This is a genomic window from Mycolicibacterium pyrenivorans, assembly GCF_025821625.1.
In the GTDB taxonomy this organism is placed as follows: domain Bacteria; phylum Actinomycetota; class Actinomycetes; order Mycobacteriales; family Mycobacteriaceae; genus Mycobacterium; species Mycobacterium pyrenivorans.
Window position 1 is genome coordinate 1 of the sequence record NZ_JACKSH010000054.1, and the last position, 57,671, is coordinate 57,671.

Consider the following 57,671-nt stretch of genomic DNA (forward strand, 5'->3'; position numbering starts at 1 on the left):
AACCATGCAGACACGGCGTCGCAAGGCGACCACCAGCCCATTTTCACCCCGGAACGGGCGACCGCAAGGTCACATTGGCTGGAATGCAATTCCGGCGGTGAGTGGTTACAGCGGGATGTTCTTGTGGCGACCGCGGCGTGCGGGCGCCTCGGCCAATGCCTGGGTCAGCACGCTGCGGGTATGGGCCGGGTCGATCTTCGCGTCCACCACGCCGATCTCGATCGCCGAATCGACACCGCCCGCGATCTTCTCGTGTTCGACCGCGAGTTCCTCGTGCAGCGCCTCCCGGTCCTCGGGCGCGGCGGCGGCCAGCGTCTTCTTGTGCAGGATGCCGACCGCGGCCTTGGCGCCCATGACGGCTACCTCGGCGTCGGGCCATGCGAACACCTTGGTGGCGTTCAGCGAGCGGGAGTTCATCGCGATGTAGGCGCCGCCGTAGATCTTGCGGGTGACCAGCGTGACCCGGGGGACCGAGGACTCGCCGAAGGCGTGCAGCAGCTTGGCGCCGCGGCGCACCACGCCGCCCCACTCCTGGTCCACACCGGGCAGGTAGCCGGGCACGTCGACGATGACGACCAGCGGGATGCCGAACGCGTCGCACAGCCGCACGAAACGTGCCGACTTCTCGGCACTCTCGGAGTTCAGGCAACCGCCGAGGCGAAGCGGGTTGTTGGCGATCACACCGACGCTGCGCCCGGCGAGTCGGCCCAGGCCGACCACGATGGACGGCGCCCAGCGTGACTGGAACTCCTCAAAGGAGGGCCCGCCGTCATCAGCCCTGTCGAGCAGCGCCCCGATCAGCGGATGCACGTCGTAGGCGCGCCGCGCCGACTCGGGCAGCAGCGCCTTGAGGTCGGTGTCGCCGGCCTCGGCCTTGTTGCGGTCGAAATGGCCCTGCTGGCAGAACAATCCAACCAGACGGCGGCCGCGCTCGTAGGCGTCCAGCTCGTCGTCGGCGACGATGTGGCACACCCCGGACTTCTTGTGGTGCGCCTCCGGACCGCCGAGCGACACCATGTCGACGTCCTCACCGGTCACGCTGCGCACCACGTCCGGTCCCGTGACGAAGATCTTGCTGTCGGGTGCCATCACGATGACGTCGGTCAGCGCGGGACCGTAGGCGGCGCCGCCGGCCGCGAAGCCGACCACCACCGAGATCTGCGGGATGTAGCCCGAAGCCCGGATCATCGCCTCGAAGACCAGCCCGACCGCATGCAGCGCCTTGACGCCCTCGGCCAGCCGAGCGCCACCGGAGTGCCAGATACCGACGATCGGGCTCTGCTCCTCGATCGCGAGATCGTAGGCGTCGACGATATGCTGGCAGCCCTCGACGCCCATCGCGCCGCCCATCACGGTGCCGTCGGTGCAGAATGCGATGGTCCGCATGCCGTTCACGGTTCCGGCCGCGGCCAGCATTCCTGAGCGGTCCCGCTCGTGGAGCAGTTCGACGCTGCCGTCGTCGAAGAAGGTCGACAGCCGCAGCAGCGGATCACGCGGATCCAGAGATTCGTTCGCAGCGTCAGGGGCCAGCGGATTCTCGAGGGTCGTCATGTGTTCTCCTGCCGTTTCAGTACTTGCCGAAGGCGAGTGCGACATTGTGCCCGCCGAATCCGAACGAATTGTTGATCGCGTACTGGAAGTTTCCGGTACGCGGTTCCCCCGCCACCACGTCGAGATCGATCTCGGGATCGAGATTCTTGAGGTTCCGCGTGGGCGGGACGATGCCGTCGCGCAACGCCATCAGGGTCAGGATGGATTCCACCGCGCCGACCGCGCCGACCGAGTGGCCCAGCGCGGATTTCGGGGCGTACACCGCCGGTTGGTGACTGCCCATCGCGTTGTTGATCGCCTTGCCCTCGGCGACATCGCCGACGCTGGTGCCGGTCGCGTGCGCGTTGATGTGGTCGATGTCGGTGGGTTGCAGACCCGCCAGCTGGAGTGCACGCGTCATCGCGTAGCCGGCGCGTTCACCGGTGGGGTCGGGGGCCACCATGTGGAACCCGTCGGAGGTGATGCTCGCGCCCATCAGCCGGCCGAGAATCTGGGCGCCGCGCGCCTTGGCGTGCTCCTCGGTCTCGATCACCATGAGCGCGCCTGCCTCGCCGAAGACGAACCCGTCGCGGTCCCTGTCGAACGGGCGGCACGCACCGGCGGGGTCGTCGTTGTTGGTCGACATGACGATGCGCATCTGGGCGAACGCGGCGATCGGCACGGCCTCGATGCGCTGCTCGACGCCGCCGCAGATCGCGATGTCGGCCTCGCCGAGCACGATGTTGCGCCAGGCCTGGGCGATCCCTTCCGAGCCGGACGCGCACGCCGACACCGGGGTGACCACCCCGGCCTTGGCGTGGCGCTCGAGCCCGACGACGGCCGACGGCCCGTTGGGCATGTACATCTGCACCGACAGCGGCGACACGGCCCGCAGCCCGCGTTCACGCATGCCGTCATAGGCGAACACCAGAGCCTCGGCCCCGCCGAGACCGGTTCCGATCGACACCAGCAGCCGGTTGGTGTCGACCTCGGGCGCGCCCGCGTTGTCCCAGACGCGCCGACCGAGCACGGTGGCCATCTTCTGCACGTAGGACATCCGCCGGTTCTCGACCTTGGTCAGTTCCCCGTCGAAGTTCTCCAGCAGATGGCCACCGATGTGGACCGGCAGCTCGAACTGCTTGATGAACGGATCCTCGAGCGTGCGGATGCCACTTTGGCCGTCCAGGAGCGCCTTCCACGTCGATTCGGCGTCGGTGGCCACACTCGTGGTCATTGCGATGCCGGTGACTACGACGTCCGGAAGTCCGCTACCTGTTGTCGGCGAGGCCATAAGTGAGCTGCGCGTCCTTTCTCCGATCAGTAACTACGCTCGTGCCCTCTAGTAACGACCGAAGGCCAGAGCCACATTGTGGCCGCCGAAGCCGAACGAGTTGTTGATCGCATACTGGTAGTCGCCATATCGAGGCTCACCCGCGACGACATCGAGATCGATCTCGGGGTCGGGCGTCTCGAAGTTCAGGGTCGGCGGAATGACACCGTCACGCAGCGACAGCACCGTCAGGATCGACTCCAGCGCGCCGACGGCGCCGATGGAGTGGCCCAGCGCCGACTTCGGCGCATACACCGCGGCGTGCTCCACACCGGCTGCCCGGATGGCGTTGGCCTCGGCGAGGTCGCCGATCGAGGTCGACGTGGCGTGCGCGTTGACGTGCTGGATGTCCTGGGGGGACAGCCCGGCGGTCTCCATCGCCCGCTTCATCGCGTGGGCGGCCCGCAGACCGTCCGGCGCCGGCGCCACCATGTGGTACGCGTCCGACGAGATGCCTGCGCCCAGCAGTCGGGCCAGCGGCTTGGCGCCGCGGGCCAAGGCGTGCTCCTCGGTCTCGATGACCATCAGCGCGCCGGCCTCACCGAAGACGAACCCGTCGCGGTTCTTGTCGAACGGCCGCGACGCGCCTTCCGGATCGTCGTTGCGGGTCGACATCGCGCGCATCATCGAGAACGCCGCGATCGGCAGTGCCTCGATGCCGCCTTCGACGCCACCGCACACCGCGATGTCCGCGTCACCCATGACGATCTGGCGCCAGGCGTGGGCGATGCCCTCGGATCCGGACGAGCAGGCCGAGACCGGGGTGATGACCCCGGCGCGGGCGCCCAGTTCCAGACCGACGACAGCGGCCGCGCCGTTCGGCATGATCATCTGAACGGCCAGCGGCGACACCTTGCGGGGGCCACCCTCGTTCATCGCGTCATAGGTCTCGACGATCTTCTCGCCGCCACCGAGGCCGGTGCCGATCACGACCGAGAAACGGTCGGGATCGACCTCCGGACGCCCGATGCTGTCCCACAGTTGATTGCCGAGGTACTTCGACATCCGCTGGACATACGACATGCGCCGCAGTTCCAGTCGGGTCATGAGGGGATCGAGGGGCTCCTTGAGGTGCCCCCCGATCTTGACCGCAAGATCCCACTTCTCGACGAAGTCGTCCTCGAGAACGCGGATGCCGCTTTCGCCCGCGAGCAGACCCTTCCACGTGCTCTCGATGTCCGGTGCGATCGAGGTGGTCGCCGTGACGGCGGTCACGACGACGTTGGGAAAACCGCCGTTAGCAGTGGAAGGTTTGGTCACTTGTCGCCCGTAATCTGTGCCCGAATGGCCGCGGCGGCCTCGGGGTTCTCTTCCTCGAGCTTCTGGATGTAGGCGACGACGTCACCGACGGTGCGCAGACCGGCGAGATCCTCGTCGGGGATCTTCACCCCGTACTTGTCCTCGGTCTGCACCGCGATCTCGACCATCGACAGCGAGTCGATGTCCAGGTCGTCGACGAACGACTTCTCGGGAGTCACCTCGGACGGCTCGATACCGGTGACCTCTTCGATGATCTCCGCAAGACCGGTGATGATTTCTTCCTGGCTGGCGCCCACTATGGCTCCTTCTATCTATGTGTTGTTACTGATGTGTGAAACGTAGGAATGGTCGAGCGTGACGAGCTATGAATTTGTCATCTGGTCAGGCGTGGAGCGATTCCACGAACCCGTCCAGGTCAGCGGGGGACTTGACGGCGTGCGTCGGTAACCCCCGAAGTTCGCGTTTGGCGATTCCGGTCAGCGTCCCCGCCGGGGGGAACTCGACGATCGCCGCAGTCCCGCCCTGTTCGAAGCGCTCCCGCATGGTCGCAGTGCACAGATCCCAACGGACCGGCCGCGTCATCTGCGCCACCAGCTTGGCCATCGCGTCGGCGGCCGAGGACACCGGACGGCCGTCGGCGTTCGACAGCAGCGTGACGGTGGGCTCAGCGGGAGTGATGCGGCCGGCGACGGAGGCATACCCCTCGAGTGCCGAGGCCATGTATTGGGTGTGGAACGCACCCGCGGTGGCGAGCCGACGGACCCGCGCCCGCGCCGGCGGATCCTCGGCGAGTTTCTCCAGCGCGGACACCGCACCTGCGGCGACGATCTGTCCGGCCGCGTTGCGGTTGGCGGGAACCAGGTCGAGGGCTTCGAGTCGGGCGAGCACCTCGGCTTCGTCGCCGCCGAGCAGCGCCGACATACCGGTGGGCTCGAGCGCGCAGGCCTTGGCCATCTCGGCGCCGCGGGTCGCCGCCAGGGAGACGGCCTCGTCGGCCGAGATGACCCCGGCGATGGCGTAGGCGGCGATCTCGCCGACCGAGTGTCCGGCCGCGACGATCTCGTGGTCGTCGCTGAGCACGGCACGCCGGGAGAGTTCCTCGTGAGCGAGCAGGGTCGCGGCCACGACCAGGGGTTGGGTCACCGCGGTGTCGGTGATCTCCTCGGCGGTGGCGGTGGTGCCGAGACGTGCGAGGTCCAGGCCGGCGATCTCCGACCACGCCGCGATCCGCTGGGCGGCTCCGGGCAGCTCGAGCCACTCGGCAAGCATGCCGGGGGTCTGCGAGCCCTGTCCGGGCGCGAGGAATGCAAGCACAGTCTTCTGAGGCACGTCTCTAAGGAAACATTGAGAAGACCGTTTTGCACGGTGTAAGAGATTATGAACCTTGTCTTAGGTTTTTGTAGGTACTCCACAAAACAGCATGTGAAGCTATGCCATCGAGACCGCGCCGAAATGTCTTACGCACCTGCTTTGCCCCCAAGTGTGACTGGCGTAACAGGCATGGCCTACCCGGATCCGCTGCCCGTCACGGTGGACTGCTGGGCTTGCCGCGTCAGCCTGCCCACGGTGGAGGCCACCCGCAGGACATAGGAGTCGCGCGGAACCGTGGGATCGCGGCCCGTGAAATCGGCGATCCGTTTGAGCCGGTAGCGGACGGTATTTGGATGAACGAACAATTTGCGTGCGCACGCTTCGATGGCGCCGCCCGAGTCCAGATAGGCGTCCAACGTCTCCATCAGCGCGGGTCCGGCGTCCGACAGCGGCCGCATCACCTCGGCCTCCAACGCCACGGCGGCCGACGCGTCGCCCAGGAGCGCCCGCTCCGGGAGCAACTCGCGGGCCGCCACCGGCCGCGGGGCGCCCGCCCAGCCCGCCACGGCGTTCATCCCCGCGATCGCCTCGGTGGCGCTGCGGTGCGCCCCGCCGAGCGTCGGCGCGGTCGGGCCGATCACCACGGGCCCGTCATCGAACACCCGCATCAGCTCGGCAAGGAAACGGTCGGTCGGCGACAGTCCCCCCGAGATGATGGTGACCAGCCACGTGCCGTGCACGTCGGACAGCGCCGCGCGCCCGTTGCGGTTCGCCACCTCGCGGACGTCGTCGCTGGCGAAGTCCATCCGGCCGGGACGGGGTGACCCGACGATGACGGTCGTCGGCGCGGTGGCGTCCCAGTTCAGTGCGGCGGCCTGGGACTGCAGCTCCGGGCCGAGGTCGCCGCGGACCACGGCGTCGACGAGGTTGGCCTCCATCCGCGTGTCCCACGCGCCCCGGATCTCGGCCTGGTCGGCGTATGCGGTGGCGGCCGCGAACGCCAGGTCGCGGCTGTAGCGCAGGATGCCTGCGGTCAGCGCGGTCAGCTGTTCCTCCGAGCGGGCGAGCAGCGGCACCGCTTCCTCGAAGAACTCCATCGTGACGCGCACCATCTCGACGGACTGGCGCAGCGCGATCCGCCTGCGCAGGTCCTGCGGCACCACCTCGAAGGCCTGCGCGGTGTAGCTGACGTCGCTCTGCGGATTGCGCATCCACTCGACGAAGTTGACCACCGCAGTCTGCACCACCAGTTGGACGCTGGCCCGCTGGGACGCCTCCAGGGCGGCGAAGAACGGCAGCCGTTCCTCCATGTAGTGCACCGCTTCGGTGGCCAGCCTGCCGGAGTACTGCTTGAGCCGGCGCAGCGCCGACTCGGGCACGTTCCCCAGCACTTCGACAGTGGACTTCGGCGGGATGAACCGATTGTTGTCGGTCATCCCTAAAATCTACGCCAGTCCTCTGGCGATATCCGACAAATGGTGTGTCCTGTCAGGCACCTGGACCCGGGTCGGACGTCTGCACCGGGGCGGCCATCACATCGTCGATCTGGTACTTGTCGGCGGCCTCGGCCGCCACGGCCATATCGATGTTGCCGTCACGGGCCAACCCCTCGAGGATAGCGACGACGATCGACTCGGTGTCGGTGTTGAAGTAGCGGCGCGCCGCGGGCCGGGTGTCGGAGAACCCGAAACCGTCGGTGCCCAGCGTGACGTAGGTGCCCGGAACCCAGGGACGGATCTGTTCGGGTACGGCGCGCATCCAGTCCGACACCGCCACCACCGGACCGGTGGCCTCGGCCAGCGCTTTGGTGACGTACGGCGTGCCCGCAGAGCGCCCGGGGTGGCGCAGCTGCTCCTTCTCGATCGCCACGCCGTCGCGGTTGAGCTCACCCCAGCTGGTGACCGACCAGACGTCGGCGGCGACGTCCCAGTCGGAGGCCAGCAGGTCGGTCGCCTTCAGCGCGGCGGGCATCGACACCCCCGACGCCAGGATCTGCGCCGTGTTGGACCGCTTCTCCGGCGCCGACCGGTAGCGGTAGATGCCGCGAAGCAAGCCCTCCACGTCGAGGCCGTCCGGTTCGGCCGGCTGGACGTAGGGCTCGTTGTAGATCGTCATGTAGAAGAAGACGTTCTCGGGGTTCTCCCCGTACATGCGGTGCAGGCCGGATTCGATGATGTAGGCGATCTCGTAGGCGAACGCCGGGTCGTAGGCCACCACGGCCGGGTTGGTCGACGCCAGCAGCAGCGAGTGACCGTCGGCGTGTTGCAGGCCCTCCCCGGTGAGCGTGGTGCGCCCCGCGGTGGCGCCGAGCGCGAAACCGCGTGTCATCTGGTCGGCGGCCGCCCAGAAGCTGTCACCGGTGCGCTGGAAGCCGAACATCGAGTAGAAGATGTAGATCGGGATCATCGGCTCGTTGTGTGTGGCGTACGACGTGCCCGCCGCGATGAACGTGCCGACCGATCCGGCCTCGTTGATGCCCTCGTGCAGGATCTGCCCGATCTCGCTCTCCTTGTACGCGAGCATCAGCTCGGCGTCGACGGAGGTGTAGAGCTGGCCGTTGCGGTTGTAGATCTTGAGGTTCGGGAACCACGAGTCCATGCCGAACGTGCGCGCCTCGTCCGGGATGATCGGCACGATGCGCTTGCCGATCTCCTTGTCGCGCAACAGTTCCTTGAACGTCCGCACGGTCGCCATCGTGGTGGCGACCTCCTGCTTGCCCGAGCCCTTCTTCAGCGCCTTGTAGGCGTCTCGGCCCGGCAGCGGCAGCACTTTGGCCTTGGTGCGCCGCTCGGGCAGGAACCCGCCGAGGGCCCGACGGCGGTCGAGCAGGTAACGGATCTCAGGTGCCTCGGGCCCGGGGTGGTAGTACGGCGGCAGATAGGGGTTCTCTTCGAGCTGCTCATCGCTGACCGGGATCCGCTGACTGTCGCGGAAGTCCTTGAGGTCTTGCAGCGCAAGCTTTTTCATCTGATGGGTGGCGTTTCGGCCCTCGAAGTGCTTGCCCAGCGTGTAGCCCTTGATGGTCTTGGCCAGGATCACCGTCGGCTGGCCCTTGTGCTCCATCGCGGCGTGGTAGGCCGCATAGACCTTGCGGTAGTCGTGGCCGCCGCGCTTGAGGTTCCAGATCTCGGTGTCGGAGAGCTTCTCGACCAACTGCTTGGTGCGGGGGTCGCGGCCGAAGAAGTGGTCGCGGACGTAGCCGCCGTCATTGGCCTTGTAGGTCTGGTAGTCACCGTCGGGCGTGGTGTTCATCAAGTTCACCAGCGCGCCGTCGCGATCGGCGTGCAGCAGGGCGTCCCATTCGCGGCCCCACACCACCTTGATGACGTTCCAGCCGGCGCCGCGGAAGAAGGACTCCAGCTCCTGGATGATCTTGCCGTTGCCGCGCACGGGGCCGTCGAGGCGCTGCAGGTTGCAGTTGACGACGAAGGTCAGGTTGTCCAGGCCCTCGAGCGCGGCGACGTGGGCCAGGCCGCGGCTCTCCGGCTCGTCCATCTCCCCGTCACCGAGGAAGGCCCACACGTGCTGGTCGGCGGTGTCCTTGAGGCCGCGATCGTGCAGGTAGTGGTTGAACCGAGCCTGGTAGATGGCGTTCATCGGCCCCAGGCCCATCGACACCGTGGGGAACTCCCAGAAATCGGGCATCAGGCGAGGGTGCGGGTAGGACGGGATGCCGCCGCCCGGATGGCTGTGCTCCTGGCGGAAGCCGTCGAGCTGGTCGGCGCTGAGCCGCCCTTCCAGGAAGGCTCTGGCATAGATGCCGGGTGACGCGTGGCCCTGGATGAAGATCTGGTCGCCGCCACCGGGGTGGGACTTGCCGCGGAAGAAGTGGTTGAACCCGACCTCGTAGAGGGCGGCCGAGGAGGCATACGTCGAGATATGGCCACCGACACCGACGCCCGGGCGCTGCGCGCGGTGCACCATGATCGCGGCGTTCCAGCGGATCCAGGCCCGGTAGCGGCGCTCGACGTCCTCGTCGCCGGGGAACCAAGGCTCCAGCTCGGTCGGGATGCTGTTCACGTAGTCGGTGGACGTCAGCGCCGGGATGGCGACGCGCTGCTCCCCGGCCCGTTCCAGCAGCCTCAACATCATGTAGCGGGCCCTTGCGGGGCCGGACCGCTCGAGGAGGTCGTCGAAGGACTCGAGCCACTCGCCCGTCTCCTCGGGGTCGATATCCGGCAGATAGGACGCGACACCTTCACGAATGACCCGAACCCGATCGGGTTCGGTTGTGCTGCTGGAGTTTTGGGCCAGATCCTGGCGCACGAACTCGGTGGTCAACGCACTACTCCTTGTTAGGCGGTGCAAATGCCCGCGTGATCGGCGAAGTGGGTTTTCCTCGCTTCTCGCGCGCGGCGGACTCTATCCTCGTCTAATCCTGCCCCATGCGCACTGCCGGGTGGGGTCAGTGCAGAGAACCGCCGATCACCCGGCTGAACCCGGGGGTGAACGGGCAGGTGAACCGGTAACGTCTGCTCCGTGCTGACGGGTTGGCTGAGCGCGCCACGCGTGCGGGTCGCCGCCCTCGCCGCCGGCCTGCCGGCCGTCCTGGCGATGATCGTCGTCGGCTGCACCGGCGTCACCGACGGCGACGCCGCAGTGGCCGAGGGCGAGGCGCCGGTGTACCGGGCCTCGGTGTCCGCGTCGATCGAAGAGTCCGCCGCGAGTTCGAGCGCACGCGAGTCCGAACGCCAGGAGTCGCTGACGACCGAGGCGGTCCGGTCCGCGTGTGAGGCGATGAGCTCGAGCAGCGCCGACGCCATCGGCGCGGTCAACACCTACGTCGACGCCGTCAACGCGAACCCTGCCAACATCGAGCGCACCGCGGGTCCGGCGGTGGACGCGCTGAACATCAGCGCCGACCTGGTGGCGGGGACGATCTCCGATCGGCTGGCCCCCGAAATCCGGGATTCGCTCAGAGGCTGGGTGGACGCCGCGCGGGCGGTTGCCACCGCGATCGCGGGCAAGTACGGACCCGACGAGTTCAACGCCGCGATCACCCGGCTGAACGATTCCAAGACCGTGGCACTGGACCGGTGCGATGCCGCATACCGATAAACCTGCGGTCACTTGCCCGCGGTCGCGGGTGGGCGTGCGACGATAGGGCGACAAGAACTAAGAACGACAAGAACCAAGAACGACAAATCGCACAGAGCGTCGAGTTGGCTGAAGGAGGACCGAAGGTGGTCTCGGCGGGTGACCCCCCGAACTACGCCCGCAGACTGGGCATCGAAAAAGATCAGGTCGTGCAGGAGTTGGGCTGGGACGAGGACACCGACGACGACATCCGGGCCGACATCGAGGACGCGAGCGGCGGTGACCTCCTCGACGAGGGTTCTGACGAAGTCGTCGACGTGGTGCTGCTGTGGTGGCGCGACGGGGACGGCGACCTCGTCGACACCCTGATGGACGCCATCACGCCGCTGGCCGAGGACGGCGTCATCTGGGTCGTCACTCCCAAGACCGGCAAGCCTGGGCACGTCCTGCCCGCCGAGATCGCGGAGTCGGCGCCGACCGCGGGCCTGATGCAGACATCGTCGGCCAACCTGGGGGACTGGATCGCCAGTCGCCTGGTGCAGCCGAAGGCAAAGGCCGTCAGCAAGGTGCGATGAGCGCTCGCGCGAAGAGCAGAAGGCAGCGGTAAAGGCATGCTGGCCGTCGGCCACGACGCACCGGACTTCACGCTCAAGGACCAGAACAACCAGTCGGTGACGCTGAGTTCCTTTCGTGGCGTCAAGAACGTGCTGCTGGTGTTCTTTCCGCTCGCGTTCACCAGCATCTGCGCCCGCGAACTCGACGAGATCCGGGATCGGATGGCCGATTTCGTCAACGACGACACCGCGACGCTCGCCATCTCGGTCGGGCCGTCGCCGACCCACAAGGTGTGGGCCACCCAGCGCGGATTCACGTTCCCGGTGCTCGCCGACTTCTGGCCCCACGGCGCGGTCAGCCAGGCCTACGGGGTGTTCAACGACGACACCGGATTCGCCAGCCGGGGCACGTTCGCGGTGGACCGCTCCGGCGTCATCCGATTCGCCGAATGCAAGGAGCCGGGCGAGATGCGGGACCACGCGGTGTGGTCACATGCGCTGGCGGCGTTGCGGTCCGGCTGAGGATTTCCGGTCGCAGGCGCCGGGCGTGTAGCCTGCCCGGGATCGGGCGCGTAGCTCAGTGGTAGAGCTCTGGTTTTACACACCAGCGGTCGGCGGTTCGATACCGTCCGCGCCCACCATCATCGACCGGTATCAGCCGTGCACCGGCGGCACAACCGACCCTGCGAACGGCGTGGCAAGGACCGTGTCACAGGTCCCGCCCTGGGGCTGACCGGGAAATCTTCCGTTACGGGCCGCCCGGTCCCGTCGTGCGCGATCATGAAGAGATATTGACGGCGCGAAAGATAACGGGGGATGGCCAGCCACGTCACTGAAGCAACCGGTCGCTGTGGGTCGTGCGGTAACGACCTACGCGTCCATGCCCGCTTCTGCGACAACTGCGGCCGCCCTGTTTCGCCGCGGCCGGCCGCCGGCGAACGCAAGCAGGTCACGATGCTGTTCGCCGACGTCGTGGGCTCGATGAAACTCGCGGCCACACTGGATGCCGAGCGGCTTCAAGAAGTCATGCACGACTTGTTCAACCGCGCGGGCGCAGTGGTGCAGCACTACGGCGGCATGGTGGACAAGTTCACCGGGGATGGCCTGATGGCATTGTTCGGTGCTCCTCTGGCACTGGAGGATCATCCGCTGCGGGCGTGTATCGCCGCACTGGAGATTCAATCGGTGGCCGAGGAACTCGCCGCTGAGGTGCTTCACGCCGACGGCGTGGCCCTGCATCTGCGCATCGGCCTGAACTCCGGTGAAGTCATTGCCGGCCAGATCGGTTCGGGTCCGGGTCGCTACACGGCGGTCGGTCATCCCGTCGGGATGGCTCAACGAATGGAAGCTGCGGCACCACCAGATGGTGTTCTCTGTTCGCTGTCCACCGCGCGTCTTGTCGGCGAGTCCGCCCGCCTCGGGCCGGTCCGGCAGGTTGCCGTCAAAGGCAGCGACGTGCCCGAGCCCGCAAGACAACTCTTGGCTGTGGAGTCCGAACGCATGGTGTTGGGTCGCAACGAGGGACTGATGCTCGGCCGGGATGCCGAGCTGAGTCGATTGCACACTCTGTTCGACGGCGGACACGGATGTCTTGTCGGGATCATCGGTGCCCCTGGTCTGGGCAAGAGCCGATTGATCAGTGAGTTCGGTGCCATGGCCGCAAGCGAGGGCGCGGACGTCGCCGTCGCCCGCTGCGAAGCCCACACCTCTACCGTGGCGTTTCGTGCCTTGTCACGGTTGCTGCGTGCCCTTTTCACCGTCGACGGACTCGACGACGCCGAGGCCCGTGCAGTCACGGCGGCGGCCTGCCGGCCCTTCGCCCTCGGTGCTGCGGACGCGCAGATCCTGTTCGACGCCATGGGAATCGCCGACCCGACCGCGCCGCCACTGAAGGTCAGCGTTGATGGTCGGCGCCGCCGCCTGGTTCAGGTGATGACACAGGCCATTCGAGCACGTCCGACCAGAGTCGTGGTCGTACTCGAGGATGCCCACTGGATCGACGAACCCAGCGACGCGGTTCTGGCCGATTTCGCCACGACTCTCGGCCTCACGACGTCGATGCTCCTGACGACCTACCGCCCTGAGTTTCAGGGCGCGCTCCATCAGCATTCGGACCACACGATCACGTTGCAGCCGCTCGCCGATCCGGCGGCGCGGGAGTTGGTGGGTCAGGTTCTCGGTAGCGATCCGTCGCTGACCGGACTGTCAGAGCGCGTCGCATCCTCGGCGGCCGGCTACCCGTACTTCATCGAGGAGATCGTCCGCGATCTGGCCGGACGTGGTGTGCTCTCGGGAAGCCGGGGCAGTTACCGCCTGGTCGGTCACCTTGACGAAATCGCGGTTCCGGCAACGGTACAAGCGGTCCTCGCGGCTCGGATCGACCGCTTGCCGGCCGAGGCGAAAGCCATCCTCAACGCCGCCGCGGTCGTCGGGACGCGCTTCGACTTGGACACTTTGCGTGCTCTCCGACCCGAGATGGTGTCATCGCATCTGGCCGAGCTGGTGTCGGCGGAGTTGATCGATCAGACTGAATTCGTTCCGCGACAGCGCTATTGCTTTCACCACCCGCTGGTGCGTGCGGTGGCCTACGACTCACAGCTGACCGCCACACGCAGGCAGGCTCACCGTAGATTGGCTGCCGCCATCGAAGCACGCGGACGTGGTGTCGCCGACGAGAATGCGGCACTGATCGCGACCCACCTCGAGGCGGCCGGTGACAACGCCGCGGCGTATCGATGGCGGATGCGGGCGGCGGAATGGCTCAGGCCTCGAGATCTCCTTGCCGCGCGGGCGGAATGGGAGAACGCACAACGCATCGCCGACCGGCTACCCGATGGCCACGACGTCGTGGCCATGCGCATCGCGCCCCGCACCATGCTGATGTCAACACTGCTCTATGTGGGTGACGACGTCGACACATACGAGCAATACCTCGAGTTTCGTCGTATGAGCTTGCAACTCGGTGATCTGAGATCCTTCGCGATCGGGACCGCTGGACGCATTTTTTCGTTCATCGTCAACAACAGCCAGGTTCCGCAAGCAGCCGCGTTGGCAGCGGACGTCGAGGGCATTGTCGATGACATCGGGCCTGACTCGCAGACGAAGGGCATCGTCCTGAACTCGCTGGCCTTCGCCCGCTTCGCGAATTGCGAGTTCGACGCCGCGCTGAGGATCATCGACGCGATCCTCGCGCTCTCAGACGACGCACCGCTGGTCGAACTCGCACCCGCCCGAGCACTGCGTGGTGTCATCGAGATCTGCCTTGGCGACCCAGCCCGGGGCTGGCGGCACCTACGCGAGGGAACCGACCAAGCACGCGAGCTACACCCTGTCAACTACGCGATGATCCTGCATTTTTCGGTTATCGTTGCGGCGCTGGGCATGTGCCGGGCAGAAGATCTCGTCGAGGATGTGCGGGAGGCGCTGCGACGCGCTGAATCGTTCGGCGACATGAGTGGCATCATCTCGGCACAGTGGGCGTACGGCACCGTCCTTCTGCGCACGCAGAACGCCTCGCACGACGTAGCGATTCGTCTCCTGGAACATGCGCGGGCCAGCGCGCGCAAGCATCGGCTGATCACCCTTTCATTGGCGACCATTGCCGCCGATCTCGCGGTCGACGCCGCACGGAAGGGGCGGCGCGACGAAGCAATCGAGGACCTTCGCGCCTCCTTCAAGCTCCACATGGGAAGCGGCATGCGAATTTACGCCGTGTGCCCCGGGGAAGCCCTGATGGAGATTCTCCTTGCCCGGGGAACCGCCAACGACATCTCGGAGGCTCGTCAGATCATCGAGCAATGGAACGATCACCGCCCTGGCGTTCCCGCGTTGGACTTGTGGTGGCTGAAGTCGCGTGCGTTGATGGCGAAGGCCGAGCGCAATTGGTCTGCCTACGCGGAGCTGGCCAGGCAATACCTCGAGGAGTGCGAAAAGCTCGGCGCCCGAGGACGACTCGCACAGGCTCATCGCCTCGTGAACGAGGCGACCGCTGGAATCGGGGTGGTCTGAGAAGTGGCGACGATCCTGGCCTACACCTCACCCGCACTGGGACACATGCTGCCCATCAGCTCCCTGCTGCTGGAGTTGCGGCGCCGCGGACACCGAGTTCGTCTGCGCACGCTCTCCAGCTGTGTGGAGCTCGGACAGAGCCTCGGCTTCGACACCGACGCGATCAACCCGCGCATCGAGGAGATCGCCCTCGACGACTGGACGACGACCGATCCACGCCGCGCCCTGAAACTGGGCGTGACGGCGTTCGCCCGCCGCGCCGAACACGAAGTCGCCGACCTTGCTGACGCGATCGCAGCCTTTCGCCCGGACGCGCTGCTGATCGATGTCAACTGCTGGGGCGCGCTGTCGGCGGCCGAGGCCGGTGACATCCCTTGGGCGTGTTTCGCGCCGTACACCCCACCACTCGAGTCGCCCGGCGTACCGCCGTTCGGGCTGGGCCTGCAGCCCTTGCGCGGGGTAGTGGGCCGGGTCCGTGACGCCGTCGCGCGGCTTGTGGTGACGAAGTCGGTCGAGAGGGTGATGCTCCCGCCGGTCAACGCGGTACGCGCCGATGTCGGCCTGGAGTCGGTCGGGTCGGTCGACGAGTATCTGCGCCGAGCGCCGCTGATGCTGGTGGCGACCGGCAAGCCCTTCCAGTACCCGCAGACGGATTGGGGGGAGACGGTTCACATGATCGGGCCGTGCGCACTGGATCCCGGTCCACAAACGGTTCCCGACTGGCTCGCCACGATCGACCGACCGATCGTCCTCGTCACGACGTCGTCGGAGCGGCAGGAAGACACCGCACTCGTCCGGACCGCGATCACCGCGCTGGCCGACGAACCCGTGCACGTGGTCGCCACCCTCCCAGCGGGACACGCCGGAAACATCACCGCGTCCTCCAACGCCACGGTGCGGGGCCGGGCACCTCACGGCGTGATACTCGACCGAGCGGTGTGTGCGGTGACCCACGGCGGGATGGGCGCGACCCAGAAGGCGCTCCTTCATGGTGTCCCGGTGTGCGTCGTGCCGTTCGGCCGCGACCAGTTCGAGGTCGCGCGGCGCGTCGAGGTCGCCCGCTGTGGCACCCGGCTGCCGGCGAAGAAGCTGTCACCGCCGCGCCTGGCGGCCAAGGTCCGTGACGCGATGACGATGGCGGAGGGCGCCGGGCGGGTCGCCGCCGGTTTCGAGGCCACGGGCGGGGTGGCACACGGTGCCGAGCTCTATGAACGCCGGTGCTTGGCCTGAAGGCAGGTGACCCGAGCTGAGAGCGATCTTCGCGGTTACCCGCGCGGCCGGTGCAACCCGTACGGCACGGCGTTGAGCAGCGTCACGGGTAACGACTCGCCACTGGGCACCGCATACCTGCGCTGCTCGCCGGGGCGGGCACCTAGCAGCGCCGCGCCCAGCGGCGAATTCACCGAGTAGACCTCCAGGTCGCCGTACTCGGCGCCGCGCGCGCCGAGCAGGAACGTCTCGGTGTCGCCGGTCTGGTCGAAGCGCACCGTCAGCACCATGCCCGGTTCGGCGACGCCGTCGTCGGGCGGATCCTCGCCGACGACCGCGTTGAACAGCAGGTCGTGGATCTGCTGAATCCGGGTCTGGCGGTTGTGCTGCACGGTCACCGAGTTCTCCGGGCTTTCGTCGACCGCCTCGGTGGCGATCAACGTGCGCAGCGTCGTCAACTCGTCACGGAGCCGGTCGTGCGCCTGCGGAGTGAGCCAAATGCGTTGTGCGGTGGTCAAGTCATCCTCCTGAGAGTGGGTGAAGTGTCGTCGTCAGGGGCGGGCGATGCGCCGCCCCTGACGACTGGATGCGGGTCTGGTTCAGCGCAGCGGGTCAACCGCGCGGAGCGCGGCGGGCTGCTTACCGGTGGTGATCTGCTCGGCCAGCAGGCGGCCGGTGATCGGGCCGTGCGCCAGGCCCCACATGCCGTGTCCGCCTGCGACGTACACACCGTTCGTCACCGCGCCGATGAGCGGGCGGCCGTCGGTGGTGACCGGCCGTGGACCGACCCATTCGTCGGTGCGCTCCTGCCAGCGGAGGCCGTCGAGAAGCGGCGACGTCGACGCCACGATCGCCTCGATACGGGCGGGGACGGCGGGATCGTCCGGACCGCGGAACTCCATCGTGCCCGCGACGCGCAGACCGCCCCGGTAGGGCGTGCACGCCACCCGCACCTCCGGCAGATAGATCGGGGCGGGCACCGGGCGCTCGGTCGGCACGGTGAACGAATAGCCGCGGCCCGCGCGCACCGGGGTACGGACCCAGCGGCCGGCCAGCCTCGACAGCCAGGCGCCGGTGGCGAGGACGACGGCGTCGGCGGACAGCGGCGCGCCGTCGTCGGAATGGACCCGCACGCCGCCAGGCGCGGGGACCACGTCGACGACGTCCATCGTGTGAATGGAGGCGCCGCGGGCCACGACCGCGTGGGCGAGCGCGTGGGTGAAGCGGCCGGGATCGACGAACCGCTGCCCCTCGATGTTGATCGCGGCCCGGATCGCCGACGATGCCAGCGGCACCTGCTCGGTGAGCTTTTCGCTCGTGAGGTGGCTGAAGGACACCGGCTGCCCGGCCTGCTGCAGGCGGCGCAGTTCGTCGAGCAGATGGGCGGCCTGTCGCTCGGAGGTGAACGCCGCCGTGATCGGGCCGTCGGTGGTCGGCACGTCGACGCCGTTGCCGGTCAGCACGTCGAACGCCTCGAGGCATTCCTCGTTGAACGGCACGTTCGCCTGCACCGCTCGATCCCACGACGAGCGACGGCAGTTGGCCGCGAACCGCGCGAGGAAGGCCAGCAGTCGGGCATCGGCGCGCAACGGGATGTGCAGTGGCGCGGCCGGGTCGGCCAGTGACCGCAGCCCATAGGCCAGCACCGACGGCTGGTTGAGCGGGATGGTCAGGGCCGGTGACACCCAGCCGGCGTTGCCCCATGAGGCCCCGGCCGCGACGCCCCGACGGTCGACGACGGTCACCTCGACACCGCGCTCCTGCAGGAACCAGGCCGTCGACAACCCCACGATGCCGGCGCCCACCACGATCACCGAGCGCGGACCGCCGTCGAACCCCTCGACGCCGAGCATCACGTCACCTCCGTCTGGACATACCTTCCCCACCGATGGTGACAAGGTTCGGCGGAATGCCGGTTGCCCAACTCGGACAACTGCGTCACGCCAGTTTGTCGTCTGCCGACAAGGCGCCGCCGTCGTCGCCGTCGGATGCCGCGAGTTCGACCGTCATCGCGAGCCTCTTACTCGCATTGCCGAGGTCCAGGTCGGTCACCTCGGTCATCTTGCGCAGCCGGTAACGGACGGTGTTCTCGTGGACGCCGAGCAGGGCGCCGGCCTGGTGAAGGTCACCCTGCCCGGCGAGCCACGCCCGCAGTGTGTCGACGTAGCGGGTCCCGTGCATGCGGTCGTGGCGGCGCAGGTCGGCCACGGGACCGCGCTGGGGCGTGCGCCCGACGCGGGCGGCGACGCGCAGCCGCTGCAGCAGGATGTCGTCCCAGGATTCGTCATAGGCAGGTGCCGCGGTGATGCCGGCCCGAAGCTCGTGCAGCGCCAGGCACTCGTCGGCCTCGTCGCGCGCTGTCGGTAGATCCAGGACCGTTGCCACGCCGCTGATCCCGGCGTGCACGGTCGTCTGCCCCGGCATCGCGGCACGCAGGTCGTCCACCCAGCGCCGCGCCACCGACGCCGGCTCGCTCGGCAGCACGGTGTACACCGCGGTGTCCAACAGCGTGCTGCGACCCGGCCGCGACCACCCGAAGCCCATCGTCGCGCGCTCGAACGCCAGCAGCAGCGCCGCGTGGCGCTCCTCGCCCACACGGGCCCGCAGCGCGATCACCCGGAGACCGGATGGCGGCAGCGCCAGCTTGCTGGCCACCGTCGGTGCGTCCACGGTGCCGTCGAGCAGCCCGATGACGAGGTCCGACTCCACCTGCCGTTCGAGATCTGCGCTGGCTCGCGAGCGCAGCAGGTGCAGAGCCACCATGCGGGCGCCGTCGGTCAGGGCCCGCAGCTGCTCGCCGCGTAACTCCGCCTCACAGGCCACCCACACGGAGCCCAGCACCTCCCGGCCCGCTCTCGCGGCCACCGCCATGCGTCCGGACAGGCCGTGCTCGGGGGACCCGGCGACGAAGATCGGCGCGTCGGAGTCCGCGAGATGTCGTACGACGCCGCGGGCGGTGAACAACGCGCGCAACGAATCCGGAGCCTGCCTGGCGAGAATGGTCTCGGCACGGGCGGCGTCGGCGTGCTGCTGCAGCCGTGAGTACGCGAGCACCCGCCAGTGGCGGTCCTCGAAGGTCACCGCGCCACCGATGGCGTCGGCGAGGCTGTCGGCCAGCGCGAACAGATCGGTTGGGCCGCGGCCGGATTCGGTCTCACGGCCCTCGAGGACCAGACCGAAGACCACCGCGGCGAGCTCACTCCACGAGACCTCGGGGTCGACGGTCATGATCGCCGGATCGCCGGGGGAGGCGGCGAAGTCAGCGGTCCCGTCATCGCGCACCAGCATCACCGTCGCACGAGCCGATCGCGCCCATGCGACCGCGACCTCGATCGATTCGGCGCCGATTGCCAGCAGGACGTCACCGACGACGTCGCGGTCCTCGTGCATGACCACACTGCGCAGCTCCGTCGAGCGGGGCACCGGGCTCGACCTCAGCTGGACGCCGTAACCGCCGAGCACGTTGATGAGGCGGTCCAACGTGACCATCAGCTCTCCCCATCCCAGTCGGCTCCGACGTATCCGGTGGCGTACCCACTCGGCCAGGCAGGCGCCGCGGCCTCGGTCAGCAACAGCCCTTTGCCGTGCGCTCCGCCAGGTGTGCGTGCTCGGCGTTGTCGACGCCGCCGACGGCGCCGAGGAACTCGTCGAGGTCCACTCGACGCCCGCCCAGCCAGGTGCCGGTCACCCGCACCCGGTCGATCAGCTCGGCCGGGTCCACCGTCCACGGGTCGGCGGTCAGCTCGACGAAGTCGGCGAGCTTGCCCGGTGCGATCGACCCGACCAGATGCTCGCGGTGCAGCGTACGGGCGGCGTCGATGGTCTGTGCCCGCCACGCCTGATCCAGTGAGATCGCCTGATCGGGTCCGTGCACGGTGCCCTTGCGGGTGCGCCTGGTGACCGCGGTGGCGATGTTGACGACCGGCGTCGGCGGGGACACCGAGCCGTCGTTGTGCAGCGACACACACGCTCCCGAGGCGACGGCGTCGGCGAACGCCGCCCAGCGCGCGCCGTGCTCGTGATCGAACATGGCGCCGTCGAGCAGTTCGCCCCAGTAGTAGTACTGGAACGGTGCCAGCGACACGTGCACGCCCAGGCGCGCGGCCCTGTCGAAATGCGCACGGGTGCCTGCGCCGCAGTGCTCGAGACGCCAGCGATGGTCGGTGCCCGCCAGGGAGTTCCGGTTCAGCGCGTCCTCGTAGGCGTCCAGCGCCAGGTCCAGTGCCAGATCGCCGTTGGCGTGGAAGGCCATCTGCCAGCCCTTGGGCGCCGCGTGGTCGAGGATCTCGTCGAGCTGAGCGCGGGTGTAGTTCATCGACTGCGCACCGCCCGCGGTGGCCGGGTCGATTCCGGCGATGCGGGTGGCCTCGGAGTCGAGATACGGAAACGAGATCGCGATGTTGCCCACCCACGGCGATCCGTCGGTCCACAGTTTGACGCCTGCCTTGGTGAGCCACGACTCGCCCGCGGCGAAAGTGGCTGTATCGCAGTAGGTGTCGGTGATCGACATCTCCCACATGCTCACCCGCAGCGGGCACGACGGTGCGGCCGCGAGGGCCTCGTAACCTGCGGCGAACTTCGGGTCGTAGGTCATGTCGGACGTCGACGTGTAGCCGCCGCGGGACATCACCGCGTAGTAGTGCGCGCCCGACAGCAGGGCGTCGCCCATCTGCGCCATCAATGGCCCGGTGACGGCGGTGACCACCGGCAACTCGAACCCCTGGCCGTTCAATGTTCCGTCGGCGTTGCGGCCGTAGTGGGAGGCGACCGGATCGGCCGGCGGGTTGGTGTCCCAGCCGTACCGCTTGATCAGCGCGGAGTTGAAATAGACTCCGTGGCCGGAGTTGTCGGTGATCACCGTGACGCGGTCGCCGAAGATCCCGTCGAGTTCTTCGGCCTTCGGCGCCGGGTGGCCGTGGAGCAGGGCGTCGTAGCCGGCGAACCACAGCGGGGTGCCGGGATCGGTGGTCGCGATCGCGTCACCGAAGATCTTCTGCACGTCGGCCCAGGTGGACGCGTCCCATGGGGCGATGGACCGGGCCGGGGCCTGGGTGGCGACCCCGCTGATCAGCGGATGTCCGTGTGGCTCAACGAAACCCGGCGCGAGCACGGCAACCCCGGTGTCGACCAACTCGGCGTCGGGCAGTGCTGCGAGGCAGTCGTCGACGCTGCCGACGGCGACGATCGTGTCGCCGGAAACCGCCACCGCCTGCGCCCGCGGAACATCTCCGTCCATCGTGATGACGGTGCCGGCGGTGAGAATACGATCAGCCATGCGCCAAGTGTGTCATCCGGGCGGCGCGAAAAACTCCAAAGCGATGCCATCGGGGTCCCGGAAGCTGACACCGGATCCGTAGTGAGCGTCGACGATGCCGCCGTGCGACAGGCCGAGCTCGTCGAGGCGCTCGACCCATGTCTGCAGTTCGGCCCGCGACGCGCACCCGAATGCGACGTGGTCCAGTCCTGCGCGGAACTCCGAGAATTTCTCCCGGGGTGCTTCGGTGCTGTGTTGGTGGATCCCGAACAGCGTGTCGGCGCCGAGTTGCCACACCACGTGGTGGAACCCGGCGTCGGTGTCTTCGTCGAGCGCCGGGTCGGCGCCGAACAGGGCGCGGTACCAAGGGGTGCTGACGGCCAGGTCGGTGACCGTGACCGCAACATGGGTGAGCGCGGGGAATGTCATCGGAAGTCCTTCCTTGACGGTGACACCGGTGATCGGCGTCGCTGGTGCCGACTCTGCTCCTTCGTGGGCGCTCATGAGAGGGTTCCAGCGTGGATGCAGCAGTCAGGTGGGCCCGCGCGGCGGGTATCGCGGCCGGCGTCGTCGCCGACGCGGTGCTCGGCGACCCGAGACGAGGTCATCCCGTCGCCCTGTTCGGCAGCGGTGCAGCGGCTTTGGAACGGCGCAGCTACGCAGACGACCGGCTGGCCGGTTTGGTGCACACCGCCGGACTGCTCGGCGCCGTCGCCGCGGTCGGGGTCCTCGCCGAGCGGCTGGGCAGACGCGGCGTGGTGCGTGAGGGGACATGTGTCGCGGTGGCGACGTTCATCGCGCTGGGTGGGACGTCGCTGTGCCGGACCGGCGAACAGATGGTCGGCCTGCTGCGGGCCGACGACATCGCCGGTGCCCGCGGGCTGCTGCCGTCACTGTGCGGACGTGACCCCGCAGCGCTCGACCGCGCCGGTCTGACCCGCGCGGCACTGGAGTCGATCGCCGAGAACACCTCCGACGCCCAGGTCGGTCCGCTGGTATGGGCGGCGCTCGGCGGCACCCCTGCGGTACTGGTCTACCGCGCGGCCAACACCCTCGACGCGATGATCGGCAACCGCTCGCCGCGCTACGCCCGGTTCGGTTGGGCGGCAGCCCGTTTCGATGACCTCGCGAACCTCGCCGGCGCCCGGCTGACGGGCGTGCTGGTCGCGTTGTGCGCACCCGTCGTCGGCGGGTCACCGGTGGCGGCTACGCGGGCGTGGCGACGTGACGCCGGCAAACACCCCAGCCCGAACGCCGGGGTCGCAGAGGCGTCGTTCGCCGGTGCACTCGGGGTCCGACTCGGCGGACCCACCCAGTACGCCCACGAGTTGGAGATTCGCCCGACGCTCGGTGACGGCCGCGATCCCGAGGTCGGCGACCTCGCGCGTGCGGTGCGCTTGTCGCGTGCCGTTCAGCTGGTTGCCGCGGCGGTGGCCGTCAGCGTCGCCTTCCGTAGCGGTCGGCGAGTTTCTCCTCGGCGGTGAGCGGCGCGGCCTCCTCGCCTGCGGCCTCGCGGGCCTCCGCCTGCGTGGCGGCCGCCGTGGCCACCGCCTTCTCCCGCCGTCGCACCCGCAGTTCGGAGAACACGAAGTAGCCGACGCCGACCGGCGCCAGGATGCCGAACGCGATCCACTGGATGCCGTAGGACAGGAACGGCCCGGAGTCCAGGTGGGGGAGCGGGATGGCGCCGAGACCACCGGGTTGATCGTCGACCAGTTGCAGATAGGAGCCCGCCAGCGGAACCCCGGTCAGGGTGGCGATCTGGCCGGTGTTGATCGAGTAGACCTGCTGGGTGCCGTCCGCCTCGAACGGGTCCCGGTCCCTGGCGACGGCTTCGGGGTCGCGCAGCCGCGCGGTGATGGTGACCGTGCCCGCCGGGGGCGGATCGATGGGCGGTACCTGTGAACCCACCACGGGACGCACGTAGCCGCGGTCGACGAGCACGGTGGGACCGCCGTCCACCGCGAACGGGACCAGCACCTCGAACGCCGGATCCCCGTCGATGAGGCGCAACCTGGCCAGGACCTGGGCATCGGGCAGGTAGCGGCCGGTGGCCGTGACGCGCTGCCACTGCTCGTCGGGCGCAGCCGAGGCCTGATCCGGCAGGACCGAGGTCACCGGGACGGGGTCGGCGTCGAGCGAGCGCGCGATCTGGGCGTTCTCGCGCGTGGTCTCGGTGTTCTTGCCCAGCTGCCACGGTGCCAGCACGGTGAAACACAGGTAGGCGAACGCGATCACCACCACGTACAGCGCCAGCCACTGCGGCCGCAGCAGGAAGGCCCACCGGCGCACCATCAGCTGACCCGCATCCGCTCGCCCAGGTGCTCGTCGACCCAGCTGTGCAGCCCCGGCAGCGCCGCGTCGATCACCGCGAACACGTCCTCGAAGTCGTCCTGGGTGCCGTAGTAGGGGTCCTCGACGTCGAGGGCGTGCGCTCCCGACTTCGGATCGAACGACCGCAGCATCCGCAACCGCTCGGTCGGCACCCCCACGTGCTGCAACATCCGGAGGTGGTTGCGCCCCAGCGCCACCACCAGATCCGCCGACAGGTGGTCGTCGTCCATCTGGGCGGCGCGGTGTTCCGAGGGATAGCCGTGCGCACGCAGCACGTGACCGGCCCGTCGATCGGCGGGCTCACCCTCGTGCCAGCCGCCGGTACCCGCACTCGTGACGCGCACGACGTCGCCCAATCCCCGCTCCCCGAGCTGGTGGGCGAACATCTTCTCCGCTATCGGGCTGCGGCAGATGTTGCCCGAGCAGATGAAGGTGACGTGCAGCGTGTGGCTGCGGGCGACATCAGGCACCGGAGCCGGGCCGCCGGCGACATCAGGCACCGAGCACCTCCCGCAGGTCGGCGACACTGGCGACGTGCACGGGGCCGCGGACGAAACCATTGACGCGGCGGTCGGTGTCGGTGAAGTCGTCGCGTCCGTAACCCCAGCCGACGACGATCGTGTCGATGCCGTGCACGGCGGCGCCCTCGACGTCATGAGAACGGTCTCCGACCATCACGACACGCTCCGGAAGCGGGGCCAGTTGGGCGAGCGCATGGGCCAGCACGTCGGCCTTGGATGCGCGGGTGCCGTCGACGCTGGCCCCGGCGATCACCTCGAAGCAGGTGTCGAGGCCGAAGTGGGCCAGGATCCGCCGCGCGGTCGGCTCCGCCTTGGACGTGGCCACGGCCAGGCGTGCCCCGCAGCTCTGCAGGTCGGCGAGCAATGCGGGGATTCCGGCGAAGAGACGGTTCATCGACCAGCCGCGGCTGGTGTAGTCGGCGCGGTAGGCGGCGATCGCCGCGTCGGCGTGTTCGCCGAGACCCATCTCGCGAAGTGTGACGTGCATCGGCGGGCCGACGATCCGGCTGGCCAGGTCACCGTCCGGAACGGCGGCTCCGACGGTCTGCAGCGCGTGCCGGAAGCTGGCGACGATGCCCTCGGCCGAGTCGGTCAGGGTGCCGTCCAGATCGAAAATCACCAGATCGTCGCGGCCGGCCCGCGCGAAGCCCCGGGTGCTGTCCAGCGTGTTCGTCACGGCTCCATTGTCCCTGAATCGACGGCGGTGTTCCCAATCGGTCACGGCCGGCCCGCACGCGATGGGGGGAACGGCCCGATCCGCGCACTAGTGTCGTGATGTGGCAAGTCGACCCAGGCTGTGGAGAGGGATGCGATGACGGTCCGGCTCGCGGACATCATCGAGGTCCTCGACGCGGCCTACCCCCCTGCGCTCGCGCAGAGTTGGGATTCGGTCGGGCTGGTGTGCGGCGACCCGTCGGAGTCCGTCGAGGCGGTGACGATCGCCGTCGACGCGACCACGTCGGTGGTGGCGCAGGTCCCTGACCGCGGCCTCCTCCTTGCCCACCATCCGCTGCTGCTGCGCGGCGCGGACTCGGTGTCCACCGACACCGCCAAGGGAGCCCTGATCCACTCGTTGATCCGGACCGGTCGAGCACTGTTCACCGCGCATACCAACGCCGACAGCGCAGCCCCCGGAGTGTCCGACGCGTTGGCCGCCGCGCTGGGGCTCGAGGTGACCGACGTGCTCTCGCCGGTGCCGGCGGGTCCCGCCCTGGACAAATGGGCGGTGTTCGTCCCGTCGGAGGACCCCGGGACCGCCGCGGCGGTGCGCAGCGCGATGTTCTCGGCAGGGGCGGGTCAGATCGGCGACTACTCCCAGTGCAGCTGGAGCGTCGCCGGTACCGGACAGTTCCTGCCGCACGAGGGGGCCACCCCGACGATCGGCACCGTGGGCGCGGTGGAGCAGGTCGCCGAGGACAGGGTCGAGATGGTGGCCCCGGCGTCTCGGCGGGCCGCGGTGTTGGCCGGCCTGCGGAGCGCTCATCCGTACGAGGAGCCCGCGTTCGACATCCTCGCGTTGCAGCCGATCCCCGGCGACGTGGGCCTGGGCCGCATCGCGACGCTGCCGAGCCCGGAACCGTTGGCGGCGTTCGTATCCCGAGTCCGCGGTGCGCTTCCGGCCACCTCGTGGGGCGTGCGCGCCAGCGGCGATCCCACGACGCCGGTCTCGCGGGTTGCGCTGTGCGGCGGCGCGGGCGACTCGCTGCTGGCCGAGGTCGCGGCCGCCGGAGTGCAGGCCTACGTCACCGCCGACCTGCGCCACCATCCGGCCGACGAGCACAGCCGGGTCTCGGACGTCGCGCTCGTCGACGTCGCGCACTGGGCCAGCGAGTACCCGTGGTGTCACCAGGCGGCTCGGCTTCTGAACGATCACTTCGGTGCGTCACTGCCGGTCACGGTGTCCGACGTGCGCACCGATCCATGGAATGTCGAGGGAAGCTGAATCATGAAAGCTGAAGTGTCCCAGCAGCGGTCGTTGCTCGAGTTGGCCGAGCTCGACGCCGAGATCGCCAGGATCGAGCACCGGACGAAGCATCTGACCGAACAGCAGGCGCTGCAAGAGGCGCAGGCCGGACACCACGAGGCCAACGATCGGTTGGCTGCGCTGCAGCTGGCACTCGCCGACATCGATGCCCAGGTCGCGAAGTTCGAGTCCGAGATCGACAGCGTGCGTCAGCGGGAGGACCGCGATCGCTCGCTGCTCGACGGCGGAACGGTCGACGCCAAGCAGCTCACCGAACTGCAGCACGAACTCGACACCCTGCAGCGGCGCCAGACCAGCCTGGAGGACTCGCTGCTGGAGGTGATGGAACGGCGTGAGGAGCTCGCGGCCGATCAGGATCGTGTACTGGCCGAGATCGACCAGCTGCAGAGCACGCTGAGTGACGCCCAGAGGGCCTGTGACGACGCCCGTACGCAACTGGCCCAGCAGCTGCACCAATCCCTGTCGCATCGCGACGATCTCGCCGCGAGCATCGACGAAGGGTTGGTCACGCTCTACGAGCGGCAGCGGGCACGTGGCGGCGTGGGCGCCGGGCTGCTGCAGGGCCGGCGCTGCGGCGCGTGCCGGATCGAGATCGACAAGGGCGAGTTGGCGCGAATCGCCGCCGCAGCCGACGACGAAGTGCTGCGTTGTCCGGAGTGTTCGGCGATTCTATTGCGGGTCAAAGGTTTTCACGCGTGAAGGTAGTGGTCGAGGCCGACGGGGGAGCCCGCGGCAACCCGGGTCCCGCAGGTTACGGCGCGGTGGTGTGGTCGGCTGACCACGGTGTGGTTCTCGCCGAGGCCAAATCGGCGATCGGCCGGGCCACCAACAACGTCGCCGAGTACCGCGGGTTGATCGCCGGGCTGGCGGAAGCGGCAGGCATCGGCGCGACCGAGGTCGAGGTCTACATGGACTCCAAGCTGGTGGTGGAGCAGATGGCGGGTCGCTGGCGGGTCAAACATCCCGACCTCGCGGTGCTGCACCAGCAGGCGAAAGATCTCGCGCGCCACTTCGGTCGGATCAGCTACGCGTGGATTCCCCGAGCTGACAACAGCCATGCCGACGCGCTGGCCAACGAGGCGATGGACGCCGCCGCAGAAATGGAGCGGGGTGGCGAGCCGCCGACGGCAGCGGTGCGGGAGGAGGCGCCGCCGAAATCCGCTGAAGTCGTGACCAATCCGGCAGGCTGGACCGGGGCCAAGGGTGCTCCGACCCGGTTTCTCCTCCTCCGGCACGGACAGACCGAACTGTCGGTGCAGCGCCGCTACTCGGGTCGGGGCAACCCCGCGCTGACCGACCTCGGACGACGACAGGCGGGCGCGGCCGCCCAGTATCTCGCGGAGAGGGGCGGGATCGCCACGGTCGTCTCGTCCCCGTTGCAGAGGGCCTACGACACCGCGTCGGCCGCCGCGAAGGAACTCGGCCTCGATGTGGTCGTCGACGACGACCTGATCGAGACGGATTTCGGTGCGTGGGAAGGGCTCACCTTCAGCGAGGCCGCCGAACGCGACCCCGACCTGCACCTGAGCTGGTTGCGGGACACCTCGGTGCCGCCGCCGGGTGGCGAGAGCTTCGATGCCGTCGCCGAGCGGGTGCGCGGCGCGCTGCACCGGATGATCGCCGAACATGCGGGCGATACCGTGCTCGTCGTGTCGCACGTGACACCGATCAAGACCTTGCTACGGACCGCACTCGACGCCGGTCCGGCGATCCTGTATCGACTCCACCTCGACCTGGCGTCACTGTCGATCGCGGAGTTCTATCCCGACGGGGCCGCCTCGGTACGGCTGGTCAATCAGACCGCATATCTGTGATCAGGTGTGCAGGTGTGCCCGTTCGCCGTGCGCGCCGAACAGGGCAATCGCCTCCACCGGAGTGTCGACGACACCGAACCAGTGCGGTGTCCACGTCGAGAACTCTACGGCCTCACCGGGTTCGATGACGAAGTCGCGGTCGCCGAGAATCAGGCGGAGGCGACCGGAGAGCACGTACATCCAATCGTGGCCCTCGTGCACCGGCAATTCCGCGGGCGGGGTGCGGCGGCGAGCGCTCACCCGGATCTTGAACGCGTGCAGGCCGCCTGCCGGGCCCTGGCGGGTCAGCGGCCAGTAGGTGACCAGGTGGCGGGTGTGCGCGCCGCCGCGCACCCGCGGGTCGGCGGCTTCGGGCGCGCTGAGCAATTCGTCGGTACTCACCGACAGTGCCGCGGCCAGCCGCGGCAGGTGATCGAGCGCCAGTCGGCGCTTGCCGGACTCCAGCCGGCTGAGGGTGGAGACATCGATGTTGGACCGGCCGGCGACGTCCTCGAGCGTCATGCCTCGCTGCTGCCGCAGTTCCCGGAGCCTGCGCCGTACCCGAAGATCGACGGCTTCCTCGTCGTTTGCCTGCATGGCAAGTCAGCTTGGCACTATTGGCCGGTGACGGCAAGCTCGAGTCATGGACATGGATTGGGAATGCCTCGTCGTCGGTGGCGGCGCATCGGGGCTGAGCGCGGCGCTGGTGCTGGGCAGGGCGAGACGGCGCACCCTGGTGATCGACGCAGGACATCAGAGCAACCTGGCCGCGCACGGGATCGGCGGGCTGCTGGGCCACGACGGGCGGCCGCCGTCCGAGTTGTACGAGATGGGCAGGAAAGAGCTGCAAAGCTATCCGAGTGTCGAGGTGCGCACCGGTGAGGTGCGGATCGCGAAACGCTGTGGCACGGGATTCCAGGTCGAACTCGCCGACGGCACCCGTGAGCGGGTGAAGCGGGTGCTGCTCGCGATGGGCATGGAGTACCGACCGCCGGCCTTGCCGGGTCTGGCCGAGATCTGGGGCGACTCGGTGTTCCACTGTCCGTTCTGTCACGGGTGGGAGGTCCGCGACCAGCCTCTGGCGGTGCTGGCCGAGGGGGATCGAGCGGTGCACATGGCGCTGTTGCTCCACGAGTGGAGCGACGACGTGGTGCTGCTGACCGGAGGCGGCGGACTGGACGCCGGGCAACGGGCTCGGGTGGACGCCGTGGGGATCGCCGTCGATGACCGCCGAGTCGCTGAGCTGGCCTCCGAGCGCGGGGAATTGAGCGCAGTGGTGTTCGCCGACGGAGCACGGCTGCCGCGGCGCGGGCTGCTGGTGGCCACGACGCTGCATCAACGCACCGACCTGGCCGCCCAGCTGGGCGTGACGTTCGTTGCGGCAGGGCCGGTTTCGGCAGAAGCGGTCGAGGTCGATGCGCTGTACCGGACATCGGTGCCCGGCGTGTTCGCCGCGGGAGATGTATGCACGCAGATGCCCCAGGTGGCGGCCGCGATCGCGGCCGGGTCGGGGGCGGCAACGTCGATGGTTCACAGTCTGATGGAGGAGAGAAATGGCGACGTCTGAGGTCAAACAGCATTGGGAGGACCGGTACGCCGAGCGGGACCGGATCTGGAGCGGACGGGTCAACGCCCATCTGGAAAGGGTTGCCGCACCGTTGCCGCCGGGGCGGGCACTCGACCTGGGCTGCGGGGAGGGTGGTGACAGCCTCTGGCTTGCCGAACACGGTTGGAAGGTGCTGGGTGTCGACATCTCCGACACCGCGCTGGGACGCGCAGCCGCCGAGGCCGAAGCGCGCGGGCTGACCGACCGGGTGAGCTTCGTGCAGACGGACCTGTCGCAGACCTTTCCCGAGGGGAGCTTCGACCTGGTCTCCGCGCAGTTCCTGCAGTCGATGGTCCATCTCGACCGGGAACGGATCTTCGCCGCCGCCGCGGGCGCCGTCGCACCCGGTGGGGTGCTGATCGTCGTGGATCACGGCGAAGCACCGCCCTGGGCGCAGCACGTCCGCGACCACGTGTTCCCGACCGCCGAGGAGGTGTTCGCCACGATCGACCTCGGAGATCGGCAGTGGGACCGGGTGCACCTCGGATCCGTCGAACGCGACGCGGTCGGCCCGGACGGGCAGGCCGGCGTCCTGGTGGACAACCTGATCGTGCTTCGGCGGGTGGTGTCGACCCCACCGGCGGTGTGAACACCCCCGCAGACGCGGCCAGCTAACAGAAAGCTGGATCCGCCGTTGTCCGCACAGTCCTCGCGCCGCCCCCGATTTCGTTGTTTGTTCACGCTACGGTGTCAGAGCACACGCAGGGGGTGCGCGCAGTGCGGATCGCGTACGCGGCCGCCGCTGGGCTGATTGGCTAGGGGTGTATGTGACGATAGATGCCTGGATCACCCTCGCGGTGGTTGTCGTCACTGTCGGCGTGCTCATTCTCGATCGGTTCAGCCCGATGCTGGTCATGGGTGGCGCCGTGATTTCGCTGTACGTCTTGGGTGTCATCGACCAGGACCAGTTGCTGGCCGGCATGGCAAATGAATCGCTGGCGATCGTGGCCGCACTGTATGTGCTGGCCGGAGCCGCCGACATCACCGGAGCATTCGAAGGCGTGACGTCGAAGATCCTGGGTGGGGCGACCCGCAGTCGGCCACGTGGTGAGTTGTTTCGGGTGTGCGGGCCGTCGGCGGCGGTTTCGGCCTTCATCGCGAACACCCCGCTGGTGGCGATGCTGGCTCCGCGAGTGGTCCGGTGGTGTCGACGCACGGGCCGTTCGCCGTCGCTGTATCTGATGCCGCTGAGCTATGCGGTCATTCTCGGCGGGTCGATGACGATGATCGGCACGTCGGTCAATCTCTTCGTCAACGACCTCATCGACAAGGCGGGCCTGGGCCGACTGAGCGTCTTCGCGATCTTCGGCATCGGTTTCCCGCTCACGGTCGGGTGCGTGTTGCTGATGGTGCTTCTCGGACCCCGTCTGCTCAAAGACCGTGCCACACCGGGCGAAGTCCTCGCGGGTACCGAACGCGAATTCACCGTGGAGATGACGATCGCCGTGAACAGCGCGCTCGCCGGCTCCACCGTCGCCGAGGCGGGCTTGCGCAATCTCGACGGAGTGTTCCTGGTGGAAGTCGAACGCGCGGACAAGGTCATCGCCGCCGTCGGACCGGATGAGCCGTTGACCGCCGGGGACCGGCTGGTTTTCGTCGGAAACCTCGCGAGAGTGCTCGACCTGCAGCGGATGTCGGGTCTCATCTCGGCTGAGGCGCGCCACTTCGACGATCTCGCGCGAAATCCGCAGCGCCAGTTCGTCGAGGCCGTGATCGGTGCCGGATCGCCGCTCATCGGGACCAGCCTCAAAGCGTCGGGGTTCCGCCGCCGCTACGGTTCTGCGGTGGTCGCCATTCACCGCGCGAGCGAGCAACTCAAGGGCAAACTCGGCGATGTCCGGCTGCGCGCGGGCGACGTCCTCCTGGTTCTGGCGGGACCCGACTTCCACCAGCGGTACCGGGAGCACCGCGACTTCGCCGTGGTGTCTCCGCTCAATCAGGACAGGCCCATTCGACGCGAGCACGCGAGAACCGTCGAGCTGGCCATCGCCGCGCTGATCGTGCTCGCAGGGACCGGCCTCTTGGATTTGTTGCAGGTGTCGCTGCTCATCGCGTTCGGGCTGATCGTGGCAAGGATCGTGACCCTGCGAGATGCGCGGCGTTTCATCGACGCCAACGTTCTGCTGCTGATGGCAACCAGCTTCGGTCTCGGGATGGCGGTTGAGCAGAGCGGTCTCGCCGCCTCGTTGGCGAATCTGGTGGTGAACTCCGCTGCTCCGCTCGGGGACTACGGCTTACTGGCAGCCGTTCTCGCGGCCACAATGCTCGTCACCGAAGTCATCTCCAACACGGCCGCGGCCGCGCTGATGTTCCCCATCGCCATCGCGGTCGCCGAGCAGGCCGGTGCGGACCCGATGCCCTTCGCGGTGGTTGTGATCTTCGGTGCCACCCTGTCGTTCCTGACGCCCATCGGTTATCAGACCAACACCATGGTGTGGGCCATGGGTGGCTATCGATACACCGACTTCGCGCGCCTGGGTGCGCTTCTGACGCTGTTCGTGCTCGTGGCGACGCCGGTCCTGGTGCCGGTCTTCTTTCCGTTCCACTGAAACGGAACCGCTACCGGCCGAACCCCCCGGTCCGACCACCTAGCCGAAGGTGGCCGGGACCTCCGCCAACTGGGTGAGGCGCACGCTGTTGCCCGACGGATCCCGGAATCCGCAGTCGATGCCGTAGGGCATCTCGTGGGGCTCCTCGGTGAACTCGACGCCGCGAGCCTTGAGCTGTTCGTAGCTCGCCCGGCAGTCCTCGGTGGTGAGGAACACGGTGCCTGCGAAGCCTTTCGCGGTGAGGTCGAGAACCTGCTTCCTGGTGGCTTCGTCCATCACCGGTTCGCCCGGCACCGCCATCAGGACTATCGAGACGTCGTCCTGGCCGGGAGGTCCGACGGTCAGCCAGCGGAAGATGCCGTCGACGTCGGGGAGCGAAACATCCTGGCGCACTTCCATACCGACCTTGTCGGTCCAGTACTTCAACGCGACTTCCTGGTCGTGAACCCATAGGTGGGCGCTTGCGATCTTGATCATGCAAACGACGTTACGGTCGCCCCGGCGGGCCCGTCTTCTCCCCGTGTGCTGTGTTGACGACCCGGCTGTCGGCGCGGGGCCGGGTGTCGCGACGCAGGATGCAACTGGGGATCCGGGCGTGGACGGCTGCCGGCGGCATCGACGCGCGGTAGGCCGCCGGCGGGAGCCCGTACACCCTGGCGAAACTGGTGGTGAAGGAGCCGACGCTCTGCAACCCGACCATCACGCAGATGTCGGCCACCGAGCGGTCGGTGTGGCGGAGCAGCGACGCGGCCCGCTCGAGGCGCCGCGTCTGCAGGTAGGCCCGCGGTGACTCGCCGAAGGTCTTGGTGAACACCCGGCTGAAGTGCGCCCTCGACAGCCCGGCGGCCGCGGCGAGGTCGTCGACGGTGATCGGCTCGGAGTAGCGGGCGTCGACCAGATCCTTGGCCCGCATCAGATAGCGGGCCGGGGGAGCCTGCGTCATGGTCCAAGTATGGCCCCGTGCATCGCCGTGTTACCGGAATCGGCGCCTCACGCATTACGTTGTTAGGGCGGATGAGCTGGCTGGGCGGCCGCGGACCATCTACCGGCCCGATGGGGGATACGGTCGAGGATGGTTCGAGGAAAGTCCGGACTTCACAGAGCAGGGTGATTGCTAACGGCAATCCGAGGTGACTCGCGGGAAAGTGCCACAGAAATCAGACCGCCACCACCGGAGCCTTCGGGCGACGGGGGTGGTAAGGGTGAAACGGTGCGGTAAGAGCGCACCAGCGCGCCGGGCGACCGGAGCGGCTAGGTAAACCCCACCCGAAGCAAGGCCAAGAATGTCACGTGGGGGGCGTGGCAGCGCAGGCGCTCGAGGGCTGCTCGCCCGAGCCTGCGGGTAGGCCGCTCGAGGCACCCGGTGACGGTGTGTCCAGATGGATGGTCGCCGCCTCGCTGCCGCGTTTCGCGGCGACGAGGAACAGAATCCGGCTTACAGGCCAGCTCATCCGCCCTCCGCGGTGACCCGCCGGAGCGTCAGGACTTGCGGACGGCCTTGTGCAGCTTCGCCAGTGCGTCGTCGATCTGCTCCTCGCACCGCAGCGCGAGGTCGTTCTCCTGCTGATACAGCAGCCCGTAGGTGAAGGTGTCCTCACCCGCGGCGTGCGCCAGTTCGGCTTGCCGGCTCAGGTGTGAGCGGCTGACCACGCTGTCCTGGTGATCGCCCAGGAGGGTCTGGATCGTCTTGGCCCGATCGGCCACCTTGGCCGCACCCGTGGCCGCTGCGGTGTAGCGAAGCTGCTTGGCGCGTTTGCGGATCCGGTGCAGCGCCTCGTCGTTGTCGACGTCGGGATCCTCGGCGGCGGCGTGTGCCGCCTTGGCCGCCTTACGAATCCGCTTGTAGGCCGAGTCGATCGTGACCTGTGCCGGTTCTTCGCCGGGCGACGGCGGGGGAGGTTCGGCGGCCACCACCGCTTCCAGCGCGTCGAGCAGCCGGAAATAGCGCGGCGAACGCATCGCGGTCAGTGACCGCCGCCAGCCGTTCTGATAGCGCTTCTTGGCGCCCTCGACGAGCCGCTCCCGCACCGGGCCACGCACGTTGGACTCCGGCAGCTCGTCCAACGCACGCTCGTATCGTTCGGCGAGCACCTCGGCATCGCGCGCCACGCCCAGAACACCTGCCAGCTCGCGCAGTTCGTCGAGGATCCACTCGTCGTCGGCGATGCCGAACGACCCTTCCGACGACTGCAGCAGGCTGCGGATCTTGCGGGTCAGCACCCGCATCTGATGGACCGAGTCGTAGACGTCCGACCGCACCGCACGGTCCCACTCGAGCAGTTCTTCGACCTGCCCGGCGACCGCCCGGTGTACCGGATCCGCGGACGCTTCGCCGATCTCCACGGCGGGTTCGCTCGCCGCGAGCACCCTGGCCAGTTTCGACCCGTGCCCGGCGGGCAGCGCTCCCGCATCCAGCAACCGGTTGCTCAGCCGGTCGAACAGGTCCGGGTCGGTCACTCCCTCGGCCAGTTCCAGCTCCCATTCGCGCCAGCGCTGCTCCTCGCCGCCCTCGGCGCTCGCGGTGACCTGGTCGTCGCAGAACTCGGCGACCGCCGACCCCTGCGGCCCGTAGAGCATCTCGACGGTTCGCGACGTGCTGATGCGCGCCACCGGAGCCAGTGGCCGGTCGCGCACGATCGCGAGCACCACATCACGCAGGCTCTCCGGAACCACCGCAGCGTCGAGGTCGGCGGGTGCGTCGTCCTCCAACGACACGCGCACCTCGGTCCGCGTGTCGGGACCGGCAGGCAGCTTGAGGTGCCAGCCGGCGTCCGCCCCACCGGTGCGGCGCCGCAGCGTGATGCGGTGCCGGGCCAGATCGCGGCCAGGTGTGTCGAAGTAGACAGCGTCGAGCTGTTGTGACGGTGATCTCTCGACGCGGGCCACCGACGACAGGCCGTCGAACGAGGGTGCCACGGTGGATTCGACGACCTCGAATTTGCGCTCGGTCTCCGTGTACCTGGAGGTTTCGGGCGATTTGGCGGCCATGGTCCCCTTGTCTCGGGCAGTGGATCGGGTGGCTGGGAAAGCCAAGAGTGCCATATCCGGGTGAACCGACGCCCTGGAGTCGCGGCCGATCGGGAGGCGACACCATCCGGCGCGCGGGCGAAAGGTGCCGCGATTTCTTGCCCCGTGCTCTTAGAATCGTCTTATGAACCGGGAAGCAGGCCTGGTCGCCGCCGGCACGGCCGAGATGAACATCGAGGACTACCTCGATCGCGATGGCGGCATCGCGATACCCGACGGTCTCACGCTGACCTCGTTCCTGGACCGCAACATCGCCGAACTCGGTGACGGCCCTGCCTATCGCTACCTCGACTTCGATCGGGAGTGCGCCGTCGAGCTCAGCTGGAGACAGATGGGGGAACGGCTGCGGGCGGTCGGTGCGCGCCTTCAGCAGGTCACCCGGCCCGGAGACCGGGTGGCGATCCTGACACCGCAGGGCGTCGATTACGTCGTCGGGTTCTTCGCCGCCGTTCAGGCGGGCGCGATCGCGGTGCCGCTGTTCGCGCCCGAACTGCCCGGCCACGCCGAGCGGCTCGAAGCGGTACTCGCCGACGCCCGCCCCACGGTCGTGCTGACGACGACGGCCGCCGCCCCGCCCGTCCGCGAGTTCCTGCGCACCCTTCCCCGTGACCGTCGACCACGCATGATCGCCGTCGACGCGGTGCCCGACGCCATCGGCGCGGGATTCGTCCCCGCGCAGCTGCGCACCGACGCCGTCGCCTACCTGCAGTACACATCCGGATCCACCCGCACTCCCGCCGGCGTGGAGATCACCCACCGGTCGGCGTGCACCAACGTCGTGCAGATGATCCTGTCGGTCGGCCTGGACTCCAACATCCGTAGCGTGAGCTGGTTGCCGTTGTTCCACGACATGGGCCTGCTGATGATCATGTTCCCGGCGCTGGCCGGTGGTCACATCACGTTGATGTCGCCGCTGGCGTTCGTGCGCCGCCCGTACCGCTGGATCAAGGAGCTGGGCGATTCCGACCTGCGGACGTTCGCCGCCGCACCCAACTTCGCATTCGAGCTGGCGGCCCAGCGTGGTCGACCACCCGCCGGGGAGGCGCTCGATCTCACCAACGTGGCCGGTCTGATCAACGGTTCGGAGCCGGTGAGCATCACCTCCGTCGAGAAGTTCACGGCCGCGTTCGCGCCCTACGGGTTGAACCCGGCCGCCATCAAGCCGTCCTATGGGATGGCGGAGGCGACGCTGTTCGTCTCCACCACCGCCCACGACGCCCTGCCGGAGGCGATCCACCTCGACCGGGACGAGCTCAGCGCGGGACGGGCGGTCCGGGTGGCCGCCGACCACCCGAACGCGGTGGCCCAGGTCTCGTGCGGCAAGGTCTCGCGCAGCCAGTGGGCGGTCATCGTCGACACCGCAACCGATGCCGAACTGCCCGACGGTCGCGTCGGCGAGATCTGGTTGCACGGCGACAACATCGGCCACGGCTACTGGGGACGCCCGAACGACACCGAGCTGACGTTCCGGAACAAGGTGCAGTCGCGCCTGCTGCACGGCAGCCACGCCGAGGGAAGCCCCGAGAGCGCGCTGTGGATGCGTACCGGTGACCTCGGTGTGTATCTCGACGGCGAGCTGTACATCACCGGGCGGATCAAGGACCTCATCATCGTCGACGGACGCAATCATTACCCGCAGGATGTCGAGGCGACTGTCGCCGAGGCCTCCAAGGCCGTTCGGGCAGGATACGTCGCGGCCTTCTCGGTGCCCGGTGACGGGCGCGAAGAAGTGGTCGTCGTCGCCGAACGCGCCATGGGCGCAGGTCGCGCCGAGGCCGCACCGATCCAGGAGGCGATCCGCGCCGCGGTGTCACGCAGCCACGCGTTGCCCATCGCTGACGTGAAACTCGTTGCCGCGGGGGCGATTCCCCGAACAACGAGCGGAAAGTTGGCGCGCCGGGCGTGCCGCGCGAAGTACCTCGACGGCACGCTCTGAACCCCGGCGGTCGCCGGGGGCCGGCACCGCGCCGATACAGTCCGGAGTGTGACCGAATACCAGACCATCATCGTCGAGCAGTCCGGCGCCGTCGCCCGGATCACGCTGAACCGGCCCGATGCCGCAAACGGCATGAACGACACCATGACTCGGGAACTCGCTGACGCCGCGACGCAGTGTGACACCGCCGCGACGAAGGTCGTGGTGCTCACCGGGGCCGGGCGGTTCTTCTGCGCAGGCGGGGACCTGAAGGCGATGGCGGCGTCCCCGCTCGGACCGGGGCCGTTCGTCAAGGGGATCGCCGACGACCTCCACCGGGCGATCTCGACGTTCGCCCGGATGGACGCTGTGCTCATCACCGCGGTCAACGGCACCGCCGCCGGCGCGGGATTCTCCCTGGCGGCCGGCGGCGACCTGGTGGTCGCGGCCTCCTCGGCCTCTTTCACGATGGCCTACACGAAGGCCGGTCTGAGCCCGGACGGAAGCGCCTCCTACTACCTGCCCCGGCTCATCGGGGTGGGGCGCACCCAGGATCTGATGCTGACGAACCGTCGTCTCACCGCAGCCGAGGCGCTGGAGTGGGGCTTGGTCAACTACGTCGTCGACGACGCCGACCTCGGCGCTTTCACCGACAAGCTGGCCACCGATCTGGCGGCCGGCGCCGCAGGATCACACGCTGCGGTCAAGAAACTCCTGCTCGCGACGTTCGACAACGGCATCGAGACGCAGATGGAACTCGAGGGACGGCTCATCGCCGCCAACGCCGACGGCCGCGACGGCCGCGAAGGCATCGACGCGTTCCTGGCGAAGCGGGCGCCCGACTTCGCTTAGACGCTCAGAAGGAGTGCTCCTCGGCGGGGAAGGCGCCGGTGGCGACCTCCTGGGCGTACTGGGTTGCGGCGCGGCGCAGTTCGTCGCCGACAGCGCCGAAACGCTTGACGAACTTGGCGGTCCGGCCCGCGGTGAGGCCGGCCATGTCCTGCCATACGAGCACCTGGGCGTCGCAGTTCGGTCCCGCGCCGATGCCCACGGTGGGAATGGTCAGCTTGCCGGTGATCTGGGTGGCCAGCTCGGCGGGCACCATCTCCATGACGACGGCGAAGGCGCCGGCCTCCTGGACCGCGATCGCGTCGTGAATCGTCTGCTCGGCGGCGTCGCCGCGACCCTGGACGCGGAACCCGCCCAGGCCGTTGACGCTCTGCGGGGTGAAGCCGATGTGTGCCATCACCGGGATGCCGGCGGCGCTCACCGCGGCGATCTGCTCGGCCACGCGCTCACCACCCTCGAGCTTCACCGCATGCGCGCCGGTCTCCTTCAGGAACCGCGTCGCGGTCGCCAGCGCCTGCTGTGGGCCGGCCTCATAGCTGCCGAACGGCAGGTCGGCCACCACCAGCGCATGCGGCGCCCCGCGAACCACGCCGCGCGCCAGCGGGATCAGTTCGTCGATGGTCACCGGCACCGTGGTGTCGTAGCCGTAGACCACGTTGGCGGCCGAATCGCCGACCAGAAGCACCGGGATCTGCGCCTCGTCGAACACCGAGGCCGTCGAATAGTCGTAGGCCGTCAGCATGGCCCACTTGTGGCCCTCGGCCTTCCACTTGTGCAGGTGGTGCGTGCGGACCTTGATTCGCGGTTTCGACCCCGCTTCGGAAGCGGAGTGCGAATCGGCGGCAGCACCGTAGACGGTCTGTTCGGACATCATTGTCCCCTCGTCGGGTGAGTCGTTTCGAAATCCTCGAGGCCGAATCGGTCCCCGGGTTTTCGCTGACACGACAAGTCTGCCACCACCCATTGAGAAGTTGAACAGGGCGTTGAGTGGATTTGCTCACACCCGCCCGTCCCACGCCTAACATCGGCCACATGCAAAGGCTCAGCGGGCTCGACGCCAGCTTCCTGTACCTAGAAACCGCCGCGCAGCCTCTGCACGTGTGCTCGATCCTGGAACTCGACACGTCGACGATGCCGGGCGGCTACACGTTCGACCGGCTCCGCGACGGCCTGGAGCTGCGGATCAAGGCGATGCCCGAATTCCGGGAGAAGCTCGCCGACAACCGCTTCAACCTGGACCACCCCGTGTGGGTCGAGGACAAGGACTTCGACGTCGACCGCCATCTGCACCGCATCGGGCTGCCGTCGCCGGGCGGACGCAGCGAGCTTGCCCAGATCTGCGGCCACATCGCGTCGCTGCCACTGGACCGCACCCGCCCGCTGTGGGAGATGTGGGTGATCGAGAACGTCGGCGGCACGGACGCCCACGACGGCGGCCGCATCGCCGTGATGACGAAGGTCCACCATGCCAGCGTCGACGGCGTGACCGGGGCGAACCTGATGTCCCAGCTGTGTTCGACCGAGCCCGACGCGCCGCCGCCGGACCCGGTCGACGGACCGGGCGGCGGCAGCGACCTCGAGATCGCGATCAGCGGCGCGATGAGGTTCGCGACGCGGCCGCTGAAATTCGCCAACGTGGTGCCGCTGACCCTCTCGACCGTCATCGACACCGCCAAGCGGGTGCGCAGCGGAACCACGATGGCCGCGCCGTTCGCCGCGCCGAAGACCGCGTTCAACACCAACGTCACCGGACACCGCAACATCGCGTTCGTCCAACTCGACCTCGACGACATCAAGAAGGTGAAGAACCACTTCGGGGTCAAGCTCAACGACGTGGTGATGGCGCTCGTGGCAGGCGTGCTGCGCAAGTTCCTGCTCGACCGTGGTGAACTGCCGGAGAACAGCCTGGTGGCCATGGTCCCGGTGTCGGTGCACGACAAGTCCGATCGGCCCGGACGCAATCAGGTGTCGGGCATGTTCTCCCGGCTGGAGACCAGCATCGAGGACCCCGCCGAACGGCTCAAGGCGATCGCGGATGCGAATTCCGTTTCCAAGCAACACAGTTCGGCCATCGGTGCCACGTTGCTGCAGGACTGGACGCAGTTCGCCGCACCCGCCGTGTTCGGTGTCGCGATGCGCGTCTACGCCAGCAGCAGGCTCAGCGGCGCCCGGCCCGTGCACAATCTCGTACTCTCCAACGTCCCCGGCCCGCAGATGCCGCTCTACATGTTGGGCTGCGAGGTCGAGGCGATGTACCCGCTGGGACCGATCTTCCACGGCTCGGGCCTGAACATCACCGTGATGTCTCTCAACGGCAAGCTCGACGTCGGGATCGTGTCGTGCCCTGAGCTGTTGCCCGACCTGTGGGATATGGCCGACGCGTTCCAGGCGGCCCTCGAGGAACTGCTCGCCGCGGGCTGAGAGGCTCGCGACAGCCGCCTCGCCAGCGTTGATGCGGCTCCATGGCAGCATGTGGAGCCATGAAGCTCAAGACGGGGGTCGTGCGATCCGCCGTACTCCTCACTTTCGCGCTGTTCCTGGTCGCCGGTTGCAGCAAAGTGGTGGAGGGGCGGGCGCTGATCTCGGTGCCGAGGCCGGGTTCGCCGGTCCAGTGGGCGCCCTGTGAAGCGGGCCCGTCCGATCAGCCGCGCCTGCTGCGCGGCGCCGAATGCGGACTGTTGTCGGTGCCCGTCGACTGGGACAACGCAGACAGCCCCGAAGGTGGCGTGGCCCAGATCGCCATGATCCGGTTCAAGGCCAGCGGTGACAAGATCGGCTCGCTGGTCATCAACCCCGGCGGGCCGGGAGAATCGGGAGTGCAGGCCGCAGCTCAGATGGCCACCACGATCCCACCTGCGGTGCGCGAGCGATTCGATCTGGTCGGCTTCGACCCGCGCGGGGTCGCGAACTCGACACCGACCCTGTGGTGCAACAGCGACGCCGACAACGACCGGCTCCGCGCGGACAACGTCGTGGAGTACACCCCCGAGGGCGTGGCCCACATCGAGAACCAGACCAAGGAGTTCGTCCAGCGCTGCGTGGACAAGATGGGCAAGGAGTTCCTGGCCAACATCGGAACCGCCAGTGTGGTCAAGGATCTCGACGCGATTCGCACCGCGCTCGGCGACGACAAGCTGACCTATCTCGGCTACTCCTACGGCACCCGCATCGGCGCCGGCTACGCCGAGACCTACCCCGAGCATGTGCGAGCGATGATCCTCGACGGCGCGATCGACCCCAACGCCGACCCGGTCGAGGCCGACATCCGCCAGGCCGCGGCGTTCCAGCAGGCGTTCGACGACTACGCCGCCGACTGCGCCAACGACGCCACCTGCCCGTTGGGAACCGACCCGGTCAAGGCCGTCGAGGAATACCGCTCCATGGTCGCGCCGCTGGTCGACAAGCCGGCCGAGACCGACGATCCGCGCGGCCTGAGCTACAACGACGCGATCGTGGGAACCGTCCTGCCGCTGTACTCGCCGAACCTGTGGCGGCACCTGACACAGGCCCTCAGCGAGATCAAGGAGGGCAGGGGCGACACCATGCTCACGCTCGCCGACCTGTACATGGGCCGCAACGCCGAAGGGCACTACACCAACGCGACCGATGCGCGGGTGGCCGTCAACTGCGTGGACAAACCGGCGATCACCGACCGGGCCACGCTCGTCGAGCAGGACCGCCGCATCCGCGAGGCCGCGCCGTTCATGAGCTACGGCGAATTCACCGGGTTCGCGCCGATGTCGACATGCGGGTTCTGGCCGGTGCCGCCCACCAGCAGTCCGCACGAGATCAAGGTCGCCGGGCTGCCGCCGGTGCTGGTGGTGTCCACCACCAATGACCCCGCCACCCCGTATGAGGCCGGTGTCGATCTGGCCGAGCAACTGGGCGGCACGCTGGTCACGTTCGAGGGCACCCAGCACACCGTCGTCTTCCACGGCAGCCCGTGCATCGACGACATCGCCGCGCGCTACCTCATCGACGTGGCCGTCCCACCCGCCGACACCCGATGCTGACCGTCTCCGTGGTCGAAGAGGCCGATCTGCCCGAACTGATGCCGATGCTGCGCAGCTACTGCGATTTCTATCGGGTCGACCCGTCCGACGAGAAGCTCGACGCACTGTCGCGCGCGCTGCTCGCCAACCCCGAGGAGGGGGTTCAGCTCATCGCCAGGGATCAGGTTGGAACCGCTGTTATACCTGTGGGGTTCGCGACGATCTACTGGACATGGCAGACCTTGTACGCCGCGCGCGTCGGCGTGCTCAACGACCTCTACGTCACCCCGCAGTCGCGGGGGACCGGCACCGGGCGGGCTCTCATCGCGCGCTGCCTGCAGATGTGCCACGACCGCGGCGCGGAGAAGCTGGTGTGGGAAACCGCGCCGGACAACGTCACGGCGCAACGGCTTTACGACGGCATCGGCGCCGAGAAGTCGACCTGGTTCACCTACGAACTCGACGCCTGATAACAGCCAGGTCACCTTTGGGCCCCTGGGGCAGACCGGCCCCCCGGTGGCGTGCCACGATTGCTGCCATGCGGCGGCTGGGACGACTTAGTGCGGCACTGGTCGTGGCAACCTCCGCGGCGGCCGTCCTGACGCCCGCCGCGGTGGCGGCACCGCCGACCCAGACCGACGCTCCGTACTCCACTGCGCCCGTGTGGAGTTCGTGTGCGCAGTTCGTCGACGACACCTCGCGTCTTCCGACCGCGCAGTGCGGCACCGTCGCGGTTCCGGTCGACTACACGAAACCGCAAGGCGCGCAAGCACAGTTGGCGATCATCAAGGTGCCCGCCACCGGTCCCCGCATCGGGATGCTCGTCGTCAACCCCGGCGGACCCGGTGCGTCGGCGGTCGACACCGTGGCGGGCATGGGAGCCGCGTTGGCGGGAAGCCCCATCGCGCAGCGCTTCGACCTCGTCGGCATCGATCCGCGGGGCGTGGGGCATTCGACGCCGGAGCTGCGGTGCCGCACCGACGCCGAGTTCGACGCCTACCGCGCCGAGCCGATGGTCGACTACAGCCCTGCGGGAGTGGCCGACATCGAGCGCCTCCGCCGTGAACTCGCCACGCAGTGCCTGGACCGGATGGGCGCCGAATTCCTGGCGAACGTCGGAACGGCGGAGGCCGCCCGCGACATGGACGTGGTGCGGGCGGCGTTGGGCGAGGAGCAGATCAACTACCTCGGCTTCTCCTACGGCACCCAACTCGGCGCCGCATACGCCGCGCGCTACCCGGATCGGGTGCGTGCGATGGTTCTCGACGGCCCCGTCGACCCGAGCCTGGACCCGATCACCGAGAGCGTCAACCAGGTGGGCAGCTTCCAGCGAGCGTTCGACAAGTACGCCGCCGACTGCGCCCAGTCGTCGGCATGCCCGCTGGGCACCGACCCCGCGCAATTCGTCACCCGCTACCACCAACTCGTCGATCCACTGGTCGGTCGCCCCGCCCCGACCTCCGACCCCCGGGGCCTCAGCTACCAGGATGCGATCACCGGCACCGCGAGCGCGCTCTACTCGCCGCGGTACTGGACGTACCTGACCAGCGGCTTGCTCGGGCTGCAGCGCGGCACCGACCCGATCGACCTGCTGCTGCTCGCCGACGACTACCAGCAGCGCGACCGGGACGGGCACTACAAGAACCGCAGGGACGCCTTCACCGCCATCCGCTGCCTCGATGCGGTTTATCCGACCGACCCCGCGGCGTGGGCCGACGCCGACCGGCGGGTCCGGGACGCGGCGCCGTTCCTGTCCTACGGTGCGTTCACCGGTTTCGCTCCGCGCGACGTCTGCGCGATGTGGCCGGTGCCGCCGACGTCGACGGCTGCGCCCGCCGTCTCGCCGGGACCCGGGAAGGTGATCGTCGTGGCCACCACGGGGGACCCGGCGACGCCCTACGAGGCCGGCGCCGTCCTGGCCCGCCAGATGGACGCGTCGTTGGTCACCTTCGTCGGCAACCAGCACACGGTGGTGTTCAACGGCGACGCCTGCGTGGACACCACGGTCCTCGACTTCCTCATCGACTCGGTCGTACCCCCCGACGGATTGCGCTGCTAGCAGCGCCGTAACACAGAATTAACAGCTGGAACCTACGCTTCGGGCATGGATCGGCAGAAGGAATTCGTCCTGCGCACGCTGGAAGAACGCGACATCCGCTTCGTCCGGTTGTGGTTCACCGACGTCCTCGGTTACCTCAAGTCGGTGGCCATCGCACCCGCCGAACTCGAGGGTGCGTTCGAGGAGGGCATCGGCTTCGACGGCTCGTCCATCGAGGGTTTCGCGCGGGTCTCGGAAGCCGACATGGTCGCCCGTCCCGATCCGTCGACGTTCCAGGTGCTGCCGTGGACCACCAGCGGCGGTGACCACCACTCGGCACGCATGTTCTGTGACATCACGATGCCCGACGGCTCGCCGTCGTGGGCCGACTCGCGCCACGTGCTGCGCAGGCAGCTGTCGAAGGCCAGCGACCTCGGCTTCTCCTGCTACGTGCACCCCGAGATCGAGTTCTTCCTCCTCGAACCGGGCCCGTACGACGGCACCGACCCCGTACCCGCCGACAACGGTGGCTACTTCGACCAGGCCGTGCACGACTCGGCGCCGAACTTCCGCCGCCACGCCATCGACGCACTCGAGCAGATGGGCATCTCGGTGGAGTTCAGCCACCATGAGGGCGCACCCGGCCAGCAGGAGATCGACCTGCGTTACGCCGACGCCTTGTCGATGGCCGACAACGTCATGACCTTCCGCTACGTCGTCAAGGAGATCGCGCTCGGCGAAGGGGTCCGCGCTTCGTTCATGCCCAAGCCGTTCGCCGAACACCCCGGCTCGGCGATGCACACCCACATGAGCCTGTTCGAGGGCGACACCAATGCCTTCCACAGCGCCGACGATCCGCAGCAGCTCTCCGATGTCGGGAAGTCCTTCATCGCAGGCATCCTCGAGCACGCCAACGAGATCAGCGCCGTCACCAACCAGTGGGTGAACTCCTACAAGCGGCTGGTGCACGGTGGTGAGGCCCCGACGGCGGCGTCCTGGGGTGCGGCCAACCGCTCGGCGCTGGTGCGCGTGCCGATGTACACACCGCACAAGTCGTCGTCTCGGCGGGTGGAGGTGCGCAGCCCCGACTCGGCCTGCAACCCGTACCTGACGTTCGCCGTACTCCTCGCCGCGGGCCTGCGCGGCATCGAGAAGAGCTACGTGCTCGGCCCGCAGGCCGAAGACAACGTCTGGACCCTCACGCCGGAGGAACGCCGCGCCATGGGCTACAAGGAGCTGCCCGGCAGCCTGGGCGTCGCGCTGACCGAGATGGAGAGCTCGGAGCTGGTCGCCGAGGCGCTCGGGGAGCACGTCTTCGACTTCTTCCTGCGCAACAAGCGCGCCGAATGGGAGAACTACCGCAGCCACGTCACGCCTTTCGAGCTGAAGACCTACCTGTCGTTGTAGGAGTTTCTCGGCCGCGGTGCGTGCCGCACCAGATGCCTCCGTTAGATTTCAAGTGTGGCCAAACCCGCGACGCAGCGCCCCAAGCTGCCCGGCGTCGGTCGGCTCGGGCTGGTCGAACGGCAGGCGCAAGCGGACCTGAACGGCCTCGGGTGGAACACCGAGGCCCATGTCGAGCTGTTGTGGTCGCTGTCACGTGCGCCCGACGCCGACACCGCGTTGCGTGCGGTCGTGCGCCTGTCGGAGGCCCTCGGTGACGAATGGCCCGAACTCGACCGCGCCCTGCTCAAGGACCGCAGCCTGCGGGGCAGACTGTTCGCGGTGCTCGGGTCCTCGCTGGCCCTCGGCGATCACCTGGTCGCCAACCCCGACTCGTGGCACCTGCTGGCGGGCAAAGTGTCCCTGCCCGCGCCGCAGGAGCTGCGTGAGATGTTCACCGCGGAGGCCGAAAGGGCAACGGGCGCAGCGGCTGCCGTACCGCCACTGCGCACCCTCTACCGCAACCGGTTGCTGGTGCTGGCCGCCCTCGACGTCGCCTCGACGGTGGAGAACGAACCCGTGCTGCCGTTCACCGTAGTAGGTGAGCACCTCTCCGACCTCGCCGACGCGGCACTGGGCGCGGCGCTGAACGTCGTGTCCCGGTCGGTGTGCGGCGATGCGCCGCCGCCCGCGCTCGCGGTGATCGCGATGGGCAAATGCGGCGCGCGGGAACTCAACTACGTCAGCGACGTCGACGTCATCTTCGTCACCGACGACGGCTCGCACAGCCGCCTCGGGATCGCGACGAGGATCGCCGGCGAGATGATGCGACTGGCCGCGGACGCGTTCTTCGAAGTCGATGCCGCGCTGCGGCCGGAGGGCAAGCAGGGCCAGCTGGTGCGCACCCTGGATGCGCACGTCGCGTACTACGAGCGATGGGCGAAGACGTGGGAGTTCCAGGCCCTGATGAAGGCGCGCACCGCAGCCGGAGACGGCGAACTGGGCCGCCGCTACGTCGAGGCGCTGATGCCGATGGTGTGGACGGCCTGTGAGCGCGAGGACTTCGTGCCGGAGGTGCAGGCGATGCGCAGGCGCGTCGAGGAGCTGGTCCCCGCAGGCGTCCGGTCCCGCGAGCTCAAGCTCGGCAGCGGTGGCCTGCGCGACGTCGAATTCGCCGTCCAGCTCCTGCAATTGGTGCACGGCCGCAACGACGACGAGCTGCACGTGGCGTCGACCGTCAACGCGCTGGCCGCACTGGGGACGGGTGGTTACATCGGCAGGGACGACGCCGCCAACCTGACGGCGTCCTACGAGTTCCTGCGGCTGCTCGAACACCGGCTCCAACTGCAGCGCCTCAAGCGCACCCACATGCTGCCCGAGACCGACGACGACGAGGCCATGCGCTGGCTGGCCCGCGCGGCGCACATGCGCCCCGACGGCCGCCACGATGCGCTGGGGGTGCTGCGCGAGGAACTCAAACGCCAGAACCACCGGGTGTCGCGGCTGCACGCCAAGCTGTTCTACCAACCGCTGCTGGAGTCGGTCGGTCCCGACTCACTGGGACTTACCGCCGGCATGAGCGCCGAATCGGCCGAACGCCAGCTCGCCGCACTCGGCTACGAGGGGCCGCAGAGCGCGCTGACCCACCTGGCCGCGCTGACCGGCGGCACCGCACGCCGTGGTCGCGTACAGCAGGTCCTGCTGCCCACACTGCTGGACTGGCTCTCCGACACCCCCGATCCCGATGCGGGACTGCTGAACTACCGCAGGCTCAGCGACGAACTCGCCGACCAACGCTGGTTCCTGGCGACCCTGCGCGACGAGGGTGCGGTGGCCAAGCGGCTGATGCACGTCCTCGGCACCTCGGCGTACGCGCACGAACTGCTGATGCGTGCCCCCGAGGTGATCCAGCTCTACGCCGACGGACCCAACGGGCCCAAGCTGTGCGACCTCGACACCGAAGGGGCGGCACGGTCGTTGGTGGCCTCGGCGGCCCGGCACAGCGACCCGCTGCGGGCGATCGCCGCGGCCCGGTCGTTGCGGCGCCGGGAGCTGGCCCGCATCGCCTCGGCCGACCTGCTGGGCATGCTCGAGGTGACCGACGTCTGCCACCAGCTCACGTCCGTGTGGGTAGCGGTCCTGCAGGCCGCGCTGGAGGCGGTGATCCGCGCGAACACCCCCGAGTCCGGTCCGCCGGCGCGCATCGCGGTCATCGGGATGGGGCGCCTCGGCGGCGGCGAACTCGGATACGGCTCCGACGCCGACGTGCTGTTCGTCTGCGAACCCAGCGACGGGGTCGAGGAGTCGGCCGCGGTGAAGTGGGCGGGGACGGTCGCCGAACAGGTCCGGACGCGTCTGGGCACTCCCAGCGGCGACCCGCCGCTGGAGGTCGACACCAACCTGCGGCCCGAGGGTCGCAGCGGCCCGCTGGTGCGCACCCTGGCGTCCTATGCGGCCTACTACGACCAGTGGGCGCAGCCGTGGGAGGTCCAGGCGTTGCTGCGCGCGCACCGGGTCGCGGGTGACCTCGAACTCGGCGAACGCTTCCTGCTGATGGTCGACAAGACGCGCTACCCGGCGGGTGGCGTGTCGGCGGAGACGGTGCAGGAGATCCGGCGCATCAAGGCACGGGTGGACGCCGAGCGGCTACCCCGCGGCGCCGACCCCAACACGCACACCAAACTGGGCCGCGGCGGGCTCGCCGACATCGAGTGGACAGTCCAGCTGCTGCAGCTGCGGTACGCGCACAAGATGCCCGCGCTGCACACCACCTCGACTCTGGACACCCTGGATGCGATCGGCGCCGCCGAGTTGATCGCCGAGGGCGACATCGAGCTCCTGCGCGACGCGTGGCTGACGGCGACACGGGCCCGCAACGCGTTGGTGCTGGTGCGCGGCAAACCCACCGATCAGCTGCCGGGTCCCGGTCGACTGCTCAACGCCGTGGCGGTGGCAGCCGGCTGGCGCGACGGCGACGGCAGCGAGTTCCTGGACAACTACCTGCGAATCACCAGACGGGCAAAAGCCGTGGTGCGCAAGATCTTCGGCGGCTGAGCCGCCTCATGGATGTGGAGGATAACGGTGGAATATGCGTTCGACGTCATCAACGCCGAGGAGTACGCCCGGCAGCGCGCGAGCTATGAACCGCTGACCGACGCGCTGCGCAGGCTCATCGACGCGGGGATCCACACCGCGGTCGACGAGGCCACGGTGCGGGAAGCACTCGGTCACCTCGAGGCGGCCACGGAGCTGCTGGAGCGCGAGCAGCGCACGACGGCGTCGACGCTGCGGCACGCCGACACCGGCCGTCCGGTATCGTGGGCGAATCCCGCTGTGGGACTGCGCAATGCGATCGCCCCGCCGATGCTCATCGAGCACGAGGCCGACGGCAGCTGCTGGAGTGAGTTCACGCTGGGACCCGCCTACGAGGGACCACCGGGGTGGGTCCACGGCGGGATCTGCGCGCTGCTGCTCGACCACATCCTCGGGGAGGTGGCCAGCGAGGGGCTCAGCCAGCCGAAGTTCACCGGCACGATCAGCGTGAAGTACCTGCGCGGCACCCATCTGGGGTGGGTGCGCGCGGAGGCGTTCGTCGAGCGGTCGGAGGGGATCAAGACCTTCGCGCGGGGCTACCTCAGGGATGCCGAGGGTGTCACCGTCGAAGCCGAGGGAGTGTTCATCAAGCCCGCATGGGCGCGAGACGCCGGATGAAGTTCTATGTGTCGACGGCCTTTCTCGATACCCGGGAGGCCGTCGAGATCGCCAAGGCAGCAGACGATCTCGGCTACCACGGGATGGCGGTCCCGGATCACGTCATCAACCTGGAGACACTTCAGACGCCGTACCCGTACACCAAGGACGGCAGCAGGCGGTGGGAGGCCTTCACCGATTGGCCGGACCCGTGGGTGATCATCGGGGCGATCGCGTTGGTGACGACAAGGCTGCACTTCGTCACCACGGTGTACCTGCCTGCGATGCGCGATCCCTACTCTGCCGCGAAATCGATCGGTACGGCGGCGGTGCTGGCCCGGGGGCGACTGGAACTCGGTATCGGTGTTGGGTGGTGCCGTGAGGAATTCGAGTTGCTGGGCCAGCAGTTCGAACGGCGCGGCAAGCGCACCGACGAGATGTTGGAGTTGATGAAGGCGCTGTGGTCGCCGGGTTGGACGGAGTTCTCCGGCGAGTTCTACACCGCACCGCGGATGGAGATGGAGCCGACCCCACCGCACATCCCGGTCTACGTCGGCGGGCTGTCCGACATCGCGCTGCGGCGCGCCGCACGCCACGACGGGTGGATCGGGGACCTGATCACCACCGAGCGTGCGCTCGAACGCGTTTCGGCGCTGCGGGAGCTGCGAGCCGACAAGGGTTCGACGATGGACGGTTTCGAGGTCATCACCCCGCTCACCGATGCGTTCACCCCCGAGCACTACGCGGCTGCCGAGGCCGGCGGGATCACCGGGATCATCACGATGCCGTGGATGTTCTACAGCGGCGCCGACGCCTCCCTGACCGACAAGATCGACGGAATGCGCCGGTTTTGTGAGGATCTGGGGTTGGACTAGAGCTCCGGCGAAGACGTCGCGGTCCCCCCGACGGTCTCGGAGAGCGGGATCGCCAACCGTGGGCTGGCGGGGGGCAACCGCGTCGTCAGCGACGCGTGACGGCCGTCGGCCGGCGCCGGCCGTCCACCGACCACGCGCCTGCGCCGGTCGTCGCCAGCAGCAGGAAGGCGAAGCAGAAGAGGATCGCGAGTTCGCCGCCGTTGCCGCCGTTGGAGAACGGCCAGAAGCTGGCCGGTTCGCCGCTGAACAGCGCCCAGTGCTGCCAGAAGTATGCGACCGCCATCTCGCCCGAGGCGATGATCGCGGCGATGCGGGTGAAGAAGCCGACGGTGATCAGCAGCCCGAGGACCAGCTCGATCAACCCGGCGAACCAGAACGGCCAGGTGCCGACGGGGACCGCCTCGCCGAGTGGCCATCCGAAGAGCTTCATGGTGCCGTGCAGCGTGAAAAGAATGCCGAACACGATGCGGAAGATGCTCAACACGGGGGAGGAGTAGCCGGCCAGGCGTGCGTCGAGGTTCGCAGTCATTCCTGGAGAATACCTGGACGGACTACGGTCCGGATGGCGCTTTGGTTTATGGCACCGGAACGACAAGCGTCGAGTCGCCGTTTCGGGCCGTCTCGAGCACGGTGGGTTTGAGCCTCGGTGCCCGAGGCAACTGAACGGATCAGTGGGTGGCGGTGGTGAGGGATGGCGCCGGCGTCTCCTGCAAGGCGGTCGTCGGGGTTCATCCCCCTTGTTGAGACGCCAGCGTTGCCCCGCTGACCGTCGCCTTCGCTACGTCAGTGATGTTGTATCCGTTGTGTTTTCAGTAACCGGGCCGCATCGGCGGGTTGTCGGGGTGTGGGTACGGCGCCTGCTGGCCGGGCTGAGGGTAGCCGGGCTGCTGCTGGCCCGACTGCGGGTAGCCGGGTTGCTGCGAATACCCGGGCGGCTGGTAGCCGTGCGACGGTTGGCCCGCTCCCGTCGGCAGCTGAGCGGTCTGTTCGGTGTACGGGTCTTGATGGTGCGCGCCCGAAAAGGTGTGGGTGTCCCGCCCGGCGGCGTTGCCCGAAGTGGACAACCGCTCGCGCACGTTGCGGCTCTCTTCTTCGGCCTTGTTCAGATAGTTCTCCCAACGACCCTGCATCGGCTTGATCAGGCCGCCGCCGACACCGACGACGAGGATGCCTCCGATCGTCCCGAGGATGGCCACCAGCACCGGCAGGGTCACGGTCAGCGCGATGCCGACCTGATTGAGGGCGGCGATCAGGCCCAGTCCGATGATGAAGATGCTGGCGATGTTGGCCAACGCCTTGCCGTAGGAAAGGCCGCTCAGGGTGTTCGACAGCAGATCCCGCACCGCGGCAGCGATGGCAGACGCCACCACGATGATGATCAGCGCGACGAACAGCTTCGGCAGGAAAGCGATGACGCCGGAGATGAGGTCGCTGATCGGGTTGGGCCCGAACACGCCGAACGCCAACTGCAGCACGAACAGCAGAAGCGCGTAGTAGACGATCTTGCTGGCGATGGTGGAGGCGTCGTACTGACTTCTGGCCAGGGCGCGCTTGACGCCGCCGCGTTCCACAGCATGGTCGAATCCGACGCGCTCGAGGATCTTGTCGACCGCCTTGGCGATCAACTTGGCGATGATCCACCCGATGATCAGGATGAGGAGGAACGCGATCAGTTTGGGCGCGAACGTGGCGACCGAGCGCCACATGTCGTTCAAGGCGTCTCTCATGAGTTTCGGCTCCTTCGTCCCTGGCCCGAAAGGCGGGCCGCCGCGCGATCGAGGGTCGCTCTCCTCGATCTACCCGCTCGGCACGTGGTGTAACGCAGATCACGTCGCGAATTTTCGCGAGCGTCAGCGGACAGCGGCGGGGATCGGTTTGTGGGAACCCGTTCAAGGGGGACGGAGGGGCCGCGGCGCAAACGAGTCCACCCGCTCGGCGGTCGTGACTGCCGAACGGGTGGACTCGTTGCGAATTACTGCGGGACGCGGCGACTCAGACGTCGCGTCGGCGAGCCGACTTACACGTCGTAGTACAGCGCGAACTCGTACGGGTGCGGACGGATCTGCACCGGCATGATCTCGTTCTCCCGCTTGTAGGTGATCCACGTCTCGATGAGGTCGGTGGTGAACACGCCGCCCTCGGTGAGGTACTCGTGGTCCTCTTCGAGCTTGTCGATCACCGACGACAGCGACGTCGGTGCCTGCGGGATGTTGGCGGCCTCCTCTGGGGGCAGCTCGTAGAGGTCCTTGTCGACCGGGGCGAGCGGCTCGATCTTCTTCTTGATGCCGTCGATGCCGGCCATGAGCATGGCCGCGAACGCCAGGTACGGGTTACCCGAGCTGTCCGGGCAGCGGAACTCGAGGCGCTTGGCCTTCGGGTTGTTGCCGGTGATCGGGATACGCACACACGCCGACCGGTTGCGCTGGCTGTACACCAGGTTGATCGGCGCCTCGTATCCCGGCACCAGGCGCTTGTAGGAGTTCACCGTCGGGTTGGTGAACGCCAGCAGCGACGGTGCGTGGTGCAGGATGCCGCCGATGTAGTGGCGCGCCAGATCCGACAGGCCTGCGTAGCCGGACTCGTCGTGGAACAGCGGCTTGCCGTCCTTCCACAGCGACTGGTGCGCGTGCATGCCGGAGCCGTTGTCACCGAACAGCGGCTTGGGCATGAACGTGACGGTCTTGCCGTTCTGCCATGCGGTGTTCTTGATGATGTATTTGAACAGCAACACGTCGTCGGCCGCGTGCAGCAGCGTGTTGAACTTGTAGTTGATCTCGGCCTGGCCTGCGGTGCCCACCTCGTGGTGACCGCGCTCCAGCGTGAAGCCCGCGTTCTGCAGGTTTGTCGCCATCTCGTCGCGCAGGTCGACGTAGTGGTCGTACGGGGCCACCGGGAAGTAGCCACCCTTCGGCCGGACCTTGTAGCCGCGGTTCGGGCTGCCGTCGGCCTCGAGCGGCTCGCCGGTGTTCCACCAGCCCGACTCGGAGTCGACCTCGTAGAAGGTGCCGTTGATCCGCGAATCGAAGCTGACGGAATCGAAGATGTAGAACTCCGCCTCGGCGCCGAAGAAGCAGGTGTCCGCGATGCCGGTACTGGCCAGGTAGTTCTCGGCCTTGCGGGCGACGTTGCGCGGGTCGCGCGAATAGGCCTCACGGGTGAACGGATCGTGCACGAAGAAGTTGATGTTCAGCGTCTTGGCAGCGCGGAACGGATCGATGCGCGCGGTCGCCGGGTCGGGCAGCAACATCATGTCGGACTCGTGGATGGACTGGAATCCGCGCACCGACGAGCCGTCGAACGCGAGGCCGTCCTCGAACACGCTCTCGTCGAATGCCGAAGCCGGGATCGAGAAGTGTTGGACGACGCCGGGCAGATCACAGAATCGAATGTCGACGTACTCGACGTTCTCGTCCTTGATCTGCTTGATGATGTCGTCGGCGGTCTTTTCTGCCACTGATTGCTCTCCTTATATCTGGTAAGCCCGCGTTGACGCTATGGACACGATGTTGCACCGTCGTCAACCATATGTTGCGCCGACGTTACGCATGGCCATCCAGGCACCGCCGCCTGCGCAGTGGCCGCATCCACATATCCTGGCTGCATGGCCCGCACTACTGGTTCCGGTTTGGGTTCCTGGCTGTCGGGTCCCAGCGAATCGCAGCCCGGCGCCTACCCGGGCGAGCGTATCGGCTTCCCGCAGACCGGGCCGGGTTCGGTCGCACGCTTCGGTCGCCGAGTCGCCGCACTGTGCGTCGACTGGCTGGTGTCCTACGGGCTGGCGGCCCTGGCGATGACGTTCGGGCTGCTGAGCATCGCGACGTTGTCGACGGCGGTGTTGGTCGTCTGGCTGGTGCTCGGCGTCGTTTCGGTTCGGCTGTTCGGCTTCTCCCCGGGGCAACTGGCACTGGGCCTGAAAGTGGTTCCGGTCGACGACCGTTCCCACGTGGGCTCGGGTCGGGCGCTGGCGCGCGGCCTGCTGATCGCCCTCGTCATCCCGGCGCTGTTCACCGACTCCGACCTGCGCGGCCTGCATGACCTGGCGACCAAGACCGCCGTCGTCAGGAGATAGCCGTCGCCGGCTGCCGGCCCGTCACTTCCTCCGCACGGTGCGCTGCACTCCGCGCATCTTGGCCTGCGCGGGAAGCGGACCCTTCGGCATCGCGGCGGGCCCGATCTTGGTGCCCAGCGCGGCCAGGCGGGACTCCAGGGAGTCCATCTGCTTGACGGTGATGTTGGCCGGCAGCTTGGTCAGGTGCCGCTCCAGCTTGGACAGCGGAACCTCGCCGTCGCCGTTGCCGATGATGATGTTGTAGATCGGGACGTCGCCGACCAGGCGCGCGGTGCGCTTCTTCTCCTGGGCCAGAAGCGGCTTCACGCGCGTCGCCGCGCCCTCCCCGACGAAGATCACGCCGGGCCGGCCGATGACCCGGTGCACCGCGTCGAAGTGGCCGGTCGCCGCGACGCCCGGGGTGACCCGCCACTTGCCGCGCAGATTCTCCAGCGCCCACGCCGCCGCCCCGGTCTGGCCTTCGGCCTTGCGATACACCGACTTCTGGGCGCGGCGACCGAAGATGATGAACGCCACCAGCGCGCCGAGCACCACGCCGAGCGGGATCATCATGAACATCGTGAACCCGCCCACATAGAGGCCCGCCGCCACCGACACGCCCACGATCAGCACAAACGCACCGATCATGTACGGCAGTAGGCGCTTGTCCTCTTTGCGCTGTATCTGAAACGCCTGCCACAGCTGACTGCGGCGCTGCTTGGAGGCCGCCTTGCGGGCGGCCTTCGCCTCTGCTTTTGCCGCCTTCGTCTCCGCGGGTTTGCGCGTCTTCGCCATTCGTTCAGAATACGGCGGGTTTGGCGGCGGATATCGCCGGAGTCGCGGCGGCTCCCGTGGTCCGCGACGCGAGCGTCTGGGCGTACAGCCTGCCTGCCCGATACGACGAGCGGACCAGCGGTCCGGCGAGCACGCCGGCGAAGCCGAGGTCGGCCGCGAACTGCTCGTGCTCGACGAACTCGTCGGGGTGCACCCACCGCTCCACCGGGTGGTGACGCGCCGACGGTCGCAGGTACTGGGTGATGGTGACGATGTCGCAGCCGGCGTCGTGCAGGTCGCGCAGCGCGGCGCGGACCTCCTCCGGCGTCTCGCCCATGCCGAGAATCAGGTTGCTCTTGGTCACCAATCCGTGATCACGGGCCATCGTGATCACCGACAGGCTGCGCTCGTAGCGGAAACCCGGCCGGATCCGCTTGAAGATCCGCGGCACCGTTTCGACGTTGTGCGCCAACACTTCCGGGCGCGATGCGAAGACCTGCTCGAGCAGGGCGGGCTCGGCGTTGAAGTCGGGGATCAGCAGCTCGACGCCGGTGTTCGGGTTCAGTGCCTTGATCTGGCGGACCGTCTCGGCGTACAGCCAGGCGCCGCCGTCGGGCAGGTCATCGCGGGCCACCCCGGTGACGGTGGAGTAGCGCAGCCCCATCGCGGCCACACTCTTGGCCACCCGGCGCGGCTCGTCGCGGTCCAGGTCGGCAGGCTTGCCGGTGTCGATCTGGCAGAAGTCGCAGCGCCGGGTGCACTGCTCGCCGCCGATCAGGAACGTGGCCTCGCGGTCTTCCCAGCACTCGAAGATGTTGGGGCAACCCGCTTCCTCGCACACCGTGTGCAGGCCTTCGCGGCGCACCAGCGACTTCAGCGCGGTGTACTCCGGGCCCATCTTCGCCCTGGTCTTGATCCACGGCGGCTTGCGCTCGATCGGCGTCTCGGCATTGCGCACCTCGAGGCGGAGGAGCTTGCGGCCTTCAGGAGTGACACTCACTGCATCGATGCTACTGCGTTCGGTGCGCCGACGTCGCTGCCGAGCGGACCGTCGAGCACGTCACACACCGCATCGGCGACCCGGTCGACGACGTCGTCGACGCGCACCGTGGTGCCGAGCTCGGCGGTCAGTGACGTCACCCCGGCATCGGCGATGCCGCACGGCACGATCGAGCCGAACGCGCCGAGGTCGCAATCGCAGTTCAGCGCGAACCCGTGCAGTGTCGTCGCCCGCGCGACCCTGATGCCGATCGCGCCGACCTTGCGCGCCGGGCGGACGTCGTCACCAGGAACCCACACCCCAGACCGGCCCTCGACGCGCCCCGTCTCCAGACCCAGATCGGCGCACACTTTGATCAGCGAATCCTCAAGTCGCCGAACGAAGTTGACGACGTCGAGGGGCTCGGCCAGTCCGATGATGGGATAGCCGACGAGCTGTCCGGGACCGTGCCAGGTGATCTTGCCGCCGCGGTCGGTCTCGATCACCGGCGTGCCGTCCGAACCGGCGACATCGGGACGCTCATGAGGAAGGGTGCGCCGACCCGCGGTGTACACCGGGGGATGCTGCAGCAACAGAAGCGTGTCGGGGCCGCCCGCGACCCGCGCGTCGGCCAGTTCGCGCTGCAGATCCCACGCCGACCGGTAGTCCAGGGTGCCCAGGCGCCGCACCTGCACCGGCGTGCGGTGAGACCGGATGGATGTCGCCATGAACACGACGCTACTCCCGCTCAGATTCCCTTGGGCGCGGTGGCGAACGCCAGGGCCTCGCCGATGGTGTTGTGGCGGAAGTGGAACCCGGCACCCTCCAGCGCCGCGGGGATCGCGCGCTGGCCGCCCAGCAGTCCCTCGTCGGCGAACTCACCCAGCGCCGTGCGCAGCGCGAACCCCGGGGCCATCAGCAGGGTCGGGCGGTTCATCGTGCGTCCCAGCGCCGTCGTGAACTCGGCGTTGGTGACCGGCGCGGGCCCGGTGAAGTTGACGGGCCCGGACACGTCGTCGCGGTTGATCGCGAACAGCAGCGCGCGGATCTGGTCCTCGAGGCTGATCCACGGCAGATACTGGCGACCGTTGCCCAGGCGCGCGCCCAGGCCCAGCGCGAACAGCGGTTTCAGCCGGCTGAGCATGCCGCCCGACGGCGCCATCACCAGGCCGGTGCGGGTCAGCACGACCCGCACCCCGGCGGCGGCCGCCGATGCGGTGGCGTTCTCCCAGTCCAGCGCGAGCCGGGCGAGGAAGCCGGTGCCGGGACCGGCGGTCTCGTCGACGGTGTGGTTACCAGTGTCGCCGTAGTAGCCGACGGCGCTCGAGTTGATCAGGACGGGCACGCCGGCGTCGACGACCGCGTTGGACAACACCTCGGTGGGGCCGATGCGGCTGTCGCGCAGGCTCTGCTTGAACGCGCCGGACCACCGCTTATCGCCGACGCCGACGCCGCACAGGTTCACCACGGCGTCCACCCCGTGCAGCGTGTCCGGATCGAACTCGCCGGTGTCGGGATTCCAGTAGACCTCGTCGGCGCTCGACGGTGCCCGGCGCACGATGCGCAGCACCCGGCGATCGGTGGCACGAAGGGCGTAGACCAGCGCCGTACCGATCAGACCGGAGGATCCCGCAACGGCGATGACCGATTCTGATGGCATCGACACTGCTTTCTACAGTCCCAGATCCGCCTCGAACGCGCCCTCTTCGAGCCGCCGCTTGATCGTGGTGACGAAGCGTCCGGCGTCGGCGCCGTCGATCAGGCGGTGGTCGTAGGTCAGCGGCAGGTAACACACCGAGCGCACGCCGATCGATTCGTTGC

The 57,671-nt window shown here is 68.3% G+C and carries 51 protein-coding genes, 1 tRNA gene and 1 other RNA gene (1 of these 53 running past the window's edge); 25 read left to right on the forward strand and 28 right to left on the reverse strand.

From position 1 onward, the window contains the following. Window positions 1-105: 105 nt before the first annotated feature. The 7 genes from H7I57_RS07760 to aceE form a co-directional block, all read right to left on the reverse strand. Window positions 106-1,551 (reverse strand): acyl-CoA carboxylase subunit beta, encoded by a 1,446-nt coding sequence (locus tag H7I57_RS07760; protein WP_264022814.1) that lies wholly within the window; start codon window positions 1,549-1,551, stop codon window positions 106-108. Window positions 1,552-1,567: 16 nt separating this feature from the next. Continuing rightward, window positions 1,568-2,821, reverse strand: a complete 1,254-nt coding sequence (gene kasB / locus H7I57_RS07765; RefSeq protein WP_264022816.1) for a 3-oxoacyl-ACP synthase KasB — start codon at window positions 2,819-2,821, stop codon at window positions 1,568-1,570. 48 nt (window positions 2,822-2,869) lie between these two features. Further along, window positions 2,870-4,120: a 3-oxoacyl-ACP synthase KasA gene (kasA, locus tag H7I57_RS07770; RefSeq protein WP_264022818.1), complete on the reverse strand. Its 1,251-nt coding sequence runs from the start codon at window positions 4,118-4,120 to the stop codon at window positions 2,870-2,872. Continuing rightward, the gene (gene acpM / locus H7I57_RS07775) at window positions 4,117-4,416 is read right to left on the reverse strand and encodes a meromycolate extension acyl carrier protein AcpM (protein WP_137144537.1); all 300 of its coding nucleotides are present in this window, start codon (window positions 4,414-4,416) and stop codon (window positions 4,117-4,119) included. The genes kasA and acpM overlap by 4 nt, the downstream gene beginning before the upstream one ends. Window positions 4,417-4,501: 85 nt before the next feature. Beyond that, window positions 4,502-5,434 (reverse strand): ACP S-malonyltransferase, encoded by a 933-nt coding sequence (locus H7I57_RS07780; RefSeq protein ID WP_264022866.1) that lies wholly within the window; start codon window positions 5,432-5,434, stop codon window positions 4,502-4,504. A 191-nt stretch (window positions 5,435-5,625) separates the two neighbouring features. Next, entirely contained in the window at window positions 5,626-6,867 is a 1,242-nt protein-coding gene (locus H7I57_RS07785; RefSeq protein WP_264022819.1) for a PucR family transcriptional regulator, read from the reverse strand. 52 nt (window positions 6,868-6,919) lie between these two features. Continuing rightward, entirely contained in the window at window positions 6,920-9,712 is a 2,793-nt protein-coding gene (aceE, locus tag H7I57_RS07790) for a pyruvate dehydrogenase (acetyl-transferring), homodimeric type (RefSeq protein ID WP_264022820.1), read from the reverse strand. A gap of 198 nt (window positions 9,713-9,910) precedes the next feature. On the opposite strand from aceE, the gene H7I57_RS07795 reads away from it, so the two are divergent. The 6 genes from H7I57_RS07795 to H7I57_RS07825 all read left to right on the forward strand — a co-directional run bounded on the left by H7I57_RS07795 (window position 9,911) and on the right by H7I57_RS07825 (window position 16,260). Next, on the forward strand, window positions 9,911-10,489 hold the full coding sequence (locus tag H7I57_RS07795) for an Rv2240c family protein (RefSeq protein ID WP_264022821.1): 579 nt from the start codon (window positions 9,911-9,913) through the stop codon (window positions 10,487-10,489). A gap of 125 nt (window positions 10,490-10,614) precedes the next feature. After that, window positions 10,615-11,043: a DUF3052 domain-containing protein gene (locus tag H7I57_RS07800; protein WP_264022822.1), complete on the forward strand. Its 429-nt coding sequence runs from the start codon at window positions 10,615-10,617 to the stop codon at window positions 11,041-11,043. Window positions 11,044-11,079: 36 nt separating this feature from the next. Further along, on the forward strand, window positions 11,080-11,544 hold the full coding sequence (locus H7I57_RS07805; protein WP_264022823.1) for a peroxiredoxin: 465 nt from the start codon (window positions 11,080-11,082) through the stop codon (window positions 11,542-11,544). Window positions 11,545-11,588: 44 nt separating this feature from the next. Then, window positions 11,589-11,663, forward strand: a tRNA-Val gene (locus tag H7I57_RS07810). 340 nt (window positions 11,664-12,003) lie between these two features. Further along, window positions 12,004-15,030, forward strand: coding sequence for an ATP-binding protein (locus tag H7I57_RS34050; RefSeq protein ID WP_504928635.1), 3,027 nt, complete (start codon window positions 12,004-12,006; stop codon window positions 15,028-15,030). A gap of 3 nt (window positions 15,031-15,033) precedes the next feature. Beyond that, window positions 15,034-16,260, forward strand: a complete 1,227-nt coding sequence (locus H7I57_RS07825; RefSeq protein ID WP_264022824.1) for a glycosyltransferase — start codon at window positions 15,034-15,036, stop codon at window positions 16,258-16,260. A 35-nt stretch (window positions 16,261-16,295) separates the two neighbouring features. Here the strand turns inward: H7I57_RS07825 and H7I57_RS07830 are convergent, their stop codons facing one another. The 5 genes from H7I57_RS07830 to H7I57_RS07850 form a co-directional block, all read right to left on the reverse strand. Next, window positions 16,296-16,757, reverse strand: coding sequence for a GreA/GreB family elongation factor (locus H7I57_RS07830; protein ID WP_264022825.1), 462 nt, complete (start codon window positions 16,755-16,757; stop codon window positions 16,296-16,298). Between the two features lie 81 nt (window positions 16,758-16,838). Further along, window positions 16,839-18,092 (reverse strand): NAD(P)/FAD-dependent oxidoreductase, encoded by a 1,254-nt coding sequence (locus H7I57_RS07835; RefSeq protein WP_264022826.1) that lies wholly within the window; start codon window positions 18,090-18,092, stop codon window positions 16,839-16,841. 85 nt (window positions 18,093-18,177) lie between these two features. Continuing rightward, window positions 18,178-19,728, reverse strand: coding sequence for a PucR family transcriptional regulator (locus H7I57_RS07840; protein WP_264022827.1), 1,551 nt, complete (start codon window positions 19,726-19,728; stop codon window positions 18,178-18,180). Between the two features lie 76 nt (window positions 19,729-19,804). After that, window positions 19,805-21,514, reverse strand: a complete 1,710-nt coding sequence (locus tag H7I57_RS07845; RefSeq protein WP_264022828.1) for an amidohydrolase — start codon at window positions 21,512-21,514, stop codon at window positions 19,805-19,807. Window positions 21,515-21,526: 12 nt separating this feature from the next. Then, a complete protein-coding gene (locus H7I57_RS07850) occupies window positions 21,527-21,922 on the reverse strand; it encodes a VOC family protein (RefSeq protein ID WP_264022867.1) in 396 nt (131 codons plus the stop codon). A gap of 89 nt (window positions 21,923-22,011) precedes the next feature. Between H7I57_RS07850 and H7I57_RS07855 the strand changes: the two genes are divergently transcribed. Next, entirely contained in the window at window positions 22,012-22,977 is a 966-nt protein-coding gene (locus H7I57_RS07855) for a cobalamin biosynthesis protein (protein WP_264022829.1), read from the forward strand. Here the strand turns inward: H7I57_RS07855 and H7I57_RS07860 are convergent. From H7I57_RS07860 to H7I57_RS07870, 3 genes are read right to left on the reverse strand one after another with little or no spacing between them, the layout of a single operon-like run. Further along, a complete protein-coding gene (locus H7I57_RS07860; protein ID WP_264022868.1) occupies window positions 22,931-23,785 on the reverse strand; it encodes an SURF1 family cytochrome oxidase biogenesis protein in 855 nt (284 codons plus the stop codon). The genes H7I57_RS07855 and H7I57_RS07860 overlap by 47 nt on opposite strands. A gap of 2 nt (window positions 23,786-23,787) precedes the next feature. Beyond that, on the reverse strand, window positions 23,788-24,327 hold the full coding sequence (locus H7I57_RS07865; protein ID WP_308204328.1) for a low molecular weight protein-tyrosine-phosphatase: 540 nt from the start codon (window positions 24,325-24,327) through the stop codon (window positions 23,788-23,790). Then, complete coding sequence (locus tag H7I57_RS07870; protein WP_264022830.1) at window positions 24,320-25,024, reverse strand: HAD hydrolase-like protein; 705 nt, start codon at window positions 25,022-25,024, stop codon at window positions 24,320-24,322. The genes H7I57_RS07865 and H7I57_RS07870 overlap by 8 nt, the downstream gene beginning before the upstream one ends. Window positions 25,025-25,159: 135 nt before the next feature. On the opposite strand from H7I57_RS07870, the gene H7I57_RS07875 reads away from it, so the two are divergent. From H7I57_RS07875 to H7I57_RS07885, 3 genes are read left to right on the forward strand one after another with little or no spacing between them, the layout of a single operon-like run. Then, complete coding sequence (locus H7I57_RS07875) at window positions 25,160-26,290, forward strand: Nif3-like dinuclear metal center hexameric protein (RefSeq protein ID WP_264022831.1); 1,131 nt, start codon at window positions 25,160-25,162, stop codon at window positions 26,288-26,290. 3 nt (window positions 26,291-26,293) lie between these two features. Continuing rightward, window positions 26,294-27,031: a zinc ribbon domain-containing protein gene (locus H7I57_RS07880; RefSeq protein ID WP_264022832.1), complete on the forward strand. Its 738-nt coding sequence runs from the start codon at window positions 26,294-26,296 to the stop codon at window positions 27,029-27,031. Further along, on the forward strand, window positions 27,028-28,146 hold the full coding sequence (locus tag H7I57_RS07885; RefSeq protein ID WP_264022833.1) for a bifunctional RNase H/acid phosphatase: 1,119 nt from the start codon (window positions 27,028-27,030) through the stop codon (window positions 28,144-28,146). The genes H7I57_RS07880 and H7I57_RS07885 overlap by 4 nt, the downstream gene beginning before the upstream one ends. Here H7I57_RS07885 and H7I57_RS07890 read toward each other — a convergent pair whose 3' ends face one another. After that, complete coding sequence (locus tag H7I57_RS07890; RefSeq protein WP_264022834.1) at window positions 28,147-28,722, reverse strand: type II toxin-antitoxin system RelB family anti-toxin; 576 nt, start codon at window positions 28,720-28,722, stop codon at window positions 28,147-28,149. Window positions 28,723-28,768: 46 nt separating this feature from the next. On the opposite strand from H7I57_RS07890, the gene H7I57_RS07895 reads away from it, so the two are divergent. The 3 genes from H7I57_RS07895 to H7I57_RS07905 all read left to right on the forward strand — a co-directional run bounded on the left by H7I57_RS07895 (window position 28,769) and on the right by H7I57_RS07905 (window position 32,280). Further along, complete coding sequence (locus tag H7I57_RS07895) at window positions 28,769-29,692, forward strand: NAD(P)/FAD-dependent oxidoreductase (protein ID WP_264022835.1); 924 nt, start codon at window positions 28,769-28,771, stop codon at window positions 29,690-29,692. Then, window positions 29,679-30,320 carry a class I SAM-dependent methyltransferase gene (locus H7I57_RS07900; RefSeq protein ID WP_264022836.1) on the forward strand — a complete coding sequence of 214 codons (642 nt, stop codon included), beginning with the start codon at window positions 29,679-29,681 and terminating at the stop codon, window positions 30,318-30,320. The genes H7I57_RS07895 and H7I57_RS07900 overlap by 14 nt, the downstream gene beginning before the upstream one ends. Window positions 30,321-30,498: 178 nt before the next feature. After that, complete coding sequence (locus H7I57_RS07905) at window positions 30,499-32,280, forward strand: SLC13 family permease (RefSeq protein WP_264022837.1); 1,782 nt, start codon at window positions 30,499-30,501, stop codon at window positions 32,278-32,280. Window positions 32,281-32,319: 39 nt separating this feature from the next. Here H7I57_RS07905 and H7I57_RS07910 read toward each other — a convergent pair whose 3' ends face one another. Both H7I57_RS07910 and H7I57_RS07915 read right to left on the reverse strand, forming a co-directional pair. Continuing rightward, complete coding sequence (locus H7I57_RS07910) at window positions 32,320-32,757, reverse strand: VOC family protein (protein WP_264022838.1); 438 nt, start codon at window positions 32,755-32,757, stop codon at window positions 32,320-32,322. Window positions 32,758-32,767: 10 nt separating this feature from the next. Then, a complete protein-coding gene (locus tag H7I57_RS07915; protein ID WP_264022839.1) occupies window positions 32,768-33,223 on the reverse strand; it encodes a helix-turn-helix transcriptional regulator in 456 nt (151 codons plus the stop codon). Between the two features lie 72 nt (window positions 33,224-33,295). Here H7I57_RS07915 and rnpB point away from each other — a divergent pair. Continuing rightward, an RNA gene (rnpB, locus tag H7I57_RS07920) (RNase P RNA component class A) lies at window positions 33,296-33,734 on the forward strand. 25 nt (window positions 33,735-33,759) lie between these two features. On the opposite strand, the gene H7I57_RS07925 is transcribed toward rnpB, so the two are convergent. Further along, window positions 33,760-35,268 carry a CYTH and CHAD domain-containing protein gene (locus H7I57_RS07925; RefSeq protein ID WP_264022840.1) on the reverse strand — a complete coding sequence of 503 codons (1,509 nt, stop codon included), beginning with the start codon at window positions 35,266-35,268 and terminating at the stop codon, window positions 33,760-33,762. Between the two features lie 205 nt (window positions 35,269-35,473). On the opposite strand from H7I57_RS07925, the gene H7I57_RS07930 reads away from it, so the two are divergent. Next, window positions 35,474-37,243: a fatty acyl-AMP ligase gene (locus H7I57_RS07930; protein WP_275081037.1), complete on the forward strand. Its 1,770-nt coding sequence runs from the start codon at window positions 35,474-35,476 to the stop codon at window positions 37,241-37,243. Between the two features lie 48 nt (window positions 37,244-37,291). Further along, window positions 37,292-38,074: an enoyl-CoA hydratase/isomerase family protein gene (locus H7I57_RS07935; protein ID WP_264022842.1), complete on the forward strand. Its 783-nt coding sequence runs from the start codon at window positions 37,292-37,294 to the stop codon at window positions 38,072-38,074. 4 nt (window positions 38,075-38,078) lie between these two features. Here H7I57_RS07935 and panB read toward each other — a convergent pair whose 3' ends face one another. Further along, a complete protein-coding gene (panB, locus tag H7I57_RS07940) occupies window positions 38,079-38,942 on the reverse strand; it encodes a 3-methyl-2-oxobutanoate hydroxymethyltransferase (protein ID WP_264022843.1) in 864 nt (287 codons plus the stop codon). A gap of 161 nt (window positions 38,943-39,103) precedes the next feature. On the opposite strand from panB, the gene H7I57_RS07945 reads away from it, so the two are divergent. From H7I57_RS07945 to H7I57_RS07980, 8 genes are all read left to right on the forward strand, one after another. Further along, the gene (locus H7I57_RS07945) at window positions 39,104-40,492 is read left to right on the forward strand and encodes a WS/DGAT/MGAT family O-acyltransferase (RefSeq protein WP_264022844.1); all 1,389 of its coding nucleotides are present in this window, start codon (window positions 39,104-39,106) and stop codon (window positions 40,490-40,492) included. Window positions 40,493-40,551: 59 nt separating this feature from the next. Beyond that, on the forward strand, window positions 40,552-42,084 hold the full coding sequence (locus tag H7I57_RS07950) for an alpha/beta hydrolase (RefSeq protein ID WP_264022845.1): 1,533 nt from the start codon (window positions 40,552-40,554) through the stop codon (window positions 42,082-42,084). Then, complete coding sequence (locus H7I57_RS07955; protein ID WP_264022846.1) at window positions 42,078-42,533, forward strand: GNAT family N-acetyltransferase; 456 nt, start codon at window positions 42,078-42,080, stop codon at window positions 42,531-42,533. The genes H7I57_RS07950 and H7I57_RS07955 overlap by 7 nt, the downstream gene beginning before the upstream one ends. A gap of 68 nt (window positions 42,534-42,601) precedes the next feature. Continuing rightward, window positions 42,602-44,122 (forward strand): alpha/beta hydrolase, encoded by a 1,521-nt coding sequence (locus H7I57_RS07960; protein WP_275081030.1) that lies wholly within the window; start codon window positions 42,602-42,604, stop codon window positions 44,120-44,122. A gap of 45 nt (window positions 44,123-44,167) precedes the next feature. After that, a complete protein-coding gene (locus tag H7I57_RS07965; protein ID WP_264022847.1) occupies window positions 44,168-45,508 on the forward strand; it encodes a glutamine synthetase family protein in 1,341 nt (446 codons plus the stop codon). Between the two features lie 54 nt (window positions 45,509-45,562). Next, window positions 45,563-48,538 (forward strand): bifunctional [glutamine synthetase] adenylyltransferase/[glutamine synthetase]-adenylyl-L-tyrosine phosphorylase, encoded by a 2,976-nt coding sequence (locus tag H7I57_RS07970; protein ID WP_264022848.1) that lies wholly within the window; start codon window positions 45,563-45,565, stop codon window positions 48,536-48,538. A 12-nt stretch (window positions 48,539-48,550) separates the two neighbouring features. Further along, window positions 48,551-49,195 carry a PaaI family thioesterase gene (locus H7I57_RS07975; RefSeq protein ID WP_275081031.1) on the forward strand — a complete coding sequence of 215 codons (645 nt, stop codon included), beginning with the start codon at window positions 48,551-48,553 and terminating at the stop codon, window positions 49,193-49,195. Further along, the gene (locus H7I57_RS07980) at window positions 49,192-50,049 is read left to right on the forward strand and encodes a TIGR03619 family F420-dependent LLM class oxidoreductase (protein ID WP_264022871.1); all 858 of its coding nucleotides are present in this window, start codon (window positions 49,192-49,194) and stop codon (window positions 50,047-50,049) included. The genes H7I57_RS07975 and H7I57_RS07980 overlap by 4 nt, the downstream gene beginning before the upstream one ends. An 85-nt stretch (window positions 50,050-50,134) precedes the next feature. Here the strand turns inward: H7I57_RS07980 and H7I57_RS07985 are convergent, their stop codons facing one another. The 3 genes from H7I57_RS07985 to glnA all read right to left on the reverse strand — a co-directional run bounded on the left by H7I57_RS07985 (window position 50,135) and on the right by glnA (window position 53,503). Beyond that, a complete protein-coding gene (locus tag H7I57_RS07985) occupies window positions 50,135-50,578 on the reverse strand; it encodes a DoxX family protein (protein WP_264022850.1) in 444 nt (147 codons plus the stop codon). A gap of 280 nt (window positions 50,579-50,858) precedes the next feature. Then, on the reverse strand, window positions 50,859-51,776 hold the full coding sequence (locus tag H7I57_RS07990; protein ID WP_264022851.1) for a mechanosensitive ion channel family protein: 918 nt from the start codon (window positions 51,774-51,776) through the stop codon (window positions 50,859-50,861). 290 nt (window positions 51,777-52,066) lie between these two features. Beyond that, complete coding sequence (gene glnA, locus H7I57_RS07995; protein WP_264022852.1) at window positions 52,067-53,503, reverse strand: type I glutamate--ammonia ligase; 1,437 nt, start codon at window positions 53,501-53,503, stop codon at window positions 52,067-52,069. A gap of 147 nt (window positions 53,504-53,650) precedes the next feature. Here glnA and H7I57_RS08000 point away from each other — a divergent pair, with 147 nt between their 5' ends. Further along, window positions 53,651-54,118 (forward strand): RDD family protein, encoded by a 468-nt coding sequence (locus H7I57_RS08000; RefSeq protein WP_264022853.1) that lies wholly within the window; start codon window positions 53,651-53,653, stop codon window positions 54,116-54,118. Between the two features lie 21 nt (window positions 54,119-54,139). Here the strand turns inward: H7I57_RS08000 and H7I57_RS08005 are convergent, their stop codons facing one another. The 5 genes in view from H7I57_RS08005 to sucB are tightly spaced (at most 20 nt apart) and all read right to left on the reverse strand, a layout consistent with a single transcriptional unit that may run on beyond the window. Next, complete coding sequence (locus tag H7I57_RS08005) at window positions 54,140-54,892, reverse strand: DUF4191 domain-containing protein (protein WP_264022854.1); 753 nt, start codon at window positions 54,890-54,892, stop codon at window positions 54,140-54,142. 4 nt (window positions 54,893-54,896) lie between these two features. Continuing rightward, complete coding sequence (lipA, locus tag H7I57_RS08010) at window positions 54,897-55,871, reverse strand: lipoyl synthase (protein WP_264022855.1); 975 nt, start codon at window positions 55,869-55,871, stop codon at window positions 54,897-54,899. After that, entirely contained in the window at window positions 55,868-56,578 is a 711-nt protein-coding gene (gene lipB, locus H7I57_RS08015; protein ID WP_264022856.1) for a lipoyl(octanoyl) transferase LipB, read from the reverse strand. Before lipB ends, lipA begins: the two co-directional genes overlap by 4 nt. Before the next feature lie 20 nt (window positions 56,579-56,598). Continuing rightward, complete coding sequence (locus H7I57_RS08020) at window positions 56,599-57,510, reverse strand: TIGR01777 family oxidoreductase (protein WP_264022857.1); 912 nt, start codon at window positions 57,508-57,510, stop codon at window positions 56,599-56,601. A gap of 12 nt (window positions 57,511-57,522) precedes the next feature. Next, a protein-coding gene (gene sucB / locus H7I57_RS08025) for a 2-oxoglutarate dehydrogenase, E2 component, dihydrolipoamide succinyltransferase (protein WP_264022858.1) crosses the window boundary here: on the reverse strand, window positions 57,523-57,671 show its 3' portion. Its footprint extends 1,612 nt past the window's final position; 149 of the gene's 1,761 nt are visible here — the last part of the coding sequence; its start codon lies off the right edge, out of view — the gene reads right to left on this strand; the stop codon is at window positions 57,523-57,525.

Bases quoted from the DNA above. Each gene is read 5' to 3' on its own strand.
- H7I57_RS07760 (WP_264022814.1), bottom strand. From the start codon at position 1,551: ATGACGACCCTCGAGAATCCGCTGGCCCCTGACGCTGCGAACGAATCT.
- kasB (WP_264022816.1), bottom strand. From the start codon at position 2,821: ATGGCCTCGCCGACAACAGGTAGCGGACTTCCGGACGTCGTAGTCACC.
- H7I57_RS07785 (WP_264022819.1), bottom strand. From the start codon at position 6,867: ATGACCGACAACAATCGGTTCATCCCGCCGAAGTCCACTGTCGAAGTG.
- H7I57_RS07805 (WP_264022823.1), top strand. From the start codon at position 11,080: ATGCTGGCCGTCGGCCACGACGCACCGGACTTCACGCTCAAGGACCAG.
- H7I57_RS34050 (WP_504928635.1), top strand. From the start codon at position 12,004: ATGAAACTCGCGGCCACACTGGATGCCGAGCGGCTTCAAGAAGTCATG.
- H7I57_RS07835 (WP_264022826.1), bottom strand. From the start codon at position 18,092: ATGCTCGGCGTCGAGGGGTTCGACGGCGGTCCGCGCTCGGTGATCGTG.
- H7I57_RS07840 (WP_264022827.1), bottom strand. From the start codon at position 19,728: ATGGTCACGTTGGACCGCCTCATCAACGTGCTCGGCGGTTACGGCGTC.
- H7I57_RS07845 (WP_264022828.1), bottom strand. From the start codon at position 21,514: ATGGCTGATCGTATTCTCACCGCCGGCACCGTCATCACGATGGACGGA.
- H7I57_RS07850 (WP_264022867.1), bottom strand. From the start codon at position 21,922: ATGACATTCCCCGCGCTCACCCATGTTGCGGTCACGGTCACCGACCTG.
- H7I57_RS07875 (WP_264022831.1), top strand. From the start codon at position 25,160: ATGACGGTCCGGCTCGCGGACATCATCGAGGTCCTCGACGCGGCCTAC.
- H7I57_RS07880 (WP_264022832.1), top strand. From the start codon at position 26,294: ATGAAAGCTGAAGTGTCCCAGCAGCGGTCGTTGCTCGAGTTGGCCGAG.
- H7I57_RS07890 (WP_264022834.1), bottom strand. From the start codon at position 28,722: ATGCAGGCAAACGACGAGGAAGCCGTCGATCTTCGGGTACGGCGCAGG.
- H7I57_RS07895 (WP_264022835.1), top strand. From the start codon at position 28,769: ATGGACATGGATTGGGAATGCCTCGTCGTCGGTGGCGGCGCATCGGGG.
- H7I57_RS07900 (WP_264022836.1), top strand. From the start codon at position 29,679: ATGGCGACGTCTGAGGTCAAACAGCATTGGGAGGACCGGTACGCCGAG.
- H7I57_RS07910 (WP_264022838.1), bottom strand. From the start codon at position 32,757: ATGATCAAGATCGCAAGCGCCCACCTATGGGTTCACGACCAGGAAGTC.
- H7I57_RS07915 (WP_264022839.1), bottom strand. From the start codon at position 33,223: ATGACGCAGGCTCCCCCGGCCCGCTATCTGATGCGGGCCAAGGATCTG.
- H7I57_RS07925 (WP_264022840.1), bottom strand. From the start codon at position 35,268: ATGGCCGCCAAATCGCCCGAAACCTCCAGGTACACGGAGACCGAGCGC.
- H7I57_RS07930 (WP_275081037.1), top strand. From the start codon at position 35,474: ATGAACATCGAGGACTACCTCGATCGCGATGGCGGCATCGCGATACCC.
- panB (WP_264022843.1), bottom strand. From the start codon at position 38,942: ATGTCCGAACAGACCGTCTACGGTGCTGCCGCCGATTCGCACTCCGCT.
- H7I57_RS07945 (WP_264022844.1), top strand. From the start codon at position 39,104: ATGCAAAGGCTCAGCGGGCTCGACGCCAGCTTCCTGTACCTAGAAACC.
- H7I57_RS07950 (WP_264022845.1), top strand. From the start codon at position 40,552: ATGAAGCTCAAGACGGGGGTCGTGCGATCCGCCGTACTCCTCACTTTC.
- H7I57_RS07955 (WP_264022846.1), top strand. From the start codon at position 42,078: ATGCTGACCGTCTCCGTGGTCGAAGAGGCCGATCTGCCCGAACTGATG.
- H7I57_RS07960 (WP_275081030.1), top strand. From the start codon at position 42,602: ATGCGGCGGCTGGGACGACTTAGTGCGGCACTGGTCGTGGCAACCTCC.
- H7I57_RS07965 (WP_264022847.1), top strand. From the start codon at position 44,168: ATGGATCGGCAGAAGGAATTCGTCCTGCGCACGCTGGAAGAACGCGAC.
- H7I57_RS07975 (WP_275081031.1), top strand. From the start codon at position 48,551: ATGTGGAGGATAACGGTGGAATATGCGTTCGACGTCATCAACGCCGAG.
- H7I57_RS07980 (WP_264022871.1), top strand. From the start codon at position 49,192: ATGAAGTTCTATGTGTCGACGGCCTTTCTCGATACCCGGGAGGCCGTC.
- H7I57_RS07985 (WP_264022850.1), bottom strand. From the start codon at position 50,578: ATGACTGCGAACCTCGACGCACGCCTGGCCGGCTACTCCTCCCCCGTG.
- H7I57_RS07990 (WP_264022851.1), bottom strand. From the start codon at position 51,776: ATGAGAGACGCCTTGAACGACATGTGGCGCTCGGTCGCCACGTTCGCG.
- H7I57_RS08000 (WP_264022853.1), top strand. From the start codon at position 53,651: ATGGCCCGCACTACTGGTTCCGGTTTGGGTTCCTGGCTGTCGGGTCCC.
- H7I57_RS08005 (WP_264022854.1), bottom strand. From the start codon at position 54,892: ATGGCGAAGACGCGCAAACCCGCGGAGACGAAGGCGGCAAAAGCAGAG.
- lipB (WP_264022856.1), bottom strand. From the start codon at position 56,578: ATGGCGACATCCATCCGGTCTCACCGCACGCCGGTGCAGGTGCGGCGC.
- H7I57_RS08020 (WP_264022857.1), bottom strand. From the start codon at position 57,510: ATGCCATCAGAATCGGTCATCGCCGTTGCGGGATCCTCCGGTCTGATC.